The sequence below is a fragment of the Pseudomonas sp. NFACC10-1 genome (assembly GCF_900119195.1).
In the GTDB taxonomy this organism is placed as follows: Bacteria; Pseudomonadota; Gammaproteobacteria; order Pseudomonadales; family Pseudomonadaceae; genus Aquipseudomonas; species Aquipseudomonas cerasi.
Map to the genome: position 1 here is coordinate 1 of NZ_FPJB01000002.1, position 56,015 is coordinate 56,015.

55 protein-coding genes (1 of these 55 running past the window's edge) are annotated in these 56,015 nt (G+C 61.3%); 37 read left to right on the top strand and 18 right to left on the bottom strand.

Features of this window, described 5'->3' with window-relative positions; genetic code table 11:
* Positions 1-168 precede the first annotated feature (168 nt).
* Both BT119_RS04645 and BT119_RS04650 read right to left on the bottom strand, forming a co-directional pair.
* Positions 169-1,662, bottom strand: coding sequence for a CoA-acylating methylmalonate-semialdehyde dehydrogenase (locus tag BT119_RS04645; protein ID WP_003366570.1), 1,494 nt, complete (start codon positions 1,660-1,662; stop codon positions 169-171).
* 90 nt (positions 1,663-1,752) lie between these two features.
* Entirely contained in the window at positions 1,753-3,099 is a 1,347-nt protein-coding gene (locus BT119_RS04650) for an omega-aminotransferase AptA (RefSeq protein WP_054081332.1), read from the bottom strand.
* A 111-nt stretch (positions 3,100-3,210) separates the two neighbouring features.
* Here BT119_RS04650 and BT119_RS04655 point away from each other — a divergent pair, with 111 nt between their 5' ends.
* The 9 genes from BT119_RS04655 (at position 3,211) to BT119_RS04695 (ending at position 13,631) form a co-directional block, all read left to right on the top strand.
* Positions 3,211-4,131 carry a LysR family transcriptional regulator gene (locus BT119_RS04655; RefSeq protein ID WP_072364955.1) on the top strand — a complete coding sequence of 307 codons (921 nt, stop codon included), beginning with the start codon at positions 3,211-3,213 and terminating at the stop codon, positions 4,129-4,131.
* 186 nt (positions 4,132-4,317) lie between these two features.
* Positions 4,318-5,715 carry a uracil-xanthine permease family protein gene (locus BT119_RS04660; RefSeq protein WP_060708635.1) on the top strand — a complete coding sequence of 466 codons (1,398 nt, stop codon included), beginning with the start codon at positions 4,318-4,320 and terminating at the stop codon, positions 5,713-5,715.
* A gap of 94 nt (positions 5,716-5,809) precedes the next feature.
* Positions 5,810-6,472, top strand: a complete 663-nt coding sequence (locus BT119_RS04665; protein ID WP_003318629.1) for a TetR/AcrR family transcriptional regulator — start codon at positions 5,810-5,812, stop codon at positions 6,470-6,472.
* 32 nt (positions 6,473-6,504) lie between these two features.
* A complete protein-coding gene (locus tag BT119_RS04670) occupies positions 6,505-7,098 on the top strand; it encodes an IMPACT family protein (RefSeq protein ID WP_058397694.1) in 594 nt (197 codons plus the stop codon).
* Positions 7,099-7,630: 532 nt separating this feature from the next.
* Positions 7,631-9,184, top strand: coding sequence for an ABC transporter ATP-binding protein (locus BT119_RS04675; RefSeq protein ID WP_072364957.1), 1,554 nt, complete (start codon positions 7,631-7,633; stop codon positions 9,182-9,184).
* Between the two features lie 11 nt (positions 9,185-9,195).
* Entirely contained in the window at positions 9,196-10,296 is a 1,101-nt protein-coding gene (locus BT119_RS04680) for an ABC transporter permease (protein ID WP_003431845.1), read from the top strand.
* On the top strand, positions 10,296-11,222 hold the full coding sequence (locus BT119_RS04685) for an ABC transporter permease (protein WP_003366557.1): 927 nt from the start codon (positions 10,296-10,298) through the stop codon (positions 11,220-11,222). Before BT119_RS04680 ends, BT119_RS04685 begins: the two co-directional genes overlap by 1 nt.
* A 240-nt stretch (positions 11,223-11,462) precedes the next feature.
* Positions 11,463-12,152 (top strand): SDR family oxidoreductase, encoded by a 690-nt coding sequence (locus BT119_RS04690; RefSeq protein ID WP_054995097.1) that lies wholly within the window; start codon positions 11,463-11,465, stop codon positions 12,150-12,152.
* Positions 12,153-12,275: 123 nt separating this feature from the next.
* On the top strand, positions 12,276-13,631 hold the full coding sequence (locus tag BT119_RS04695) for an 8-oxoguanine deaminase (RefSeq protein WP_072364962.1): 1,356 nt from the start codon (positions 12,276-12,278) through the stop codon (positions 13,629-13,631).
* Positions 13,632-13,742: 111 nt separating this feature from the next.
* Here the strand turns inward: BT119_RS04695 and BT119_RS04700 are convergent, their stop codons facing one another.
* Positions 13,743-14,846 (bottom strand): calcium:cation antiporter, encoded by a 1,104-nt coding sequence (locus BT119_RS04700; protein WP_003431849.1) that lies wholly within the window; start codon positions 14,844-14,846, stop codon positions 13,743-13,745.
* A gap of 264 nt (positions 14,847-15,110) precedes the next feature.
* Between BT119_RS04700 and BT119_RS04705 the strand changes: the two genes are divergently transcribed.
* The 7 genes from BT119_RS04705 (at position 15,111) to BT119_RS04735 (ending at position 22,109) form a co-directional block, all read left to right on the top strand.
* Positions 15,111-16,031, top strand: a complete 921-nt coding sequence (locus tag BT119_RS04705; RefSeq protein ID WP_003431850.1) for a Fe(3+) dicitrate ABC transporter substrate-binding protein FecB — start codon at positions 15,111-15,113, stop codon at positions 16,029-16,031.
* Positions 16,032-17,021, top strand: coding sequence for an iron-dicitrate ABC transporter permease FecC (gene fecC, locus BT119_RS04710; protein WP_044309511.1), 990 nt, complete (start codon positions 16,032-16,034; stop codon positions 17,019-17,021).
* Entirely contained in the window at positions 17,018-17,986 is a 969-nt protein-coding gene (locus BT119_RS04715; RefSeq protein WP_072364964.1) for an iron chelate uptake ABC transporter family permease subunit, read from the top strand. The genes fecC and BT119_RS04715 overlap by 4 nt, the downstream gene beginning before the upstream one ends.
* A 4-nt stretch (positions 17,987-17,990) precedes the next feature.
* Positions 17,991-18,782 carry a Fe(3+) dicitrate ABC transporter ATP-binding protein FecE gene (gene fecE / locus BT119_RS04720; protein ID WP_003366479.1) on the top strand — a complete coding sequence of 264 codons (792 nt, stop codon included), beginning with the start codon at positions 17,991-17,993 and terminating at the stop codon, positions 18,780-18,782.
* A 151-nt stretch (positions 18,783-18,933) separates the two neighbouring features.
* Positions 18,934-20,028 carry a BMP family ABC transporter substrate-binding protein gene (locus tag BT119_RS04725; protein ID WP_003366477.1) on the top strand — a complete coding sequence of 365 codons (1,095 nt, stop codon included), beginning with the start codon at positions 18,934-18,936 and terminating at the stop codon, positions 20,026-20,028.
* Positions 20,029-20,111: 83 nt separating this feature from the next.
* Complete coding sequence (locus tag BT119_RS04730) at positions 20,112-21,077, top strand: 2-oxoglutarate and iron-dependent oxygenase domain-containing protein (protein WP_072364966.1); 966 nt, start codon at positions 20,112-20,114, stop codon at positions 21,075-21,077.
* 78 nt (positions 21,078-21,155) lie between these two features.
* Complete coding sequence (locus tag BT119_RS04735; protein WP_003366473.1) at positions 21,156-22,109, top strand: adenosine deaminase; 954 nt, start codon at positions 21,156-21,158, stop codon at positions 22,107-22,109.
* 257 nt (positions 22,110-22,366) lie between these two features.
* On the opposite strand, the gene BT119_RS04740 is transcribed toward BT119_RS04735, so the two are convergent.
* Together BT119_RS04740 and BT119_RS04745 are read right to left on the bottom strand one after the other, a co-directional pair.
* Positions 22,367-23,059 (bottom strand): ArsR/SmtB family transcription factor, encoded by a 693-nt coding sequence (locus tag BT119_RS04740; RefSeq protein ID WP_003350954.1) that lies wholly within the window; start codon positions 23,057-23,059, stop codon positions 22,367-22,369.
* Positions 23,060-23,495: 436 nt separating this feature from the next.
* A complete protein-coding gene (locus tag BT119_RS04745) occupies positions 23,496-24,419 on the bottom strand; it encodes a LysR family transcriptional regulator (protein WP_044309507.1) in 924 nt (307 codons plus the stop codon).
* 115 nt (positions 24,420-24,534) lie between these two features.
* On the opposite strand from BT119_RS04745, the gene BT119_RS04750 reads away from it, so the two are divergent.
* Entirely contained in the window at positions 24,535-25,548 is a 1,014-nt protein-coding gene (locus BT119_RS04750; RefSeq protein ID WP_003431856.1) for a zinc-binding alcohol dehydrogenase family protein, read from the top strand.
* 75 nt (positions 25,549-25,623) lie between these two features.
* Here BT119_RS04750 and BT119_RS04755 read toward each other — a convergent pair whose 3' ends face one another.
* Positions 25,624-26,820: a multidrug effflux MFS transporter gene (locus BT119_RS04755; protein WP_032609231.1), complete on the bottom strand. Its 1,197-nt coding sequence runs from the start codon at positions 26,818-26,820 to the stop codon at positions 25,624-25,626.
* 137 nt (positions 26,821-26,957) lie between these two features.
* Positions 26,958-27,155, bottom strand: a complete 198-nt coding sequence (locus BT119_RS04760; RefSeq protein WP_003366461.1) for a heavy-metal-associated domain-containing protein — start codon at positions 27,153-27,155, stop codon at positions 26,958-26,960.
* A 164-nt stretch (positions 27,156-27,319) separates the two neighbouring features.
* Between BT119_RS04760 and BT119_RS04765 the strand changes: the two genes are divergently transcribed.
* The 3 genes from BT119_RS04765 (at position 27,320) to cueR (ending at position 30,363) form a co-directional block, all read left to right on the top strand.
* On the top strand, positions 27,320-27,700 hold the full coding sequence (locus BT119_RS04765) for a hypothetical protein (protein WP_003366459.1): 381 nt from the start codon (positions 27,320-27,322) through the stop codon (positions 27,698-27,700).
* A 69-nt stretch (positions 27,701-27,769) separates the two neighbouring features.
* On the top strand, positions 27,770-29,968 hold the full coding sequence (locus BT119_RS04770; protein WP_072364968.1) for a heavy metal translocating P-type ATPase: 2,199 nt from the start codon (positions 27,770-27,772) through the stop codon (positions 29,966-29,968).
* Positions 29,965-30,363 carry a Cu(I)-responsive transcriptional regulator gene (gene cueR, locus BT119_RS04775; protein ID WP_072364970.1) on the top strand — a complete coding sequence of 133 codons (399 nt, stop codon included), beginning with the start codon at positions 29,965-29,967 and terminating at the stop codon, positions 30,361-30,363. The genes BT119_RS04770 and cueR overlap by 4 nt, the downstream gene beginning before the upstream one ends.
* 227 nt (positions 30,364-30,590) lie before the next feature.
* Here cueR and BT119_RS04780 read toward each other — a convergent pair whose 3' ends face one another.
* Positions 30,591-31,487 carry a PA4780 family RIO1-like protein kinase gene (locus tag BT119_RS04780; protein WP_003366454.1) on the bottom strand — a complete coding sequence of 299 codons (897 nt, stop codon included), beginning with the start codon at positions 31,485-31,487 and terminating at the stop codon, positions 30,591-30,593.
* Between the two features lie 244 nt (positions 31,488-31,731).
* Positions 31,732-32,535, bottom strand: a complete 804-nt coding sequence (locus BT119_RS04785; protein WP_003366452.1) for an AraC family transcriptional regulator — start codon at positions 32,533-32,535, stop codon at positions 31,732-31,734.
* Between the two features lie 85 nt (positions 32,536-32,620).
* On the opposite strand from BT119_RS04785, the gene BT119_RS04790 reads away from it, so the two are divergent.
* Positions 32,621-33,649, top strand: coding sequence for a bile acid:sodium symporter family protein (locus BT119_RS04790; protein ID WP_058416257.1), 1,029 nt, complete (start codon positions 32,621-32,623; stop codon positions 33,647-33,649).
* A gap of 7 nt (positions 33,650-33,656) precedes the next feature.
* Here BT119_RS04790 and BT119_RS04795 read toward each other — a convergent pair whose 3' ends face one another.
* The 3 genes from BT119_RS04795 to BT119_RS04805 all read right to left on the bottom strand — a co-directional run bounded on the left by BT119_RS04795 (position 33,657) and on the right by BT119_RS04805 (position 36,830).
* Positions 33,657-35,054 (bottom strand): DUF726 domain-containing protein, encoded by a 1,398-nt coding sequence (locus BT119_RS04795; RefSeq protein ID WP_044310529.1) that lies wholly within the window; start codon positions 35,052-35,054, stop codon positions 33,657-33,659.
* A 32-nt stretch (positions 35,055-35,086) separates the two neighbouring features.
* Positions 35,087-35,365 (bottom strand): hypothetical protein, encoded by a 279-nt coding sequence (locus tag BT119_RS04800; RefSeq protein WP_003366444.1) that lies wholly within the window; start codon positions 35,363-35,365, stop codon positions 35,087-35,089.
* A gap of 187 nt (positions 35,366-35,552) precedes the next feature.
* A complete protein-coding gene (locus BT119_RS04805) occupies positions 35,553-36,830 on the bottom strand; it encodes an acetyl-CoA C-acetyltransferase (protein WP_003431862.1) in 1,278 nt (425 codons plus the stop codon).
* A gap of 108 nt (positions 36,831-36,938) precedes the next feature.
* On the opposite strand from BT119_RS04805, the gene BT119_RS04810 reads away from it, so the two are divergent.
* From BT119_RS04810 to BT119_RS04835, 6 genes are all read left to right on the top strand, one after another.
* Positions 36,939-38,294, top strand: a complete 1,356-nt coding sequence (locus tag BT119_RS04810) for a 3-oxoacyl-ACP reductase (RefSeq protein ID WP_003366440.1) — start codon at positions 36,939-36,941, stop codon at positions 38,292-38,294.
* 30 nt (positions 38,295-38,324) lie between these two features.
* A complete protein-coding gene (locus BT119_RS04815) occupies positions 38,325-39,182 on the top strand; it encodes a MaoC family dehydratase (RefSeq protein WP_054081323.1) in 858 nt (285 codons plus the stop codon).
* 121 nt (positions 39,183-39,303) lie between these two features.
* Positions 39,304-39,609 (top strand): MazG-like family protein, encoded by a 306-nt coding sequence (locus tag BT119_RS04820; RefSeq protein WP_003366436.1) that lies wholly within the window; start codon positions 39,304-39,306, stop codon positions 39,607-39,609.
* Positions 39,606-40,355, top strand: a complete 750-nt coding sequence (locus tag BT119_RS04825; RefSeq protein ID WP_003366434.1) for a methyltransferase domain-containing protein — start codon at positions 39,606-39,608, stop codon at positions 40,353-40,355. The genes BT119_RS04820 and BT119_RS04825 overlap by 4 nt, the downstream gene beginning before the upstream one ends.
* A gap of 19 nt (positions 40,356-40,374) precedes the next feature.
* On the top strand, positions 40,375-41,013 hold the full coding sequence (locus BT119_RS04830; protein ID WP_072364972.1) for a DUF4136 domain-containing protein: 639 nt from the start codon (positions 40,375-40,377) through the stop codon (positions 41,011-41,013).
* An 18-nt stretch (positions 41,014-41,031) separates the two neighbouring features.
* A complete protein-coding gene (locus BT119_RS04835; RefSeq protein WP_072364973.1) occupies positions 41,032-41,598 on the top strand; it encodes a DUF4136 domain-containing protein in 567 nt (188 codons plus the stop codon).
* Positions 41,599-41,682: 84 nt separating this feature from the next.
* Here the strand turns inward: BT119_RS04835 and BT119_RS04840 are convergent, their stop codons facing one another.
* The 3 genes from BT119_RS04840 to BT119_RS04850 are packed head-to-tail and all read right to left on the bottom strand — an operon-like array spanning position 41,683 to position 43,363.
* Entirely contained in the window at positions 41,683-42,273 is a 591-nt protein-coding gene (locus BT119_RS04840) for an LON peptidase substrate-binding domain-containing protein (protein ID WP_003431867.1), read from the bottom strand.
* A gap of 14 nt (positions 42,274-42,287) precedes the next feature.
* A complete protein-coding gene (locus tag BT119_RS04845) occupies positions 42,288-43,004 on the bottom strand; it encodes an LrgB family protein (RefSeq protein WP_003431868.1) in 717 nt (238 codons plus the stop codon).
* Positions 43,001-43,363: a CidA/LrgA family protein gene (locus tag BT119_RS04850; RefSeq protein ID WP_003431869.1), complete on the bottom strand. Its 363-nt coding sequence runs from the start codon at positions 43,361-43,363 to the stop codon at positions 43,001-43,003. The genes BT119_RS04845 and BT119_RS04850 overlap by 4 nt, the downstream gene beginning before the upstream one ends.
* A 203-nt stretch (positions 43,364-43,566) precedes the next feature.
* Here BT119_RS04850 and BT119_RS04855 point away from each other — a divergent pair, with 203 nt between their 5' ends.
* From BT119_RS04855 to BT119_RS04865, 3 genes are all read left to right on the top strand, one after another.
* The gene (locus tag BT119_RS04855; RefSeq protein ID WP_072364974.1) at positions 43,567-44,022 is read left to right on the top strand and encodes a MaoC family dehydratase; all 456 of its coding nucleotides are present in this window, start codon (positions 43,567-43,569) and stop codon (positions 44,020-44,022) included.
* Positions 44,023-44,162: 140 nt separating this feature from the next.
* Positions 44,163-45,890, top strand: a complete 1,728-nt coding sequence (locus BT119_RS04860; protein WP_003366418.1) for a C13 family peptidase — start codon at positions 44,163-44,165, stop codon at positions 45,888-45,890.
* 27 nt (positions 45,891-45,917) lie between these two features.
* Positions 45,918-46,559 carry an NAD(P)H-binding protein gene (locus tag BT119_RS04865; RefSeq protein WP_003431871.1) on the top strand — a complete coding sequence of 214 codons (642 nt, stop codon included), beginning with the start codon at positions 45,918-45,920 and terminating at the stop codon, positions 46,557-46,559.
* 118 nt (positions 46,560-46,677) lie between these two features.
* On the opposite strand, the gene BT119_RS04870 is transcribed toward BT119_RS04865, so the two are convergent.
* From BT119_RS04870 to mpl, 3 genes are read right to left on the bottom strand one after another with little or no spacing between them, the layout of a single operon-like run.
* A complete protein-coding gene (locus tag BT119_RS04870; protein ID WP_003366412.1) occupies positions 46,678-46,962 on the bottom strand; it encodes a YceK/YidQ family lipoprotein in 285 nt (94 codons plus the stop codon).
* Positions 46,955-47,584, bottom strand: a complete 630-nt coding sequence (gene ubiX, locus BT119_RS04875; protein WP_003366410.1) for a flavin prenyltransferase UbiX — start codon at positions 47,582-47,584, stop codon at positions 46,955-46,957. The genes BT119_RS04870 and ubiX overlap by 8 nt, the downstream gene beginning before the upstream one ends.
* A complete protein-coding gene (gene mpl, locus BT119_RS04880) occupies positions 47,581-48,930 on the bottom strand; it encodes a UDP-N-acetylmuramate:L-alanyl-gamma-D-glutamyl-meso-diaminopimelate ligase (protein ID WP_058397706.1) in 1,350 nt (449 codons plus the stop codon). Before mpl ends, ubiX begins: the two co-directional genes overlap by 4 nt.
* 225 nt (positions 48,931-49,155) lie before the next feature.
* Here mpl and BT119_RS04885 point away from each other — a divergent pair, with 225 nt between their 5' ends.
* From BT119_RS04885 to BT119_RS04915, 7 genes are all read left to right on the top strand, one after another.
* Positions 49,156-50,676 (top strand): acetaldehyde dehydrogenase ExaC, encoded by a 1,521-nt coding sequence (locus tag BT119_RS04885; RefSeq protein WP_044310536.1) that lies wholly within the window; start codon positions 49,156-49,158, stop codon positions 50,674-50,676.
* 337 nt (positions 50,677-51,013) lie between these two features.
* Complete coding sequence (locus BT119_RS04890) at positions 51,014-52,408, top strand: ethanolamine ammonia-lyase subunit EutB (RefSeq protein WP_004407936.1); 1,395 nt, start codon at positions 51,014-51,016, stop codon at positions 52,406-52,408.
* A complete protein-coding gene (gene eutC / locus BT119_RS04895; protein ID WP_072364975.1) occupies positions 52,405-53,268 on the top strand; it encodes an ethanolamine ammonia-lyase subunit EutC in 864 nt (287 codons plus the stop codon). The genes BT119_RS04890 and eutC overlap by 4 nt, the downstream gene beginning before the upstream one ends.
* A gap of 251 nt (positions 53,269-53,519) precedes the next feature.
* Positions 53,520-54,167, top strand: a complete 648-nt coding sequence (locus BT119_RS04900; RefSeq protein ID WP_003366404.1) for a DedA family protein — start codon at positions 53,520-53,522, stop codon at positions 54,165-54,167.
* Positions 54,168-54,170: 3 nt separating this feature from the next.
* Positions 54,171-54,980 carry a M90 family metallopeptidase gene (locus tag BT119_RS04905; protein ID WP_054081320.1) on the top strand — a complete coding sequence of 270 codons (810 nt, stop codon included), beginning with the start codon at positions 54,171-54,173 and terminating at the stop codon, positions 54,978-54,980.
* Between the two features lie 110 nt (positions 54,981-55,090).
* On the top strand, positions 55,091-55,618 hold the full coding sequence (ppa, locus tag BT119_RS04910; protein WP_003366402.1) for an inorganic diphosphatase: 528 nt from the start codon (positions 55,091-55,093) through the stop codon (positions 55,616-55,618).
* 354 nt (positions 55,619-55,972) lie between these two features.
* Positions 55,973-56,015: the start of a LexA family transcriptional regulator gene (locus tag BT119_RS04915; RefSeq protein ID WP_032609236.1), read on the top strand. Its footprint extends 689 nt past the window's final position; only the first 43 of its 732 coding nucleotides appear in the window; its start codon is at positions 55,973-55,975; its stop codon lies beyond the right edge, outside the window.

The following is a 56,015-nucleotide window of genomic DNA, read 5'->3' on the forward strand; positions in this document are numbered from 1 at the left end:
CTATTGATCTACAAGGCTTTTTCGTTTCCGTCTGCGCCGGAAGTGGGGCGAATTATAGACACCTTACAGAGGGCGTCAACCGTTAATTTCAAAATTCTTCATCCTGCTTTGCTACGCCCCAGCAAACACGGGAGATCCTCTTTAAAGACGATCTCCCTCCCGCAGAATTTACAGGCTGGGAAATGCAAATTGCGACGCTTCGTGGCTCGCACGCTGCGGCCAGCGCTGGGTAATTGCCTTGCGACGGGTATAGAAGCGCACACCATCGGGACCGTACGCATGCAGGTCGCCGAACAGGGAACGCTTCCAGCCACCAAAGCTGTGATAGGCAACCGGTACCGGCAGTGGAACATTGACCCCGACCATCCCCACTTCAATCTCGTCGCAGAACAGACGCGCCGCTTCGCCATCGCGGGTAAAGATGCAGGTGCCGTTGCCATATTCGTGATCGTTGATCAGTTGCATGGCCTGCTCAAGGCTGTCCACGCGCACGATGCACAGCACCGGCCCGAAAATCTCTTCTTTATAGATACGCATCTCTGGCGTTACGCGATCGAACAGGCAGCCACCCATGAAGAAGCCCTGTTCATGCCCGGCAACCTGAAGGTTGCGCCCGTCCACCACCAGAGTCGCGCCCGCCTGCACACCGTCCTCTATATAGCCGCCGACCTTGTCGCGATGCTGCCCGGTGACCAGCGGCCCCATATCCAGGCCACAGGTCGTGCCCGCACCGATCTTCAGGCTCTGGATTTGCGGAACCAGTTTGGCCACCAATGCATCAGCGATCTGATCGCCGACGCATACCGCGACCGAAATCGCCATGCAACGCTCGCCGCAGGACCCGTAGGCAGCGCCCATCAAGGCACTCACGGCGTTGTCCAGATCGGCATCCGGCATCAACACCGCATGATTCTTGGCACCACCGAGCGCTTGAACGCGCTTGCCCCGCGCTGCGCCTTCCTTATAGATGTACTCGGCAATCGGTGTGGAACCGACGAAGCTCAGTGCCTTGACCTCCGGCGCTTCGATCAGCGCATCGACCGCGACCTTGTCACCGTGAACCACGTTGAGCACACCCTTCGGCAGCCCGGCTTCATGCAGCAGCTCGGCAATCAACAATGTGGAGCTGGGATCGCGCTCCGAAGGCTTGAGGATGAAGCAGTTGCCACACGCAATGGCCAGCGGGTACATCCACAGCGGCACCATGGCCGGGAAGTTGAACGGAGTGATACCGGCAACGATACCCAGCGGCTGAAAGTCAGACCACGCATCGATGTTCGGCCCGACGTTGCGGCTGTATTCACCCTTGAGCACTTCAGGCGCAGCGCAAGCGTATTCCACGTTTTCAATACCACGCTTCAGCTCGCCCGCCGCATCTTCCAGGGTCTTGCCGTGCTCTTCACTGATCAATTGGGCAATACGTGACTCATTCTGCTCAAGCAGTTGCTTGAAACGGAACATCACCTGAGCACGCTTGGCCGGAGGCGTATTGCGCCACGCCGGAAAGGCAGCCTTGGCCGAGTCGATTGCCTTCTGGACTGTTTCGCGATCGGCCAGCGCCACGGTGTGGATAACCTGCCCGGTCGACGGGTTGAAGACATTGGCGCTACGACCTTCAGCAGAAACGAACTCGCCGTGGATCAGGTGTTGAATGCTGCTCATGGAAAACTCCGGATAAAGGCAACGGGCGTGAATCAGCTCACACCCGATGCGATAAAGGCACTTATATAAGAAGAGAGCCTGCCAGCGCGGTCAGTCGACCAGGTTGAGGGTTTCGCCGACGGCATCGAACAATCGATCCAGATCCTGCGCCTGGCTGTTGAAGGTCGGTCCGAATTGCAGGGTGTCACCGCCGAAGCGCACGTAGAAACCGGCTTTCCACAGCTTCATGCCTGCCTCGAAGGGCCGCACGATGGCGTCGCCGTCACGCGGTGCGAGCTGGATGGCACCTGCCAGACCGTAATTGCGGATATCGACCACGTTTTTCGCGCCCTTGATACCGTGCAGCGCACGTTCAAAATGCGGCGCGACGGCTGCGGCCTGCTGCACCAGGTTCTCCCGCTGCAGCAGTTCAAGCGCCGCCAGCCCGGCCGCACAGGCTACGGGGTGAGCGGAATAGGTGTAGCCGTGAGGGAATTCGACGGCGTACTCCGGCGTTGGCTGATTCATGAACGTTTGATAGATCTCGCTGCTGGCGATTACCGCGCCCATGGGGATGGCGCCATTGGTGATCTGCTTGGCGATGCACATCAGGTCAGGCGTGACACCGAAACTGTCGGCGCCAAACATCGAGCCCGTACGACCGAAGCCGGTAATGACTTCGTCGAAGATCAGCAGGATATTGTGCTGATCACAAATTTCACGCAGGCGCTTGAGATAGCCCTGCGGAGGAACGATCACACCGGCCGAGCCCGCCATGGGTTCGACGATTACCGCAGCGATGTTCGACGCATCATGCAACTCGATCAACTTGAGCATCTCGTCAGCCAGCGCGATACCGCCCGCCTCGGGCATGCCCTTCGAGTACGCATTGCTGGCCAGCAGGGTGTGCGGCAAGTGGTCGACGTCCATCAACTGGCCGAACATCTTGCGATTGCCATTCACTCCGCCCAGGCTGGTGCCCGCCACGTTCACACCGTGGTAGCCGCGTGCCCGACCGATCATCTTGGTCTTGGTCGCCTGGCCTTTCAGCCGCCAGTAGGCACGCACCATCTTCACCGCCGTATCCGCGCACTCGGAACCCGAGTTGGTATAGAAGACGTGGTTGAGATTGCCCGGCGTCAGGTCGGTAATCTGTTCTGCCAGCTGGAACGACAGGGGATGCCCGAACTGAAAGCCTGGTGAGTAATCCAGCACACCCAGCTGCCGGGACACGGCTTCCTGAATTTCCTTGCGAGTGTGCCCAGCCCCGCATGTCCATAGACCTGAGAGTGCATCGTAGATCTTGCGCCCCTTGTCGTCTGTCAGATAGCTGCCATGCGCGGCCACGACCATGCGCGGGTCGCGCTGGAAATTTCGATTCGCGGTGTAGGGCATCCAATGAGCATCAAGCTTCAACTGATGGGTGACAGGCACATCGGACACTTCGAACATATTCATGGGAGCAAGCCTCGCAGGCGCTAAACGAAAGGTCATTGCCGCCAAGGTGCCACGCGGCTAAAGTTCATGAAACCCGCCTTTTATGATCTTTGGTTTGGTAATCACTAAACAATGAATATCCGTCGTTCCGATCCGGTGTCGCAGGTCAGTGATTTTGATATCCGCTTGCTGCGCCTATTCAAAAGCGTCGTCGAGGCGGGTGGCTTTTCTGCGGCTGAAAGCGTGCTCGGCATTGGCCGATCAGCGATCAGCCAGCAGATGAGTGATCTGGAACAACGCCTTGGCCTGCGCCTGTGCCAGCGAGGCCGCGCTGGCTTTTCACTGACCGACGAAGGGCGCGAGGTCTATCAGTCGTCGTTGCAATTGCTCAGCGCGCTGGAAAGTTTCAGGACAGAGGTCAACGGCCTGCACCAGAACCTGCGCGGCGAGCTGAACATCGGCCTGACCGACAACCTGGTCACCCTCCCTCACATGCGCATCACCCATGCCCTGGCCCGGCTGAAAGAGCGCGGGCCGGGCGTGCACATCAACATCCGCATGATCGCCCCCGCCGAAGTCGAGCGCGGTGTACTCGACGGCGGCCTGCATGTCGGTGTCGTGCCGCAGGCCAGTGCCTTGCCGGGGCTTGAGTATCATCCGTTGTACAGCGAGCGTTCGCTGCTCTATTGCGCGGTCGGGCATCCCCTGTTTTATGCCGAGAATGCCACGCTGGATGACGCACGTCTCGCAAAGCAGGAAGCCATTGCTCCGACCTTTCGCCTGCCCAACGAGATCCAGGACCACTATCAGGCACTGACCTGCACGGCCAGCGCGTCCGACCGGGAGGGCATCGCCTTCCTGATTCTGACCGGCCGCTACATAGGCTACCTGCCCGATCATTACGCCAATGCCTGGGTGCAGGAAGGCAGGCTGCGCGCATTGAAACCGGATTCGAAGTTCTACGACCTCAATCTGGTGACCGTCACCCGCAAAGGCCGGCGCCCTCATTTGGTGCTGGAGAGCTTTCTGGAAACACTTGCCGCTACCCGATGACACATTTCTGCCCTGCACCTGGCCGGTTCGCCGACGCTGCAGAGCGCGTTGAAAGCGCTATCAGGCTGATATTTATTGAAATAAATGGACTCAAATAAAAATAAGCTGAGCAACTGGACAGTTTTTTGCAGTAGTCCCGAACAACGACACGCCAGCACATGGCATTTCCCCGTCCGAGAACTCGCCATGCAGCCTGAAACACTCGACAACGATGATCTGATCTACGGCCTGAACGACCGCCCCAAACCCTGGACGGCGATATTGGCCGCGTTCCAGCACGTTCTCGCCAGCTTCGTGGGGATCATCACCCCGCCCCTGATCATCGGCTCGACCCTTGGCCTGACACAGTACATGCCGTACCTGATCAGCATGGCCTTGATGGTCTCGGGCACCGGCACCTTCATCCAGGCACGCCGCCCGTTCGGTATCGGCGCGGGCATGATCTGCCTGCAAGGCACCAGCTTCGCCTTCCTGGGCGCAGTGTTGTCCGCAGGCTTTCTGGTCAAGCAGCGCGGCGGCAGCCCGGAGGACATCATGGCGATGATCTTCGGCGTGTGCTTTTTCGGTGCCTTGGTGCAGATCGCGCTGAGTCGCTGCATTGGCCAGTTGCGAAGGGTCATCACGCCACTGGTGACCGGTATTGTCATCACGCTGATTGGTGTGAGCCTGATCAAGGTAGGCGTGACAGACCTGGGCGGAGGCTTCAACGCACCGGACTTCGGCGCCCCGGTTAATCTGGCGCTGGGCGCGTTCGTGCTGGCCGTGATCATTGTGCTCAATCGATCGAATACGCCCTGGGTACGTTTGTCAGCCATCATCATCGGCCTGGCGGTGGGCAGTCTGGCCGCATGGTTCAGCGGCAAACTGGTGCCGCAACCCCTTCACGACCTGCCGTTGATCAGCGTACCGGTGCCGTTCCGCTTCGGCTTCAATTTCGACTGGAGCGCTTTCCTGCCTGTCGCGCTGATTTATCTGATCAGCAGTATCGAGACGGTCGGCGACCTGACCGCCAACTGCATGCTCGCGCGCCAGCCCATCAGCGGCCCGAGTTACCTGGCGCGCCTCAAGGGCGGTGTACTGGGTGATGGCGTGAGCTGCATGATCGCCGCAACCTTCAGCGCATTTCCCAATACCACCTTTGCGCAGAACAACGGCGTGATCCAGTTGACCGGCGTTGCCAGTCGCTATGTCGGGCTGTACATCGGCGCGGTGCTGTTCGTGCTCGGGCTGTTTCCGCACATTGGTGCCATCGTCCAGCAGATCCCCAAGCCGGTGCTCGGCGGCGCAACGCTGGTCATGTTCGGCAGCGTCGCGGCCGCCGGGGTACGCATTCTGGCCCAGTCACCGCTGGACCGACGCAGCATGCTGATCATTGCCACCTCATTGGGTGTCGGTCTGGGTATTGCGGCGCAACCTGCGCTGCTGCATCAGTTGCCGAAACTGGTGCAGAACCTATTCGATTCGGCCATCACCAGCGGCGGTATCACGGCCATTGTCATGTGCCTGCTGATTCCGGAAGGCAAAGTCGCCGCCGTTCCGACCGCCGATGCAGCGGAACCGAAACCTGTGGAGCAACCACGATAACTTTACTTGCCGCGCCCGCACCGACGCTTGCGAGATGCTCGCCGGTGCGCTATCTGTTCATTCGTCGCGCCCTACGACCTGTCCGGAATTGCCCATGACCCTTGAAGTCCCCGCACACAGCGCTCACGTCACCAAGCCTGCAAGCCGTATTCGTCAGAAGAACGAAGAAGCGATCATCCAGGCAGCCGAAGATGAATTTGCCCGCCACGGTTTCAAGGGCACCAGCATGAACACCATCGCGATCAAGGCCGGGCTGCCGAAAGCCAATCTGCATTACTACTTCACCAACAAACTCGGCCTGTATGTCGCAGTGCTCAGCAACATCATCGATTTGTGGGACAGCACCTTCAACCACCTCAGCGTCGAAGACGATCCGGCAGAGGCGCTGGCCCGCTATATTCGCGCCAAGATGGAATTCTCGCGCCGCCAGCCACAGGCTTCGCGGATCTTCGCCATGGAGATCATCAGCGGCGGCGAATGCATGAGCGAGTATTTCAGCCAGGATTACCGCCTGTGGTTCCAGGGCCGGGCAGCGGTCTTTCAAGCCTGGATCGACGCCGGCAAGATGGACCCCGTCGACCCGGTGCACCTGATCTTTCTGCTATGGGGCAGCACCCAGCACTATGCCGACTTCGCCTCGCAGATCTGTCGCGTCACCGGTCGTTCTCGATTGACTCGCCAGGACATGGATCAGGCCAGCAACAATCTCATTCGAATCATTCTCAAAGGTTGTGGGCTCACCCCGCCAGCCTTGTAGAATCGTCGCCCTGACGTCAGCTGGACACACGCATGCCTTTTACCCTGATCGGCCCTTGCGAGTTTCGTGAAGAAATCCGCAAGAGCCGCTTCATCACCCTCGCCGCCCCCATCGCCAGCCCGGCCGACGCACAGGCGTTCATCGAGCAGCACAGTGACCTGAACGCCACCCACAATTGCTGGGCCTGGAAGCTCGGTGGCCAGTATCGCAGCAACGATGACGGCGAACCGGGCGGCACTGCAGGCAGGCCGATTCTGGCCGCCATCGAAGCGCAGGAGTTCGATCAGGTCGTGGTGCTGGTGATCCGCTGGTACGGCGGCATTCAACTGGGGACCGGCGGCCTGGCCCGCGCCTATGGCGGCGGTGCCAACAAATGCCTGCAGCAGGCCGAGCGTCTGCCGCTGATCCAGCGCGCGTCGTTCCACCTTGAATGCAGCTTCAGCGAGCTGGTGCTGGTCAAGCTGCGTCTCGGCGAACTGAACGGTCTGGTGGAAAGCGAACACTTCATGGCCAACGGTGTGCAGATGTCCATCGCCATCGGCCCCGAGCACACCGACACCCTGCAGCGCCAACTGGCCGATCTGAGTCGCGGCAGAATCCTTCTGCACGCAGCGCCGGAGCAATAGCCGGAGCCTCTGAGCCACATGTCACAATTGCCCACATCTACTGTGCATCCGGCTGTGGATAAGCTGAGCACACTCCACCGCGAGCCTTGCCGGGCTTGCGTTTCAGGCGAATGATCGTTTTTTGAGCAATTGCCGGGCGTGGATCCATAAAGAGTGCAAAAACAGCCTGTTAGCGCTTCTTGGTGCCTTTGGATGTTAACCGCCGCCGCATTATTCTCACTCAACCGGCTTGCGCACAGTATCTGTGGAAGAACCTGTGGATAACAGGTGCAAGGGTCGCGCATTGCTTCAGCGCACCGCCCTCCACGTCCGCTGTACATTTTTTGTTCAAATCAAAGGGCCAGATTGGCCCGCGCCAGGCAAGCACGCCCCGAACTGGTGCTGAAACGTGTGCGCTCGATGGGCGAGGGCCGGTGGCAGGGCCGAAAACTCCGTGCCTGGCCTTGATTCAGCGCACCGGACGCGAATCCTGACTCCTTGGCCAGGATTTTGCTTTATCCACACGCGACCCACTTCTGCCTCAGAGCCTTTCATGTCAAACCACGCGATAGCTGCGCGCCTGCAACTGCGCCACATCACCAAACGGTATCCCGGCTGCCTGGCCAACGACGCTGTCGACCTGACGATTCAGCCCGGAGAGATTCACGCCCTGCTGGGTGAAAACGGTGCGGGCAAAAGCACGCTGATGAAGATCATCTACGGCGTGACGCAGCCCGACGCCGGGACGATCATCTGGCAAGGCCAGGCGCAGACCATGCGTAATCCGGCACAGGCCAGAAGCCTGGGCATCGGCATGGTGTTCCAGCATTTTTCGCTGTTCGAAACCCTCAGCGTCGCGCAAAACATCGCGCTGGCGATGGGCGCAGCGGCGGGCACGCCCAAGCAACTCGAACCGCGCATCCGCGAGGTCTCACAACGCTACGGCATGGCAGTGGAGCCCCAGAGGCTAGTCCACAGCCTGTCGATTGGTGAGCGGCAGAAAGTCGAGATCATTCGCTGCCTGATGCAGGACATTCGCCTGTTGATCCTCGACGAGCCCACGTCGGTGTTGACGCCTCAGGAAGCCGATGAGCTGTTCGTGACTCTGCGGCATCTGGCCCGAGAAGGCTGCAGCATTCTGTTCATCAGTCACAAGCTGGGCGAAGTGCGCGCGCTGTGTCACAGCGCGACTGTACTGCGCAACGGGCGGGTCTCCGGGCACTGCATTCCCGCTGAATGCTCCGATCTGGAACTGGCGCGCTTGATGGTCGGTGATGCCGAAGGGCTGACCGCACAGTATGAGAAGGTCAGCGGCGGCACGGCCTTTTTGCGCATCGACAAACTGTCCTGGCACAACCCGGACCCGTTCGGCTGCTCACTCAAAGACCTCAGCCTGGAAGTACGCAGCGGCGAAATCGTCGGTATCGCGGGCGTGGCCGGGAATGGTCAGGATGAGTTGCTGGCGCTGCTCAGCGGCGAACAGACCTTACCCCATGCCCAGGCGGCGACCCTGCGTTTTGAGGATGCCCCGGTCGGCAACCTGCGGCCCGATGCGCGGCGCAAGCGTGGCCTGGCATTCGTCCCGGCCGAGCGCCTGGGGCATGGCGCAGTGCCGGAACTCAGTCTTGCCGACAACGCGCTGCTTACCGCCTTTCAGCAAGGGCTGGTGAACAATGGCCTGATCCAGCGCAGCAAGGTGCGCGCACTGGCTGACGAAATCATTCGGCGCTTTGCGGTCAAGACCCCGGATGCCCAGGCCCCGGCGCGCAGTCTGTCGGGCGGCAACCTGCAGAAATTCATCCTCGGTCGGGAAATCCTGCAAAAGCCGAAACTGTTGATTGCCGCGCATCCCACCTGGGGCGTGGATGTCGGCGCTGCGGCGGCGATCCATAGGGCGCTGATTGCCTTGCGCGACGCGGGGGCCGCCATTCTGGTGATCTCCGAAGACCTGGACGAGTTGTTCCAGATCAGCGACCGACTCGCCGCCCTGAGTGGCGGACAGCTTTCCGACCTGACCCCCACTGAACAGACCAGCACCGTGCAAATCGGCGGCTGGATGGCGGGACAGTTCGATCATTCTCAACCCCAAGCCCACGTGCCTGGTTAACGGAGCAAAACATGCTGCTTTCTCTGGAACCGCGCGGCCAGCAATCGCGCGCGATGTTGTGGTGCTCCCCTTTACTGGCTGCGGTGCTGACCCTGGTCTGCGGTTCACTGCTGTTCATCGGCCTGGGCCTGAACCCTTGGGTGACGCTGCACACCTTGCTGATCGCGCCGGTCAGCGACTGGTACGGCCTGTCGGAATTGATGGTCAAGACCCTGCCGATTCTGCTCTGCGCGCTGGGCCTGGCGGTCGCCTATCAGGCGCGTATCTGGAACATCGGGGCGGAAGGCCAGTTGCTGCTCGGCGCATTGGCGGGCAGTGCCGTGGCGGTGAATATCATCGAGATGGAGAGTCGTTGGGCACTGGTCATGGTGCTGCTGGCCGGCACCCTCGCCGGCGCGGCCTGGGCGGGCGTGACCGCCTGGCTGCGCACGCACTTCAACGCCAATGAAATCCTCACCAGCATCATGCTCAACTACATCGCCCTCAACTTGCTGCTGTACTTCGTCCACGGGCCGCTGAAGGACCCGGCCGGCATGAACTTCCCGGAGTCAGCGACCTTCGGCGACGCCAGCCGTCTGCCGCTGTTGATGGAGGATGGCCGCGCGCACATCGGCGTGTACTTCGCTCTGTTTGCGCTGGTCGCGGTGTGGGTGCTGCTGCAACGCAGTTTCGTCGGTTTTCAGATCAAGGTGCTGGGCCTGGACAAGCGTGCTGCCGGGTTTGTCGGCTTTCGAGAAAAACGCCTGGTCTGGCTCGCACTGTTGATCAGTGGCGCGCTGGCCGGGCTGGCCGGCGTATCGGAAGTGACCGGGCCGATCGGTCAACTGGTGCCGCAGGTCTCGCCAGGTTACGGCTATGCCGCGATCACCGTGGCCTTTCTCGGCCGCCTCAACCCCATCGGCATTCTGTTCTCCAGCCTGTTGATCGCCCTGCTGTATCTGGGCGGAGAAAGCGCGCAAATGACCTTGAACCTGCCGTTGGCAATCACGCAGTTGTTTCAGGGGATGATGCTGTTTTTCCTGCTGGCCTGTGATGTGCTGATTCTCTATCGCCCACGTTTGAAACTGCACTGGGCCAAGCGCCAGATGACAGCCGTCACAGGAGCCGCATGATGGATATCGACCTGTTGAGCAACATTTTCTACGCCATGGTCCGCTGCGGAACCCCCTTGCTGCTGGTGGCGCTGGGCGAACTTATCTGCGAAAAAAGCGGCGTCATCAACCTGGGTCAGGAAGGCATGATGCTGTTTGGCGCAGTGATCGGTTTCATCGTCGCCCTGAACACCGGCAACCTCTGGCTGGGTGTGCTGCTGGCGATGCTTGCAGGCATGCTGCTGTCGGCACTGTTTGCCCTGGTGGCACTGGTGTTCAACGCCAATCAGGTCGCGACCGGGCTGGCGCTGACCATCTTCGGCGTTGGCCTTTCCAGCTTTGTCGGGGCCGCCTGGGTCGGCAAACCGTTGAGCGGTTTCGAACCGGTGGCCATCCCGCTGCTCAGTGACATTCCGCTGATCGGCCGCATGCTGTTTGCCCAGGACTTGCTGGTCTACCTGTCCTTCGCCTTGTTCGCTTTGGTCGCCTGGGCGCTGCTGAAAAGCCGCGTCGGGCTGATCATTCAGGCCGTCGGCGAAAACCCTGACGCCGCCAGCGCCATGGGCTTGCCGGTATTGCGCGTGCGCACCCTTGCGGTGCTGTTCGGCGGCGCAATGGCTGGGCTGGCCGGGGCTTATCTGTCACTCGCCTACACGCCGATGTGGGCAGAAAACATGAGCGCCGGACGCGGCTGGATTGCCCTGGCACTGGTGGTTTTCGCCAGCTGGCGTGTGTGGCGCCTGCTGCTGGGTGCGTACCTGTTCGGCCTCGCCAGCATCCTGCACCTGGTCGCGCAAGGCATCGGCTTGGCCATCCCGTCCAACCTGCTGGCGATGCTGCCTTACCTCGCCACCATCATCGTCCTCGTCCTGCTCTCCCGCGACGCCCTGCGCACCCGACTGTATGCGCCGGTATCGCTGGGCCAGCCTTGGCGGGCGGGGCATTGAGGGAGCTCGCGGCGCAGATGGTTGACGCAGAGCGTCATGAACGGCATTCCCACGCTGGAGCGTGCGGAACGATAATCCTGAAACTATCAGGCATGCCGTTCCAGTGATTCCCCTGAACGTTTTCGGCTCGCGAAGATTCCAACAGGTCATGGGCAGGAGTACGCTGCAAGGTCGAAACTTTCGAGAGGCCTTGCTGGCACTGCCATGGAGTCTGTCTCTCAATCTGCCAAGGAATCATTCATGACCACTACCAAGAAAACCGCCCTGATCATCGGTGCTTCGCGTGGCCTGGGCCTCGGGCTGGTGCAGCGCTTGACCGAACAGGGCTGGCACGTCACCGCCACCGTACGTGATCCGCAAAACGCTGAAAACCTGAAAGCGGTCGAGGGCGTGCGCATCGAAGCGGTGGATCTGGACGAAACGGCCTCGCTTGAAGTGCTGGTCCAGAAGCTGCGCGGTGAAGTGTTCGACGTGCTGTTCGTCAATGCCGGCATCAGTGGCGCGGCACACCAGAGCGCTGCGAAGTCGACCGCTGCCGAACTCGGGCAGTTGTTCCTGACCAACGCGGTGGCACCGATTCGTCTGGCCGAACGCTTCGTCGATCAACTTCGTCCCGGCACGGGCGTCCTGGCGTTCATGAGTTCGTGGCTGGGCAGCGTCACTTGCCCGGACGGCGCAAACCTTGCGTTGTACAAGGCCAGCAAGGCTGCACTCAATTCGATGACCAATACCTTTGTGACCGAGCTGGGCGAGAACCGTCCTACCGTTTTGTCTATGCATCCGGGCTGGGTGAAGACCGACATGGGCGGCGAAAATGCCGCCATCGACGTGATGACCAGCACCACTGGGCTTGTCGAACAGCTCAATGCCTACGCCGGCAAGGGCGGGCATCACTTCATCGACTACCAGGGCAAGACGATTGCCTGGTAATCGGCTGCTCGACTAGAATCGCCGTCCTTCGCCGGGGCGCACCCGACCCCGGCGACCCTGGATCAGCAGACAGGGCAACACTGAGCTGGCTAACCTGAACCTGTCTTTCAGAGGAGCCGGCCCATGCCTGCGATCCGTATCTGGTTGAAAAATCCCCTTGCCGTGTTCACTGCCAATGACCTGGACGCCCGTGGCGGTCTGGTGATCGAAGGCGGCGTCATCACTGAAGTGCTGGCCGCCGGGCAGCTCCCGCCAAAGCCCTGCACTCAGACGTTCGATGCCCGTGAGCATGTGTTGCTGCCGGGGTTGATCAACACGCACCATCACTTCTATCAAACCCTCACGCGGGCCTGGGCACCAGTGGTCAATCAGCCTTTGTTCCCTTGGCTGAAAACCCTGTACCCGGTATGGGCGCGCCTGACGCCGGAGAAGCTCGCGGTCGCCAGCAAGGTGGCGCTGGCCGAGCTGTTACTGTCCGGGTGCACAACCGCTGCCGACCACCACTATCTGTTTCCCGACGGGCTTGAACACGCTATCGATGTTCAGGTGCAGAGCGTTCGGGAGCTGGGCATGCGCGCGATGCTGACGCGCGGTTCGATGAGCCTGGGCGAAGCGGATGGAGGCTTGCCGCCGCAGCAAACCGTGCAGCAGGGCGAGGTGATTCTGGCCGACAGCCAGCGTTTGATCGAGACCTACCATGAGCGTGGTGACGGCGCGCAGATTCAGATCGCCCTGGCGCCCTGCTCACCGTTTTCGGTCACGCCGCAGATCATGGCCGAGAGTGCGGCCATGGCCGAGAAACTCGACGTACGCCTGCACACCCACCTGGCCGAAACCCTCGACGAAGAAGACTTCTGCCTGCAACGCTTCGGCCTGCGCAGCGTGGATTATCTGGACAGTGTCGGCTGGTTGGGACCGCGTACCTGGCTGGCCCATGGCATCCACTTCAACCCCGACGAAATCGCCCGTCTCGGCGCAGCAGGTACGGGTGTCTGCCACTGCCCGAGCTCGAACATGCGCCTGGCCTCCGGCATCTGTCCGACCCTGGACCTACTCGCCGCTGGCGCGCCGTTGGGGCTTGGGGTCGATGGTTCGGCGTCCAACGACGCATCGAACATGATCCTGGAAACCCGCCAGGCGCTTTACCTGCAACGCCTGCGCTACGGCGCCGAAAAAATCACTCCGCAGCTCGTGCTGGGCTGGGCCACCAAGGGGTCGGCGCAATTGCTGGGACGCACTGACCTGGGTGAACTGGCGGTGGGCAAACAGGCTGATCTAGCGTTGTTCAAGCTGGACGAACTGCGCTTTTCCGGCAGCCATGATCCGCTGTCAGCGCTGCTGCTGTGCGGCGCGGACCGTGCCGATCGGGTGATGATCGCAGGACAATGGCGAGTGATCGACGGCCAGGTCGAAGGCCTGGACATCAAGCAGTTGATTGCCGATCACAGCCAGGCCGCGCGGGAGTTGATTCGGGGCTGAACGTGCGAGGCGATAATCTCAACTATCGTGCGACGCTCCGCGTCGGCATGCCGTTCAGGACGCTCTGCGTCCTCTTGCGACGCAGAGCGTGGGAGCGATAGGCAATAGGCCCTAAAGCCCCAGACACGAGAGCATGATGAACGTCGCGAACAGCACGAAGTGGGTCATGCCTTCGATGGCATTGGTTTCGCCATCGTTGAGGTTGATGGCGGACACCAGCAGGGTGATGAAGATCATCACGGTCTGCACCGGAGTCATGGCCATCTGGAAAGGCTGGCCACTGTAAAGCGCCATGGCTTCCATGACCGGAACGGTCAGGATCACGGTCGACAGCGACGCACCCAGGGCGATGTTGACCACCGACTGCATGCGGTTGGCCAGCGCGGCACGCAGGGCCGTGAGGATCTCCGGCGCGGCAGAGATGGCGGCGACCAGGATAGCGGTCATCACCGGCGGCGCACCGGTGCCTTCCAGGCCCAGGTCAACCGTCTTCGACATCACTTCGGCCAGCGCGCCGATCACCACCACGCCGACAACCAGTGTGGCAATTGAGCGGGTCAGATTGACCGGCTCTGCATGCTCTTCAGCCGTATTGGAACCCTGGCTCTGACGCTTCTTCTTTTCCGGATAGCTGTAGCTGAAAAAGTAACTGTGCGGCCCGACCTGCATGCGCAGGAACAGGGTGTAGAGCAGGATCATCGCGCCGATGGTAAACGCCGAATAGATCTTCCAGTCACCCTTGGGAATGAACTCGGGTACGACCATCGACACGCCCATCGCGGTGAGGATCATCACGCTGTAGGTGCGCGCCGAATCATCGTTGTATGACTGCTCGCCGTGCTTGATACCGCCCATCAGCGCCGCAAGACCGAGGATGCCGTTGATGTCGAGCATCACCGCCGAATAAATCGTGTCCCGCACCAGCGTTGGCGACGGCTCGTTGCTCATCATGATCGCCAGGATCACCACTTCGACCGTCACCGCCGACAGTGTGAGGATCATCGTGCCGTAAGGATCGCCGACCTTTTCCGCCAGCATCTCGGCATGGTGGGCAACGCGCATCGAGGCGCAGATGATGAACGCGACCAGCGCCAGCCCGGACACCAGCGCCACGACCTGACCGTTGCCTACCAGCACGTGCTCCAGTGGATAAGCGACGAACATGGCAATGATTGCCAGCAACAGAAACTTTTCTTGCTTGAGCAATGCGCCCATTTTTATTCCCCAAACCTTGCGACATCGCCGCGGATGTACATGAAGGTGGCCAACAGTGAAGCGTGTCAGAGTAGCTTGTGTGACAAAAGGTTTCATAAAATAGCCCGAATGCGAACCGCACCCACGCGTAAATGACTTTTGATCCCGTCGCCACGATGTGAAATAGTGCCCGCCGTTTTCAACAATAGTGCCCGCCGTTTTCTTCGCGGCCTTCAGGGCGCGCCTGTTTTTCCTGATTCCGTTTTGTTAGAAAGGACCTTTGCCATGCGTGCTTTTCGACTTCCGCATCTGCTGGCTTGCGGCCTGCTGACCCTGATGGCGAGTGCAGCCCAGGCCGCGCCTATCGACATCGATGACGGCCAACACAAAGTTCACCTGCCTGACACCCCCAAGCGCGTGGTGGTGCTGGAGTTTTCGTTTCTCGACGGACTGGCTTCGGTCGGTGTGACGCCGGTCGGTGCCGCCGACGATGGCGATGCCAACCGCGTACTGCCCAAGGTGCGCAAGGCCGTCGGCGAATGGCAGTCTGTGGGCCTGCGCTCGCAACCCAATATAGAAGTGATCGCGCGGCTCAAGCCGGACCTGATCATTGCCGACCTCGGTCGCCATCAGGCGCTGTACAACGACCTCGCCAGCCTGGCACCGACGCTGATGCTGCCGTCACGCGGCGAGGATTATCAGGGCAGTCTGAAATCTGCCGAGCTGATCGGCGTGGCGCTCGGCAAAGGCCCAGAGATGCAGGCGCGGATCGCGGAGAACCGCCAGCACCTGAAGACTGTTGCCGAGCAGATTCCGGCCAACACCAACGTGCTGTTCGGCGTCGCCCGCGAAGACAGCTTCTCGGTACATGGCCCGCACTCTTATGCGGGCAGCGTGTTGCAGGCGATCGGTCTGAAGGTCCCGGAAGTACGCAAAGACGCCGCGCCCACCGAATTCGTCAGCCTGGAGCAGTTGCTGGCATTGGACCCGAACTGGTTGCTGGTCGGTCATTATCGTCGCCCGAGCATCGTCGACAGCTGGAGCAAGCAGCCGCTGTGGCAGGTGCTTGGCGCAGTACGTAACAAGCAGGTAGCTGAAGTGGATGGCGACAGCTGGGCGCGCAATCGCGGGATCATGGCGTCCGAGCAGATCGCCGACGATGCGCTTGCCGTACTCAAGGGCGGCAAGGCCGTGCTGAACCCGTAAATGCGCCGCTGGCTGATGGCGGGCGTGATCACCGCGACCTGCCTGGGACTGTTCTGGGTGTCGCTGTTCGCCCTGTCGTCGTTCAGCATTCGCCAGGTGGATGCCTGGAACGGGCTGATCACGCAGGGCCGCGAGGGCGGCAATATCGCTTACATCGTCGCGCAACTGCGCGTGCCACGCGCCCTGTGCGCGGCACTGGTCGGTGCCTGCCTGGGCGTGGCGGGCGCGTTGATGCAGGGCATCACCCGCAACCGTCTGGCCTCCCCGTCATTGTTTGGCGTCACGGCGGGCGCAGCGTTGGGGCTGGCGCTGTTTTCCACAGGTCTGGTCGCTCTGCCCTTCCCCGGTGGCGCTCTTTTAATGACCTGCCTCGGCGGTGCACTGGCATGGATCACCGTGTTCAGTCTTGGCGGTGCATGGTCACCCGCCACGGCTCAGGGCCGACTGGTGCTGGCGGGTGTAGCCGTCGCCGCGCTGTGCGCAGCCTTGACCCGTCTCACCGTAATTCTTGTCGAAGCGCAGGCGCAAAGTGTCCTCAACTGGCTGGCAGGGTCGCTGGCCAATGTCGGCGCGGCGCAATTGCAACTGCTCTGGCCGTGCACGCTGATCGGCGTGGTGCTGGCAATTGCCTGTGCGCCGCGCTTGAACCTGATCAACCTCGGTGAAGACGCTGCGCGTTCGCTGGGCGTGCGCATCGGTGCGTTACGCCTGCTGGTATTCGTGGTCAGCCTGCTGCTGGTTGGCGCCAGTGTCTGTGCAGTCGGGCCGATCGCCTTTGTCGGCCTGATCGCGCCGAACATCGCTCGCCAGTGGCTGGGCAATGACTACCGCTGGCTGATCCCGATCAGCGCCGGCCTGGGCGCGGCCATCGTGCTGGCCTCGGACCTGATCAGCCGCGCCGTGGCCTTCCCGGTGGAAACACCGGCCGGGGTAGTGACGGCATTGATCGGCGCGCCGTTCTTTCTGTTTCTGGCGAGGCGTGCGCTATGAACCACCCCCGCTCGAGGCTGTTGCTGCTGATGACCCTGCTGGCACTCGCCCTGCTATTGAGCCTCAGCGCTGGCACCGTGTGGCTGACACCCGGCGCCGTGCTCGATCACCTGATCGCCCACGACAGCAAGGACTTCGAAGTCTGGAATCACCGCCTGCCACGCGGCCTGATCGCAATCATGACCGGCTGCGCGTTCGGCCTGGCGGGCGCCATCGTGCAAGGCGTGATTCGCAACCCGCTGGCCTCGCCGGAAATCCTCGGCGTCACCCAGGGTGCCGGGCTGGCGCTGACCATTGCGATTATCGGCCTGCCACAGTTACCGGTATCGGCGCTGCCGTTTGTGGCGTGTCTGGGCGGCGCAGCGGGTGCGCTGCTGCTGGCGCTGTACAACACCGGCGTGAAGTTTTCAGGGGTGCGTTTCGCGCTGTCCGGGGTGGCGATTGCGGTGACGCTGTCGAGCATCACCGAGTTCCTGATCCTGTCCAACCCGCTGGATATCAACACCGCCCTGCTGGCGCTGACCGGCAGTTTGTGGAGCCGCAACTGGCACCACGTCTTGCTGGCCACGCCGCTTTTGCTGCTGATCCCGCTCAGCCTGCTGCTGGCCAAACCACTGAACCTGATCGGCCTGGGTGACGAGGCGGCGCAGAGCCTGGGCACCGGCCTCACGCGTACGCGCTGGCTGTCGATGGGCAGTGCCGTGCTGTTGACCAGCCTGGGGGTGGGCATTATAGGCCCGGTGAGCTTCGTCGGCCTGGTCGCACCACACATGGCCCGTCGTCTGGTCGGCGGTCATCATCAGTACCTGCTGCCCGCCTCGATGGTGCTGGGTGCGTTATTACTGGTGCTGGCAGACACGCTGGGACGCACGCTGATCGCGCCCAGCGAAATTCCGGCCGGGATTCTCACGGCGGTGATTGGCGCTCCGTATTTCCTCTGGCTGCTGGCCCGATTCAAAGGTTGATCCCATGACTATTCTGAAGGCGCAGCAACTCGACATCGGCTACGGCGCAACGCGCATCGTGCAAGACCTGTCGTTCAGCCCGCCGCCTGCGCAGGTCACTGCGCTGATCGGCCCCAATGGCTGCGGCAAATCCACCCTGCTCAAGGCCTTCGCCCGAATTCTCACCCCGCAATCGGGCAGTCTCAGTCTGGATGGCACGGCCTACCGCCAGCTGTCGGCCAACGAGCTGGCGCGCAAGGTGGCTTTTCTGCCGCAAGTGCTGCCGATTCCGGAAGGCGTCAGCGTACGCCAGCTGGTGGCGTACGGCCGCAGTCCGCACAACAGTCTGTGGGGTCGCCTGAGTGACGCCGATCAACGCAGTGTCGATCAAGCCTTGCAGCGCATGGAGCTGGACACACTGGCCGAGCGCCCGCTGTCGGATCTGTCCGGCGGGCAACGACAGCGCGCCTGGCTGGCGATGATCCTTGCGCAGGACGCGGCCATCGTCCTGCTCGACGAGCCGACCACCTATCTGGACATCAGCCATCAGGTCGAGCTGCTGGACCTGATGCGTGAGCTGAGCGCCGAAGGCAAGACGGTGATTACCGTGCTGCATGACATCAATCAGGCCTGCCGCTACGCCGACCACCTGGCGGTCATGCAGGGTGGACGTCTGGTGACCTGCGGCGCGCCGGGTGATGTACTGACGGCCGAGCTGGTCTGCCAGGTGTTCGATGTGCAGGTGCAGATCATGCGCGAACCCGTGGCAGGCACGCCGATGTGCATCGTCGAGCGCAGCACGCGCTGCACCAGTTAGCGGCGTAACCTGCAGCGTCTGCACCTTCCCGCTGCATGGTGAAACAGGCAGGCAAGCGGCAAAGCGCGCCAGCATCGTAAGTTGTCCTGTTGGTCAGTTATTTGCATTGTCGGGGTATGCACTCCAACAAGACCGCAAGGAGCTAGACCCGATGCACCTGACCAACCCACGTCGTCCTCTGAAAAAACTGCTGTGTGCCATGGCCGCCGTTGTCGGCATCGGCTCCAGCCTGCTCGCCTCGGCAGCCGATCCGCTGAAAGTCGGATTCGTCTACATCGGCCCCATCGGCGACCACGGCTGGACCTATCAGCATGAACAGGGCCGTCAGGCGATGGTCAAGGCGCTGGGTGACAAGGTGACCAGCAGCTACGTGGAAAACGTGCCGGAGGGCGCGGACGCCGAGCGGGTTATCCGCAACATGGCCAAGGGTGGTTATGACCTGATCTTCAGTACCTCGTTCGGCTACATGAACCCCACGCTGAAAGTCGCCAAGCAGTTCCCCAAGGTGAAGTTCGAGCACGCGACCGGCTACAAGCAGGACAAGAACATGGGCACTTATCTGGCCCGCACCTATGAAGGTCGTTACGTGAGCGGTTACATCGCCGCGAAGATGACCAAGACCAAGAAGATCGGTTACGTCGCTTCGTTCCCGATTCCTGAAGTGCTGCGCGACATCGACGCCATCCAGCTGGCGCTGAACAAATACAACCCGGGCACCGAGATCAAGGTGGTGTGGGTCAACTCCTGGTTCGATCCGGGCAAGGAAGCCGATGCGGCCAATGCGTTGATCGATCAGGGCGTGGACGTGGTGTTCCAGCACACCGACAGCCCTGCGCCGATCCAGACCGCCGAGCGTCGCGGTGTGTATGCCGTCGGTTATGCCTCGGACATGGCTCACTTCGGACCGAAAGCAGTGCTGACCTCTATCGTAAACAACTGGGGCCCGCACTACATTCAGGCCGCCGAAGGCGCCATCGCAGGGACCTGGAAACCACAGGATTACTGGGGCGGCCTGAAGGAAGGAACGGTCGAATTGCCGATCAGCGACGTGGTGCCTGCTGACGTGAAGGCCGAAGCGCAGAAGATCATTGCCAGTATTGAAAGCGGCGAATTCCACCCGTTCACCGGCCCGATCAAGGACCAGAACGGCACCGTGAAAATTGCTGACGGTGTGGTCGCGACCAACGCCGAGCTGGCATCGATGAACTACTACGTCGAAGGCATCAAGGCCGAGCTGCCCAAGTAATCAGTCCGCCACTTGCCTGACCATCGTGCCTGCTGCGCCAGGCACGATCGTCGACACCCGACACTTCCTTTCAGGACCGGTTAATGGACCAGCTTCCCGTCATCGACATCGCCCCGCTCTACGGCACGGACACTCAGGCCTGGCAGGATGTTGCCGGGCAAATCGACAGTGCCTGTCGGGCATGGGGCTTCTTTTACATCAAGGGCCACCCGATCAGCGCGCAACGCATCGAGCAGGTGCAATCGGCGGCAAAGGACTTCTTCGCCCGGCCGGCAGCTGAAAAGCTCCTGATCGATATCACCCAAAGCACCCATCATCGCGGCTACGGCGCCATCGCCACCGAACAACTGGACCCCAGCCTGCCGAGTGACCTCAAGGAAACCTTCGACATGGGCCTGCACCTGGATGCCCGTCATCCCGACGTGCTGGCGGGCAAACCGCTGCGTGGGCCAAACCGGCATCCGGACATTCCCGGCTGGGAAGCGCTGATGGAGCAACACTATCTGGACATGCAGGCGCTGGCGCAAACCCTGCTGCGCGCCATGACCCTAGCACTGGGCATCGAGCGCGATTTCTTCGATCAGCGCTTCAAGGACCCGGTCAGCGTACTGCGCATGATTCATTACCCGCCGCGTGATACAGCGACCTCGGCCGAGCAACAAGGCGCAGGCGCGCATACCGATTATGGCTGCATCACTCTGCTGTATCAGGACACAGCGGGCGGCTTGCAGGTGCGTGATGTGCGCGGCGAATGGATCGACGCGCCACCGCTTGACGGCACCTTCGTGGTCAATCTGGGCGATATGATGGCGCGCTGGAGCAACGATCGTTACCTGTCCACGCCGCATCGGGTCATCAGCCCGCTCGGGGTCGATCGCTACTCCATGCCGTTCTTCGCCGAACCGCACCCCGACACGCGCATCGAATGCCTGCCCGGTTGCCAGAGCGACGATCATCCTGCCCGCTATACGGTGACCACCTGCGCCGAATTTCTGCTGTCGCGCTTCGCGGATACCTACGCTTATCGCCGCGAACAGGAGGCAAGTTGAACGTTCAGTCAGGTTTTACCCTGCGCAGCGACGTGCATCTGTAGAATGTCCGGGATCTGCACCTGATGAGAAAAGAATATGTACGACTGGTTGAACGCCCTGCCCAAGGCAGAACTGCACTTGCACCTCGAAGGCTCGCTGGAACCCGAGTTGCTGTTCGCCCTGGCCGAGCGCAACAGGATTGCCCTGCCGTGGGATGACGTCGAAACCCTGCGCAAGGCGTATGCCTTCAACAACCTGCAGGAATTCCTCGATCTGTATTACCGGGGCGCAGACGTATTGCGCACCGAACAGGACTTCTACGACCTGACGTGGGCCTACCTGCTGCGCTGCAAGGCACAGAACGTTATCCACACCGAACCGTTCTTCGATCCGCAAACCCACACCGACCGTGGTATCCCGTTCGAAGTGGTACTGGCCGGGATTACCGGTGCGCTGAAAGATGGCAAGTCGAAGCTGGGCGTCGACAGCGGCCTGATCCTGAGTTTCCTGCGCCACCTGTCCCAGGAAGAAGCCGAAAAAACCCTCGATCAGGCGCTGCCGTTCCGTGATGCGTTCGTTGCCGTGGGCCTCGACAGCTCGGAGATGGGCCATCCACCGAGCAAGTTCCAGCGTGTGTTCGATCGCGCGCGCAACGAAGGCTTCCTGACTGTGGCTCACGCCGGGGAAGAAGGTCCGCCGGAATACATCTGGGAAGCACTGGACCTGCTGAAGATAGAGCGCATCGACCACGGTGTTCGCGCCATCGAAGACGAGCGGCTGATGCAACGCATCATCGACGAACAGATCCCGCTGACCGTCTGCCCGCTGTCCAACACCAAGCTTTGTGTGTTCGACGACATGGCCCAGCACAACATCCTCGATATGCTCGAGCGTGGCGTGAAGGTCACCGTCAACTCGGACGACCCGGCCTACTTCGGTGGCTACGTGACCGAGAACTTCCACGCGCTGTACACCCACCTGGGCATGACCGAAGATCAGGCCAAACGCCTGGCGCAAAACAGCCTGGATGCACGACTGGTCAAGCCCTAAAGAGGGAATGAGCGAGTTACATCCATCGCTGCTCATGCTCTGCGTCGCAGAGGACGCAGAGCGTCAGGAACTGCATACCAAGGCGGAGCATTGGCACGATAGTGGTGAGGCAGGCGCCTCCATCGTTCCTCACGCTCCGCGTGGGAATGCCTTTCGCGACGCTCGGCGTCGCAAGAGGACGCGGAGCGTCCGGAACTGCGTGCCGACGCGGACCGGTGGTACGTTAGTGGTGGAGCGCGCCACACCTGCCGCTCCCGTCAGGCCGCCGCTGCGATCTTGCTGATTTCCCGCTGCCCACTGGATGAGACCTGCAAGGTGCTGGACTCTTCAGTGGTGCGCAGCCAGCCCATCTGAATGAAAAGCTGCAACAACCCCGCCCCCAGCGCGCCGCCCAGATGCGGATTGCTATCGTTCCATTTCGGACAGACACACACCGTTTCGCGCTTGCGTTGCGCCAGTGCGGGAATGTAGATACCGCGTTCGGCAAATCTGGCCACACCCTTGCTGGTAACTTCGACGCGCTTCTCCTGCTGTTCTATCCAGCCCGCCTCCAGCAGGCGCTGATAAAGCTCGGCAGCCATCTCGCCACCCAGATGATCGGAGCAGACTCTTGCGCGGCGCAGCGGCAAGGGCGGCGCAGGCTGGGCAAAGCGACGATTGATCTGTTCAGCACTGGCCAGCGAAGCACAGGCCAAGGCCTCGACCGCCGCCCCCACTTCCGGCGCAGCTAGGCGAAAGAAGCGCTTGCGGCCGCGGACCTCCTGTTTCAACAGACCACCACTGGTCAGCCGCGCCAGATGGGCGCCGGCAGAAGAAGTCGAGAGTCCCGCCAGGATTGCCAATTCATCGGCAGGGCGAGCAGTACCATCCATCAGTGCCCAGATCATTGCGCTGCGCTTGGGGTCAGCCAGCAAGGTTGCGATCTGGCTGATGCAAGGTCCGTATTCCATGTGTTCACTCCCTGTTGAAACATTCATCTATGGTGATGACTGGGTGAAAGCAATCACGCCTCGATAGAGTTGAACGTGGCTCTTATATGTCATGACAAGTATAAACTCTATGCCCTCCGCCCCCGTTGGATGAAAAACGCCTCTTACACACGGTGGGTACACCACGACGCAAAAAATCGCCCAAGTATGGCGTGCTCCATCAACATCAAGTTATTCCCGCGAATACACCGCAACCCCTCTATTCAAGGGGTTTGCAGCGACACTTCAAAAGAGGATTAAAAAGACAAGCGTAATGGCTATGACAAAAATGCCAAATCCACTCAACAACAGTCAGTTTCAACTTTGTTCCGGCAGCGAAACTTCGCGTTATTGAACGGCCGTCGAAAATTATATTTTCCGACATTTCCGAAGGCCATTTCCTACTGGGGCGCGGCGATTAAAACACGCTGGCGGACGACAGACTTACAGCATGTTGCTTACACCGTGACCTGAGCATTTCCAGTAACAGAATGACAGGCTTGCTGAGTTGCGCCCGATGCGCGCACAACAGGTTCAATGGCGCCCGCTCCCCGATCAGGTCGGGCATCAACACTTTCAGGTGCCCGGCCCGCACATCAGCGGCCACGTCCAGCCAGGATTTGTATGCCACACCTTCGCCCGCAACCGCCCAGCGGCGCACCACGTCGGCATCGTCGCTGAACCGGTTGCCGCTGACCGTCAGACTTATTTCGCGCTTGCCGTCGTTCAGCGTCCAACGGTCATGAACGCGATCACCGAGCATGAACAGCAGGCAGTTATGCTGCGCCAGTTGCTCGACCTGATGCGGCTCGCCATGACGCTGCAGGTAACTCGGCGCCGCACACAGTACCCGGCGGTTGTCAGGCAACACCGGCAGTGCGACCAGGCTGGAGTCTTCCGGCTCGCCGTAGCGCAGCGCCACGTCGACAGGCTGGCGGAACAGATCGGCAATACGATCACCCAGCAGCAGACGCACAGTCAGTTGCGGATGCTGCTGTTGAAATTCGTCGAGCCACGGCAACAGCACGTTGCGCCCCAGGTCCGATGGCGCCGAGAGTTGCAGCACGCCCTCGCAACGGTCCTGGCTGCTGGCCAGCAAACGCCGCCCCTCCTCAAGGCTGCCCAGCGCAGCACGCGCGTATTCCAGAAACCCCTCGCCTTCGGCAGTCAGGCGCAGGCTGCGCGTCGAACGGGCCAGCAAGCGCGCGCCCAACTGCCGTTCGATACGCTTGAGCGCCGCGCTGGCAACCGCCGCAGACAGGTCCATGACCCGCGCTGCGGCAGAAAGGCTGCCCAGATCCGCTGCACGTACGAACAACTGCAAGTCATCAAAACGCAGCATCAAGGCCCCGTATTATCAAAATAAAATTGAAAGAGCCTGCCGTTTTAGCGGGTTTTATCTTTGCTGGAAATAGCCAATGATCTCTTCATCATTTTCTTTCGGAGAGGCCCCTGACATGAAAGCCATTGCGTACTATCAGTCCCTGCCCATCAGCGACGTGAAATCATTGCAGGATATCGAGCTGCCCGAGCCGGTGGCTGGCGATCGCGATCTGCTGGTCGAGGTCAAGGCCATCTCCGTCAACCCGGTGGACACCAAGATCCGCCAGAACGTCCAGCCTGAGGACGGTGCAGGCAAGGTGCTGGGCTGGGACGTGGCCGGAGTGGTCAAAGCCGTCGGCAGCCAGGTCACGCTGTTCAAGCCGGGCGACAAGGTGTTCTATGCAGGCTCTCTGACCCGGCCAGGTGCCAATAGCGAGTTGCACGTGGTGGATGAACGCATCGTTGGCCACATGCCCAAGACCCTGAGCTTCGCCCATGCGGCGGCGCTGCCGTTGACAGCCATCACCGCCTGGGAACTGCTGTTCGAGCGACTGCAGATCCCGCAGCAAAAAGGTGAAGGCGCACACAGCCTGCTGATCGTCGGTGCTGCCGGTGGCGTGGGTTCGATCCTCACCCAACTGGCGCGCAAACTGACCTCGCTGAAAGTCATCGGCACCGCCTCGCGGCCCGAGACCGAAAGCTGGGTCAGCGAACTGGGCGCGCACCATGTGCTGGATCACAGCAAGCCGCTGAGCGAAGAACTCAAGCGCGTCGGCCTGAACCACGTGACTCATGTGGCCAGCCTGACCCAGACCGAACAGCATCTGGATCAGCTCGTCGAGGCACTCAAGCCACAAGGCAAGCTGGCGCTGATCGACGACCCCAAGTCGCTGGATGTGTCGAAACTCAAGCGCAAGAGCCTGTCGCTGCATTGGGAGTTCATGTACACCCGGTCGATGTTTGAAACCGAGGACATGATCGAGCAGCACAACCTGCTCAACCGGGTTGCCGAGCTGATCGACGCCGGTACGTTGAAAACCACCTTTGGCGAGCACTTCGGCACCATCAATGCCGAAAACCTGCGCCGCGCTCATGCCCTGCTGGAAAGCGGCAAGGCCAAGGGCAAGGTCGTGCTGGAAGGTTTCTGAGCCACAGAGGCCTGGGCCGTGTGAAGTCGATGGTATCAGTCACGCCCGGCGCGACTGACACCACCGCTTTGGCGATCAGGCGGTCTGGAGCGATGCGTCGCGCCGTGCCTGCGCACGGCGCGTCAGCACCGAGATGCCCACAGTCAGCACGCCACACAGGCTGATGACCAGCGCCATTGGCGTGGCCGTGCCATCATGCAGCAAGCCCACCAGACTGGCGGCGACGGCGGCAACGCTGAATTGCAGGCATCCCAGCAACGCCGACGCACTGCCCGCGCGCGCCCACTGGCCATTCATGGCGCAAGCCGATGCATTGGGGATGATGCACCCAAGACTCGCCACACAAATGAACAGCGGCACCAGCAGCGGCCAAAGCGCTTCGGTGCGCAGCAAGCTGATCGCCAGCAACACCAGCCCCGCAGCCAGATAGATCCAAACCGTGCGCGACAGCAAAAACGCCGGACCGGTCTTGCGCAGAATACGCGCATTGATCTGCGCCACCAGAATGAAGCCCGCCGCATTCATCCCGAACAGCCAGCCGTAATGCTCGGCAGGCACGCCATACAGCTTGATGAACACAAACGGCGAGCCCGCGACGTAGGCGAACATCCCGGCCATGGCGATGCCACCGGTCAGCGCATGACCAATGAACACGCCGTCCTTGAACAGATTGAGGTACTGGCCCAGCGCGCCGCTCAACGGCTGGCGCGGCGTGGTGGCCGGCATGCTTTCCGGCAACCCCAGTGCGACGGCCGCCAGACAGGCACCGCTGAACAGGGCCAGGCTGACGAAGATCGATTGCCAGCCAAAGGTGCTGACCAGCACGCCGCCCAGCATGGGAGCCAGAATCGGTGCCAGGCCCATGACCAGCATCAGTTGCGAGAAAACCTTGGCCGACTCGACAGCGTTGCACTTGTCGCTGACGATGGCGCGCGACAAGACCATTCCGGCACAGCCACCCAGCGCCTGCACGAAGCGTGCAGCGATCAGCCATTCAAGACTCGGGGCAAAGGCGCAGGCGACCGAGGCCAGCATGAACAGGGTCACGCCGACCAGCAGCGGAATGCGCCGACCGAACCGGTCAGCCACCGGACCATAGGCCAGTTGCCCCAGGGAAAGCCCCAGAAAGTAGGCCGCCAGGGTCAGCTGTACGTGTTTTTCATCGGTCCCGAAATACGAGGCCATGGCCGGAAAGCCAGGAAGATAGAAGTCGATGGCCAGAGGGCCGAAGGCGCTCAATGAGCCAAGGATAAGGATCGTTCGTAGATTCATCGGGTGTCCATTAACGGATGCAGAGCAACGGGCTAGTTTACCCGGCTTACCTTGCAGAGAACGACGGACGGGGGAATTAATTCAAAATTTTTCAATGTTTACAGACCGGGAGACCGCCTTGATCTCCCGGGTCTGGATCATGCCGGCTGCGCCTGATAACCCTCTTCGCTGATCAGGCTGACAATCCTCTCGGGCGACAAACTGCTTTGCACCTTGACCTGTTTACTGGCCAGTTCGACCTGAACATCGGCGCTCGGATCGTCATGCTTGATGGCCTCGGTCACCGCGCGAACACAGTGCCCGCAGGTCATGCCTTGAACGTTGAATAACTGCATGGTGTCACTCCTTCGGTGATGAACAGTGAGCATCTTCAACCTTGTCATCATGGCAAGGTCAAGTTTCTGTCATTGCTGCCGGGCTGGCATTCGGCGTAATCGTGAGCCAAGCTGAGTGATCGACACCTATACCGTCAGCCACATTTACATCAGGAGTATCAGCGATGCGCTGGTCAGCAGTCAGCCTCTTCAGCATTCTCGGTTTCCTGGCTATCACCCCTGCCACTCAGGCGGCTCAGGACTACGGCATCCTGATCATTTCCCGCGAGCGCCTGGAAGTCGCGACTTCCTGCGAGATCGGCATCTACGTTCAGGACCGCCTGGCCGGCAGGCTGTTTCAGGAAGACTCGGTGTCCTTCAACCTGCCGGCAGGTGAAGTCTCGGTGCGGCTGAGCACCCTGCGCGGCAATGTCGTGGGCTGTGAACCCGGCATGGAAGCGCCGCGCAGCACCAAGATTCAGCTGCGCTCCGGGGATATCCTCAAGTACCGCATTGCTACCGACCTCAACGGGCTGTACCTCAAGAAAGCCGACCTCAACTATTGATTCGCGCTTGACCTTGCCCATATGGCAAGGTTGATCCTTGCAGGCAGCCAGCCTCAGGGAGTGATTCACATGCAAGACACCACCACCTTCGACCTGCCGATCAGCGGCATGACCTGCGCCAGTTGCGCAGGTCGGGTCGAGCGTGCCCTGGCCAAAGTGCCGGGGGTCAACAGCGTAACGGTCAACCTGGCCAATGAACGCGCCCATGTAGACACCGCAGCGCACACCGATCCGCAAACCCTGATCGACGCCGTCAGCCGCGCCGGTTATGGCGCCACCCTGAGCCAGGATCGTCACGCCGAAGCCGATCAAAAAGCCCGTCACTTGCATAACGAGCGCTGGGCCTTGCTGCTGGCCATCGCGCTGGCGCTGCCGCTGATCCTGCCGATGCTGCTGACCCCGCTGGGCGTGCACTGGATGCTGCCCGCGTGGATGCAGTTTGCGCTGGCGACGCCGGTGCAGTTCATCCTTGGCGCACGCTTTTACGTGGCCGCCTGGAAAGCCGTGCGCGCAGGTGCCGGCAATATGGACCTGCTGGTCGCCATCGGTACCAGCGCCGGCTACGGCCTGAGCGTCTATCAATGGCTGCACGCTGCGCTTGGCACAACGCCGCATTTGTATTTCGAAGCATCGGCGGTGGTGATCGCGCTGGTGCTGCTGGGCAAATACCTGGAAAGCCGCGCCAAGCGTCAGACCGCCAGTGCTATCCGTGCCCTTGAAGCACTGCGCCCGGAGCGCGCCCTGCGGGTGGTCGACGGCCTCGAACAGGACGTCGCTATCAGCGCGCTGCAGCTTGATGATCGGGTGCTGGTCAAACCCGGCGAACGCTTTCCGGTGGACGGCGAAGTGGTCGAGGGCCGCAGCCATGCCGACGAAGCGCTGATCACCGGTGAAAGCCTGCCGGTGGTCAAGCAACCGGGCGACAAGGTCACCGGCGGGGCTATCAATGGCGAAGGCCAATTGCTGATCAGGACCACAGCGCTGGGCGCAGAAACGGTGCTGGCGCGCATCATTCGTCTGGTCGAGGACGCCCAGGCAGGCAAGGCTCCGATCCAGAAACTGGTGGATAAAGTCAGCCAGGTGTTCGTGCCGACCGTACTGGTGATTGCCTTGCTCACGCTGGTCGGCTGGCTGCTGGTCGGTGCCTCGCTTGAAGTCGCGCTGATCAATGCCGTCGCTGTACTGGTGATCGCCTGCCCTTGCTCGCTGGGCCTTGCGACGCCGACAGCGATCATGGCCGGGACCGGCGTGGCTGCGCGCTATGGCATTCTGATCAAGGACGCCGAAGCGCTGGAACGGGCTCACGAGGTCGATGCCGTGGTGTTCGACAAAACCGGCACGCTGACCTCGGGCACGCCGCGTATCACCAACATGAGCGCGGTGCTGGGCAATGAAGAACACCTTCTGCAACTGGCGGGCGCGCTGCAACGCGGCAGTGAACACCCCTTGGCCAAAGCAGTGCTGGATGTGTGTCATGAATGGCAACTCAAGCCTGATGCCGCGCAAAACAGCCGCGTCCTGAGTGGTCGGGGCATCGCTGGCAGCGTTCAGGGCCGTGAACTGGCGCTGGGCAATCGACGTTTGCTGGAGGAAAGCGGCCTGCCAATGGGCGATCTGGCCGAGTCCGCGCGCATCTGGGAAGCCGAGGGGCGTACGCTGTCCTGGCTCATCGAGCAGGCTCCGGAGCCAAAGGTGATCGGCATGTTTGCCTTTGGTGACACGCTCAAGCCCGGAACCGATCAGGCGATCAAAGCACTGAATGCGCGGGGCATCACCAGCCATCTGCTGACTGGCGATAACCGTGGCAGTGCCCAAGTGGTTGCCAGGACATTGGGGATACACGACGTGCATGCCGAAGTGCTGCCTGCCGACAAGGCGGCCACCGTCACTCAACTGAAAAGCCATCATGTGGTCGCGATGGTCGGTGACGGCATCAACGATGCTCCGGCGCTGGCGGCGGCGGATGTCGGTATCGCGATGGGCGGCGGGACCGATGTCGCCATGCATGCAGCGGGCATCACCCTGATGCGCGGCGATCCGCGACTGGTTCCGGCAGCCCTCGACATTAGCCGAAGGACCTACGCAAAAATCCGCCAGAACCTGTTCTGGGCGTTCGTCTACAACCTGATCGGCATTCCGCTCGCGGCGCTGGGCTATCTCAATCCGGTACTGGCGGGCGCGGCCATGGCGCTGTCGAGCGTCAGCGTGGTGAGCAATGCGCTGCTGCTGAAAACCTGGAAACCCCGCGACCTGGAGGACGCACCATGAATATCGGTCAAGCGGCGAAAAACAGTGGCTTGAGCGCGAAAATGATCCGCTATTACGAATCCATCGGCCTGTTGCAGGCGGCGCATCGCAGCGACAGCGGCTATCGCGTGTACAGCGCGGACGATCTGCACACGCTGGCGTTCATCAAGCGCTCAAGAGACCTGGGGTTTTCGCTGGATGAAGTCGGCAAACTGCTGACCCTCTGGCAGGACCGCCAGCGGGCCAGCGCCGACGTCAAGGCGCTGGCCCGGCAACACATTGTCGAGCTGAACAAGAAGATCGAAGAACTGGCGAGCCTGCGCGATACGCTTCGGGAACTGGTGGAACATTGCCAAGGCGACGACCGCCCTGACTGCCCGATCCTCAAGGACCTGGCGTCGGGCGGGTGCTGCTAGCCACTTCCACAAGGGTCTCACCGCATCCACTCGATGGAGCGCCTGCACGCGCTCCGTGGGAGCGAGCTTGCTCGCGAAAGGGCCCGTACAGGCTCCGAAAACAGCGCGCCTGATCAATCGCCTTCGCGAGCGAGCTCGCTCCCACAATGGTCTTACTTACTGCATCACTCGACGGAGCGCCTGCCACACGCACTCCCTGCGGGAGCGCGCCTGCTCGCGAAAGGGCTTTACTGCATCCACGGCGGTGGTGGCTCTTCGGTGGATTTGCTTGGTGGCGCATCGTCTGCCGCGCGAGCTGCCTGGCGGCGGGCTTCGTCGAGGCGGGCGGCTTCGATTTCGCGCAGTACGCCGCCCACATCGGCTTCGTCCTCCGGCTCATCGAATTCACCGGTCAACACCGTGGCGGGCGACAAGGTGCCTGCCTCGTAGTACGACCACATTTCCTTGGCGTACTTGGTCTTTCTGAGCTCCGGCGCGAAGCGGCCGAAGTACAGCGCCATGTTGCCGACGTCGCGCTCCAGCATGCTGAACGCATGGTTGTTGCCCGCGGCATCGACCGCTTGCGGCAAGTCGATGATGACCGGGCCGGACGGCGCCAGCAGCACGTTGAACTCGGACAGGTCACCGTGCACCAGACCGGCACACAGCATCAGCACGATCTGCTCGATCAGGAATGCGTGATACTCGCGCGCCTGATCCGGCTCCAGCACGACGTCGTTCAGACGCGGCGCTGCATCGCCGTACTCGTCGGCCACCAGTTCCATGAGCAGCACGCCTTCCAGGAAGTCGTACGGCTTGGGCACCCGGACACCTGCGCTGGCCAGACGAAACAGCGCAGCCACTTCGGCATTCTGCCAGGCGTCTTCGGTTTCCTTGCGCCCGAACTTCGAGCCCTTGGCCATGGCGCGGGCCTGTCGGCTGTTGCGTACCTTGCGGCCTTCCTGATACTCGGCCGCCTGACGGAAACTGCGTTTGTTAGCCTCCTTGTAAACCTTGGCACACCGCAGCTCATTGCCGCAACGCACCACATAAACAGCTGCCTCTTTACCACTCATGAGCGGGCGCAGCACCTCGTCGACCAGACCGTCTTCGATCAGGGGTTCAATGCGTTTAGGAGTTTTCATCAGCTTTTATTGTGGGTCCTTTGTTGCCAGATACGCGATTGTTGCCGTTATACGGCAATCCTCCGCCAGCGAGTAGGGGTAACCCCCTGTGGATTGAAAGGTTTTTTAAGAAAAAACCACGCAATCCCCCGGTTTAAAGCACCTTTCGTGCCGTACAGCAGGTCGAAGATATTCCGGGACAAAACATGTAAAAGCAGAAAAAACCGCATTAGATGCACTCGTTAGTGCACAAGGCATCCCGGCCTTACTTGAACAAGTCGCCAGGGGTGTGACCGAACAACCCCTTGAACGCAGCGATGAATGCTGACGTCGAGTCATAACCGCAGGCCAGCGCGGTATGCGTCACACTGGCGCCCTCTTCCAGTGCAGAAAGCGAAGACAGTAACCGTGCCCGCTGCCGCCAGCCGCGAAAGCTCAATCCGGTTTCCCGCTGGAACAGGCGCATCAGGGTTTTCTCTGAGGTCCCTAGACGGGCGGCCCAGTCGTGCAGGGTAATCAACCGACCCGGCTCCTCGATCAACTCGTTGCACAGCCCCAGCAAACGCGGATGACGCGGCAACGGCAGTGAAAAGCCGACTTCGGGCAACTGCGCCAGTTGATCCAGCAGGACCTGCACCAGCCGCGCCTCATGGCTGTCCTGCTCGGGATAATCCACGGGCAGCAGGCAGAAGCTCTTGATCAGCTCACGGGCCAGTGGCGTGACTTCCAGCACCCTGCAGCGCTGCGGTGCCCACCCCGAATCTGCCGTGCGAATGTACAGGCTGCGCATTTCGGCGCGCATGGAGGTCACCACCTCATGCTCAAGCCCGGCAGGCACCCAGACGCCCCACTGCGGCGGCGCAAAGAAACTGCCCTCGGCGGTATGCACCCCCAGAACCCCACTGATGGCGTAGGAAAACTGCACCCAGTCGTGGCGATGGGGCGGCGTCCACGAACCGGCAGTGAGGCTTTCAGCACGGGCATACAGCGGGCGCGGCAGGCCGGCCAATGCCGGTATCTGCCGCTCGCCCGTAGGCTGCCGCTGATTGATCTGTCCGTTACTCGGCATCTTATGGCCTTATGTCGCAAGACGGCTATGGCGCAACAGAGTAGCCTGCACGCATCTCTGTGTACAAACGTTCTACGGACCCCGCATGCAATCACTCAAACACTTCAAACGCGTCGCTACCGACTGGTTCCTCTGGGGCATGGTTCTGGCGACGGTGCTCGCCTACTTCTTCCCACGTTTCGGCGCTACCGGCGGCAGCATGCACGCTGAATACGTCATCAAGGTCGGCGTGTTCGTGGTGTTCTTTCTGCATGGGGTAAACCTGTCCAGCGAGCAGATCAAGAAAGGCCTGACCAACTGGCGCCTGCACGTGATGATCCAGGTCTTCACCTTCGTGGTGTTCCCGCTGATCTGGTTGGCGTGCCAAAAACTGCTGGGCTCGTATGTGCCGGCGCTGCTGATGCTGGGTTTTCTCTACCTGTGCGCCCTGCCCTCGACCATTTCGTCTTCGGTGGCACTGACCGGCAGCGCAGGCGGCAATGTCCCGGCAGCGATTCTCAACGCCAGCATGTCCAGCGTCATCGGGATTTTCATCACCCCGTGGCTGGTCAGCCTGGTGGTCGGCACCGGCGCTGGCGGGATCGATCTGGGCGATACGCTGCTCGACCTGTGCGCCATGCTCCTGCTGCCACTGGTGCTTGGCCAGCTAATGCGGCCGTTGCTGGGCAAATTTTTCGCCCGTCACAAGAAGTACACCAACCTGATCGACAAGCTGGTGATTCTGCTGCTGGTGTACGCGGCGTTCTGCAACTCGATGATCTCCGGCATGTGGCAAAGCCAGGGCAACAGCGTGATCCTGACGGCGTTCGTCGGCACCGCGCTGCTGCTGGCGGTGATCCTGTTGATGACCACCCGCACGGCGCGGCTACTCAAGTTCGATCATGCCGACAAGGTCGCGGCGGTGTTCTGCGCCACCAAGAAATCCCTCGCCGCGGGTGCGCCGATGGCTGCACTGATTTTCGGCAGCAGCCCGGGGCTTGGCCTGATTCTGTTGCCGATCATGATCTACCACCCGATGCAGTTGATCGTGTGCTCGATCATCGCCGAGAGCTACGCCAGTCGCCATCGCCAAGAGCTTTCGGCCGCCGCGCTGGAAGAGGCTCGCGCCGCGTGAATGCGGCTTACATCAGCGCGTCATCATCCAGTGTGACGCGCGCATAGAAGACGATCGCCACGGTAGGGATCAGTGCGGAATAACCCGGCCGCAGCGCAGTGCCGAAGTGCGTCAGCAGGCGTTGCACCGGGGCCTGGCGAATTGCACCCAGCAAGCCCTTGACCGCGCCGGGCGCCTCGTCGGGCTGCGCGGTCTTGAAAAACGCTGCCACGGTCAGGCGCTCGGCCAGTGCATCGACATGCGCGGCATAGATATCCCAGCTCATCGCGCGGACACTGGCGCGCGGCATCTGCACCAGCGGGTGCGCGCTGTTGAACGCATGGCGAAAGAACGTCCTGAGCAGCAGCTCTTCCACTTCAACCACCGTCGCACATTGGTGCAGCGCGTCGCCCAGACCGTATTGCCGCGCCAGCATGCCCAACACTCGCGTATAGGGCACGCCGCGACGCCGGGCGGCATTGATCAGAAAATGCCCGGCGACCAGCTGGAATTCACGCACGAATGCGTACGTACGGTCCGCTTCAGTGGCCTTGAGGCGCGTCCAGCGACTGCTGCGCAAGTGCTTGATGGCCGCCTCCAGCACGTAGTCCGGCGAACGGGCCAGAACGCTGTGCAACCAGACGTCCTGCAAAACCGGGTCGCGGGTCATTGTCGGTAGCACCGCAACGCCGGTTTCCAGCCCTTCACAGCCACTGAAGCGGGTCGCAATCAGCACTTCCTGCAAGCGCTGCCAGTAATGGTGATGGCGATAACCCTGCATGCGCACGTTCTCGAAGTGCTCGACCGGCGTGCGTCCCAGGCTCTTCTCGCCCAGGTTCAGCAAGAGCACATGATCTTCCGTGGAATACGCATTGATCAGCCGTCCGCTGATTCTCTGCTTGAGCAGCTCGGCCTCGGCGGCATCGATACGCACGGCAGCGGCCATCAGCAATACATCGCCCACCACCAGCCCGTGCTCGGGTGTCTGCTGAAGGTCCTTGAGCGCGCTGACCAGCAGCCGGCCGCCCAGTGAATGACCGATCAGATTGACCCGCCTGACGTCGGGATGATGCTCGAACAGGTAGCGATCCAGCTGTGCAAACAGCACCTTGCCCATGTCGCGGGCACGGTTGCGGATGCGCGCGAAGTGAACGACCCGGTCCCCCGCCAACGCCGCCGCGCCCGCGAGCGGGTGCACACGGGCAGCAGCCATGAGCAGACCACGGGAACGGTTGTCCATCTGGGTGAAATGGCTGGATGGCCAGAACGCCAGAATGTTCACACTCTGGCGCAATGCACCGGGGATGCTGTTGGCCAACAGGCGTCGGTCATCCAGATCATGCCCTGACGAATAGCCGTGAATGAAGACGTTGGCGACCTCGCCCGATGTCTTGGGCAGGGTCAGAAATTTGAAGTGATTTTCCACGTTGTCCTGTCACACATGGGCGGTTTACACGCTCAATTTCTGGCGATGAAGCGCTTGGCGATCAGTACGATCAGTCGCAGGCAGAACATGATACCGGTCACCGCGATGACCCATTTGGCCACCAGCAGGAAGTAAGCCTCCGTTTCATCGGAGACCAGCCCCACCAGCAAGCCCATCCCGCCGATCAGCAAACCGATCAGCATCAGCCCGATATAGGGCCTCAGCCAGCGAGTCCGCGCGCCTTTGTCGAACAGATAGAGCACGGTGCCGATCAGAATCAGAAGTACCGATACCCCAATGATGAACCCCATGCCTTACCTCAACGTTACAGGCCAACAATGCTGATTGATCATCCCGCGCACGGATGCGACGCGGAGCGTCACGGCATGCATTCCCACGCTGGAGCGTGAGGAACGATAGGTGCCCGGAAGAACACTTATCGTGCCAGTGCTCTGCGTAGTTCAGTTGTGGATTATGCCCATGACCCCAGCCATTTGCCTAACGCTCCAGAATTGCCGTCACGCCCTGGCCGCCTGCGGCACAGATCGAGATCAGTCCACGCCCGCTGCCTGCCGCATCCAGCAGCTTGGCCAGGTTGGCGACGATGCGGCCTCCGGTTGCGGCGAACGGGTGGCCGGCAGCCAGTGAGCTGCCCTTGACGTTCAGTTTGCTGCGATCAATAGACCCCAACGGCGCATCCAGCCCCAGACGGGTCTTGCAGTAATCGGCGTCTTCCCAGGCCTTGAGGGTGCACAGCACCTGCGCGGCGAAGGCTTCATGAATTTCGTAGTAATCGAATTCCTGAAGGGTCAGGCCATTGCGGGCCAGCAGACGCGGAACGGCGTAGACCGGTGCCATCAGCAGCCCTTCTGCTCCGTTGACGAAGTCCACCGCCGCAGCTTCGCCATCGCGCCAATAGGCCAGCACCGGCAGGTCCCGCTCGCGAGCCCATTCCTCGCTGGCCAGCAACACCACCGATGCGCCATCGGTCAGCGGTGTCGAATTGCCCGCCGACAAGGTGCCCTTGGCGCTGCGCTCGAACGCGGGCTTGAGGCTGGCCAGTTTTTCAAGCGTCAGGTCCGGACGCAGGTTGTTGTCACGGATCAGCCCCAGATACGGCGTCATCAGATCATCCTGCCAGCCCTCGGCGTAGGCTGCCGCCATTTTCAGATGGCTCTCGAGCGCCAGTTGATCCTGCGGCCCGCGCTCTATGCCCCAGGTCTGCGCCATCAGCTCGCAATGTTGACCCATCGACAAGCGTGTACGTGGCTCGCCGTTACGCGGCAGCTCCGGTTTGAGGTGGTGTGGACGCAGCTGCATCAGGGCCTTGAGCTTGTCACCGGGCGTCTTGCTGCGGTTTACCTGCAGCAGGATTTTGCGCAGCCCCTCGTTGACGCCGATCGGTGCATCGGATGTGGTGTCCACGCCGCCGGCAATGCCGCACTCGATCTGCCCCAGAGCGATCTTGTTGGCCACCAGCAACGCCGCTTCCAGCCCCGTACCGCACGCTTGCTGAATGTCGTAGGCCGGGGTCTGTGCCGAGAGCCGCGAGCCGAGCACGCATTCGCGGGTCAGGTTGAAGTCTCTGGAGTGCTTGAGCACCGCACCCGTCACCACCTCGCCCATGCGCAGCCCGTGCAGATTGAAGCGCTCGATCAGCCCTTCCAGAGCAGCCGTGAGCATGTCCTGATTGCTGGCCGTGGCGTAAGGGCCATTGGAGCGCGCGAACGGAATGCGGTTACCGCCGACGATGGCGACCCGACGAGGATGCGTCATGGAAAACTCCCTTTCTTCAAGCGAATGAATGAGCAGTGCCGATCGCAAGAACAAACGTCATGCCACCGTGGTCCATTCCTTTGAACCCCGACTTCAGGAGAGTGTTCCATGCCGTCAGATCGCTACATTGATTTCGCCAACTCCGACATGGGTCGGCGCCTGGTGAAGGCCGCCGGTCTGCCCGCCCCCACTCACCTGGAGCGCTGGCAGGCCGGACGTCTGCGGCCCGTCGAAGGGACGCTGCTGATCAGCGCCGGGCCGCTGGGGGATCAGGTCCGCCAGTTCGCCAGCCGCCTGACCGACTCGCTGTACAGTTTCGGCAGTGAGATGCCCGGTGCCACGACGTGGGTGTCCAACCAGGGGCCGCGCCTGAAAGCAGTCGTGTTCGACGCCAGCCAGATCCTGCGCACCGAGCAGCTCAGGCAGTTGCGGGACTTCTTTCAGCCGCTGCTGCGCAATCTCGATCACTGCGCACATGTGGTCATTCTCGGTAAATCCCCCGAGACACTCGCTGATCCGCTGGCCGCCAGCACTCAACAGGCCATCGAAGGTTTCAGCCGCTCACTGGCCAAGGAAGTGCGCAACGGCGCCACGGTCAAACTGCTGCAAGTGGATGACGACGCGCAGGATCAACTGGAGGGCGCCCTGCGCTTTTTCCTCACGCCCAAGGCTGCGTTCATCTCCGGCCAGTTTGTCCACCTAAGTGCCTGCCCGAGCAAGGTACAGGACTGGACCCGCCCGCTGGCCGGACGCAAGGCAGTGGTAACGGGTGCTGCACGCGGCATTGGCGCGTCTATAGCCGAAACCCTGACACGTGATGGTGCGCAGGTCATTCTGCTGGATGTACCGCAGACCAAAAACGAGCTGGAGGCACTGGCCTCGCGGCTTGGCGGTCAGGCTCTGGCGCTGGATATCTGCTCGGCGGATGCTCCGGCACAGTTGCTCGAACACCTGCCCGATGGCGTCGACATACTGGTGCACAACGCCGGCATCACGCGCGACAAGACGCTGGTCAACATGCCGGAAGATTTCTGGGACTCGGTACTGGCGGTCAACCTCAATGCGCCGCAAGTGCTGACTCAAGTGCTGCTCGACGCGGGAGCCTTGAAGGACAACGCCCGCATCGTGCTCATGGCCTCGATCAGCGGTATCGCCGGTAATCGCGGGCAAACCAACTACACCACCAGCAAGGCCGGTCTGATCGGTTTTGCACGGGCCATGGCACCCGGACTCAAGTCACGCGGCATCAGCATCAACGCCGTCGCGCCGGGCTTCATCGAAACGAAAATGACCGCGCACATGCCGTTCACCCTGCGTGAAGCCGGGCGGCGCATGAGTTCGCTGGGTCAGGGCGGCTCGCCACAGGACGTTGCCGAAGCAGTGGCGTGGTTCAGCCAGCCGGGCAGCGGCGCGGTGAGCGGTCAGGTTCTACGTGTATGTGGTCAAAACGTGATCGGGGCTTAAGCACCCGCATCGAATTCAAGGAGATGGATGATGACGGCTCACTGGCGCTACCTCAATTCCCTGCAGCCCCTGTCCAACCTGTTCATCCAGGCTGCGCTCAGGCGCAAGGTCACCGGGATGCAGCTACCCGATCTGGGCTTGCGCAGCTGGATCGCGGTCGATACCGATAAGCTTGAGGCATACCGCAAGGTCTGCGGCTTCGAAGAAAGCAGCTTGCTGCCTCCGACCTATCCGCATGTGCTGGCGTTTCCGCTGCAAATGCAATTGATGACCTCCGAGGACTTTCCATTCCCGCTGCTGGGGTTGATTCACCTCGCCAATCGCACCCGCACGCATCGTCCACTGGGCGGTGTGAGCCAGTTGTACATCAGCGTACAGGCCACTGATCTGCGCCCGCACGCCAAGGGCGCGACGTTCACCCTGGTCACTCAGGCCGAAGACGGCATGGGGCTGTTGTGGGAAGAAGAAAGCACCATGCTGTGCACCGCTGTGCACCTGGAAGACAGCCCTGTGAGCTATCCCGAAGCCGCGCCGCTACCGCTCAGCGAGCTGCAAGGCTGGCGGGCGTCGGCGCAAATAGGCCGCGAATACGCCAAGGTGTCGGGCGACTACAACCCGATTCACCTCAGCGCCCCCAGCGCCAGGCTGTTCGGTTTTCCACGCGCCATCGCCCACGGGATGTGGCTCAAGGCCCGTGCGCTCGCGGCGCTGGGCGAGCATTTGCCGGCCTCGAATGTCGAGATCAGCGTGCAGTTCCAGAAGCCTGTACGCCTGCCTGCCGACGTGACGCTGTCGACCAGTGCCGCCGGCTCGCATGGCCAGTTCCGTGTCGAAGGCCAGGAGGGCATCGTGCATATGGTCGGTAGCTGGCAGCCTGTCAGCGAGTGACGCACAGCCGGATGAACACCTCTGACGGGAGCATTGCTCCCATCAACGGCTGAACAAACCTCAACGCCCACTTGCCTGGCGAACCGTTCCCCCTGAAGCTATGCGTCTTCAGGAGAACACGATGAACCTCGACGAGTTGACCCAACGCCTGCACCGCATCCGCGACCAGAATGACTGGAAGCCATTTCACAGCCCGAAAAACCTGGCCATGGCTGCCAGTGTGGAGATGGCCGAGCTGGTGGAAATATTCCAATGGCTGCGCGAAGACCAGTCCCGCGAGCTGCCTGCCGAACAGTTGGAGCACGCCGGCCAGGAAGTCGGCGACATCGTCCTCTACCTGTTGCTGCTGTGCAGCGAACTGGGGCTGGACATGGACACGGTGGTGCGTAACAAGCTGGCTGACAGCGAGCGGAGATTTGCAAAGTGAGTGATCGGCATTTCGACCAGTTGGCGACCCGCTTTGCGGAAAAGATCTATGGCGGTGCCAAGGGAGCCATTCGTCTGGCGGTGCTGCAGGCCGACCTGACCGAGACCCTGCCCGCTCGACCGCTTCGTGTACTGGATATCGGCGCCGGGCTGGGACACATGTCGCTGTGGCTGGCCGAACAGGGTCATCAGGTAACCCTGACCGAACCCGCCGAGCCGATGCTCGAAGGCGCACGTCAGCGCTTCGCCGATGCCGGACAGACGGCAACCTTCATTCAGGCTCCGTGGCAGGCGCTGCCGGAGTTACTGAGCGACACTTATGATCTGGTGCTGTGCCACGCGGTGCTGGAGTGGCTGGCCGAGCCGCATACCATCCTCCCGGTGCTACGCCAGTTGACCAGGGACGATGGCTGGTTATCACTGGCGTTTTACAACCGCGATGCGTTGATCTATCGCAACCTGTTGAAGGGCCATTTCCGCAAGATGCGCAAGAATGACATGGCCGGGGAAAAACAGAGCCTGACGCCCCAGCAACCGCTCGACCCCCGGGAACTGGCGACGCAACTTGAAGGCCTGTGGCAAGTCGAAACCCGTAGCGGGGTGCGGGTATTTCACGATTACATGCCGGTTGAATTCCAGGCTCGGGCCGAGCTGACGGATCTGCTGGAAATGGAACTGGCGCATCGGCGTCATCCAGCCTTTGCCGGGCTGGGTCGATACCTTCACTGGATGTGCCGTCCGGTCTGACACCACTGCGGAGCCCACCATGAAACACCGTTCTGCCTTGTTTGCCGTGCTGCTGGGGACCAGTCTGTTCGGGATCAGCGCCTGCCAGAGCGACAACCCGTATGTCGCCAGCTCTCTGCCCATGCCGCCCCCTCCTGCGCAGGCGGCAAGGACGCTGGACATGAGCGCCTACCCTGCGCCGCCGCGGGACTATGGGCGTTATCGGTCCTGGGGCTGGCTCAACGGCCAGCTGCCGCCCGGTACGGCGTGGGTGGATTCGGCGCAGGTGGTCGAAGCCGTGAGCAACGGTCTGGACCAGCGTGGTTTGCGACCGGCTCGCGGCAATCAGCCGGCAGACTTGTACGTCACTGCCACGACCCGCCAGGAAACCCGGCTGCGTCAGGTGCGTGAAGATTACGATCCCTACTATGGGGGCGGCATGGGCTATGGCCGCTACGATGGTTACCGGCCCGGTTACGGCGGCTACGCCAGCGTGCCGGTGGTACGCACCTATCAGGAAAAGGTCATGGTGGTGCAGATCAACCTGATCGACGCGCGCAGCAACCAGCCGGTATGGAGCGCCAGCGCCGATGCGCGCGCCAGCAATAATCTGGCCGACCGCAGCAGTGCGTTGCGCCAGGCCGTGCAACAGGCTCTGGCGGCCTACCCGCCTTCGTAACCCTTTCGGAGAACTGCCATGTTTCGCCGTATCGTTCTGCTGACCTGTGCCGTGCTGCTGACGGCCTGTCAGAGCAACTCGATCAATCGCGACTTCGATGCCCAGCGGGATTTCGGCGGCTATCGCAGCTGGAGCTGGAAGGAGCCCGCCGTTCAGTATCAGCCTGACAATGATCCGCGGCTCAAGAGCGACCTGACCGAGCAGCGCCTTCGCCAGTCGGTCGGCGAACAGCTGGACCAGCGTGGTCTGCGCATGGCAACAGCCGGGGCCCGGCCGGATTTGAAAGTGCAGGCCTGGCTGATTGTCGAAAACCGTCAGCAGACGGTCAGCACCAACTATGGCGGGGGCTGGAACCCCTGGGGTGGTTATGGCTACTGGAACGGGCCGATGAACACCGAAACCCGCAGCGTCGACTACAAGGTCGGCACCGTGCAGATCGATATGTTCGACGGCAAGGACGGCAAACTGGTCTGGCGTGGAAGCACCGAGCGCATTCTCAACGACAATGCCGGCAGCCCGTCCGAACGCGATCAGGCCATGCGCACCACGGTGGCGAAAATTCTGGAGCAGTATCCACCGCGCTAACCGCAACTGACGTGCCGATGCGCTGCGTCGGCATGGCGATCCAGACACTTTGCTGCCCTGCGCAATGAACAGCGCGATCCGGGTTCAGGCCTGCAGATCGCCCTGCATTTCATCGAGCAATTCCTGAATCGCGTCGAGACGCTCTTCGGGATCGTCGATTTCCAGCAGTTCCACTTTGTCTTTTTCGGTGAACGGCAGCAGGTAGGCAAGCTGGTTGGACAACGCGTATTGCCCACCGGCAGACATGCCCATGTTCAAGGAAGCCACCATCGGATGCTCGGCCAGCGCTTCGAGCAGGGCCACGAGGTCAGCATCTTCCTCCTGCAACGGGCGCTCCACGGGCTCTTCCAGCCATTCAACCTCAGCCACCAACAGTTGATCGCGCTGAACCTCAGCGGCAACGACGCGGAAGCGACGCCCGCCGACGACCCGAATGCCCAGCAAGCCGTTCTCCTGCTGCTGAAAATCGGTAACCAGCGCTTCGCAGCCGATCAGCGAGTAGCCGCCCGGCACTGGGCCGATTTCACTTCCCTCGGTGATACACACCACACCGAACCCTTCCCCCTGCTTCATGCAGCGGCCGATCATGTCCAGGTAACGGGCTTCGAACAGCTGCAGATCAAGCACGCACCCCGGAAACAGCACAGCGTTCAGTGGAAACAATGGCAGCGTCATAGAAAAGCCTCCTTTTAAATGGCCAGCGACATTGCCAGCGGCAGGAACAACGCCGTCGCAACGCCCATCAGACTCATTGCCAACGCAGCAAAAGCCCCCGATTCCTCGCCCTCCTGCAATGCCACGGATGTGCCTACCGCATGTGCAGTGAGCCCCAGCGCCATGCCTCGGGCAGCAGGATTATCCACCCCGATCAGCGACAGCAGACCGGGGCCGAAAATGGCACCGAATACGCCAGTAATCAACACAAAAACCGCCGCCAGGGCGGCAACCCCGCCGATCTGCTCGGCGACCAGCATGGCAATGGGCGATGTCACCGACTTCGGTGCCATGGTCATCAGAATCATGTGGTCGGCACCAAACAGCACCCCGAAGCCCACGCACAGGCCGGTGGCAAACACCCCGCCGACTACCAGCGTAGTCAAGACCGGCCAGAACAACTGGCGGATCCGTCGCATATTCAGATAGAGCGGGACCGCCAGCGCGACGGTTGCAGGCCCCAGCAGCGTGCCCAGAATCTCGGTGCTTTTGCGGTACTCGGTGTACTCAAGGTCGCAGAACAGCACGACCCCGATCACCACCACCATCGAGACCAGCACGGGCTGCAGAAACAGCCAGCGGGTTCTTTCGTAAGCCGCCATCGCCAGTTGATAGGCACCCAGGGTGATCGCGATGCCGAAAAGCGGGTGATGAATCACCGACAGCCATGCACCGTGCCAGTCAAGACTCATGGCAACTCCCGGCGCTGAGCCTGACGCTTGATCAGGGTCTGCATCAGCCAGCCGACGAAGGTCACGGAAATCATCAGCGACAGGGTCAGCGTGCCGAAGATCGCCCAGAAGTCCTCGGCAATCGCCGACGCGTAAACCATCACCCCGACCGCAGGCGGCACCAGCAGCAACGGCAGATAGCGCAACAAACTGCTGGCAGCAGTGCTGATCGGCTCGCTGACTTCACCGCGCCACATCAGATAGCCCATTAACAGCACGAGGCCGATGATCGGCCCCGGCAAAATCGACAGAAACAGATGGTTGAGCGCGGTCCCCAGCAATTGGAACAGCACCAGCCATGTCAAACCCCTTAACAGCATGAGGACTCCAGCAGATAAACGAACCCGGCGAACGATCGGCGTCATTATAAACACGCTGCGCCAGAGGTCATGAGTGGGTATTCGCATTGCCGCAGTTGCTTGACCGGGCAACCGCCCTCTGCTGATCTGGTCATTCGCCCGCAGGCATCAGCGGATGCGGGCAGGGGCAGCTCCATACCCCCTCATCAGACAAGGAGAGCGGCATGCCTTTTGTACCCGTCGAAGAGCTCAAACAATACACCGGCAAGGACGCAGTCTATTCAGACTGGCTGACCATCGATCAGCAGCGTATCAACCTGTTCGCCGACGCCACAGGGGATTTCCAGTTCATCCATGTCGACCCGGTCAAAGCAGCGCAGACCCCGTTCGGCACGACTATCGCACACGGCTTCCTGTCTTTGTCGCTGATCCCCAAGCTCATGGAGGGCATCATGGTACTGCCCGAAGGCTTGAAGATGGCGGTCAATTACGGGATGGACAGTGTGCGCTTCGTTCAACCGGTGACGGTCAACTCGCGGGTGCGCCTCAAGGTCCAATTGACCGGCGTAAGCGAGAAAAAACCCGGTCAGTGGTTGCTCAAGGCAATGGCCACACTGGAGATAGAAGGTCAGGAAAAACCCGCTTTTGTGGCCGAGCCTTTAACGCTGTGTTTCGTATAAGGCGTTTAAAACATGAAACAGTCGTAACAGACTGTTTCATCCCGCTGACCCGCTGCGGCATACTCCCCTGCGGTCGTGCCCCCTAACATCTGCTCAAGCGGAGCCGGGCTCGCCCCTGAATCATTCTTCCGGGATCTCACATGCGCGCGCTCGCTCCATTGGCTTTGACACTCTTGATCGCAGGTTGCGGTGATGGCGAATCAATTTTGCCGCCAGACGGCCGCCTGCCCGACGGCGGACGCTACCGGGGCGATCTGGTCAATGGCGTTCTACAGGGCCAGGGCCGCATCGATTACCCCAACGGCAGTTGGTACGCAGGTCAGTTCGAAAACGGCCTGCGTCAAGGTCAGGGCGAATGGCACTCCAGCACCGGCGACGTCTACAAGGGTGGCTTCGAGCAAGGTCTGTTCAATGGCCAGGGCCGCCTGACCACCCGCGCTGGCGCGAGTTATGTCGGCAACTTCAAGCTTGGCATGCGCGACGGCGAAGGCACCCAGAAAGACAAGGGCGTGCTTTACCGTGGCCAGTTCAAGGCCGGCGTGTACGACGGGCCCGGTCGCCTGGAGCTGGAAGACGGCAGCCAGCATCAGGGCATGTTCGCCAATGGCAAGGCCAATGGCGAGGGTTCGCGCAGCGACGCCAGCGGCAACCAGTACAGCGGCAATTTCATCGACGGACAATTGCAGGGCACCGGCAGCTTCACCAGCGCTGACGGCGATCAATACGTCGGTAATTTCCACAACAGCCAGCTGGATGGCAAGGGTCGCTACGAAAACAGTGACGGCGACGTCTGGAGCGGTGAATTCAAGGAAGGCGCGCTGACCGGCAAAGGCGAGTTGATCGGCTCTGACGGCAGCCGCTATCAGGGTGATTTCGACAACTGGCGCTTCATGGGTCAGGGCCAGTTGCTGCTGGCCGATGGCAGCCGTTACATCGGCCAGTTTGCCGATGACACTTACCAGGGCGACGGTGTGCTGATTTCCGCCGATGGCAAGGAGCAGCGCGGCATCTGGGCCAATGGTCAGCGGATCCGTGATGCCAAAGGCAAATTGCTGCCGGACCCACTGGAAGCAGGGCTGCTGGTCCAGGGTTCGCTGCTGGACAAGGCACTGGCAGCCGTGCCGGCGTCGACACCCGCTACCGAGCTGTACACGCTCGTGGTAGGTGGCGACGGCAAGCAGAGCGTGTTCATGCGCGAGGCGGACTACGTGAGCAATCTACTCAAGTCGCGTTTCGGGGCCGTCGGACAGGTCAGCCTGGTCAATCATCGCGATCACATGGACGACCGGCCGATGGCGACGCGTGAAACCATCACCCGCGCAGTGCAGACACTCGCCCAGCGCACCGGCCCGGAAGATCTGGTGTTCATTTACCTGACCAGCCACGGCACTCAGGATCATGAACTGGTGCTCGACCAGCCGCGCCTGTCGCTGGCAGACCTGCCCGCCGACGCCCTGGCAGCAGCCCTCGCGCCATTGAAGAACCGTGACAAGGTCGTGGTGATTTCAGCCTGTTATTCGGGCGGGTTCATTCCCGACCTGAAAGATGAGCGCACGCTGATCATGACCGCCTCGCGCGCCGACCGTGTCTCGTTCGGCTGCTCGGAAGAAGCGGACTTCACTTATTTTGGCGATGCACTATTTGCCAGGGCATTGGTCGAAACCGATGACCTGCAACACGCTTTCAACGAAGCGAAGGCCTATGTTGCGCAACGTGAGACCGAAGACAACTTCGAAGCCTCCGAACCGCAGATATGGGCACCCAAAGGAGTCCTGGCGCGCTGGCAGCAGTTGCGCAAGAGCCAGGCCGAACGCGCGTTGAGTACGGCGTTGAACCGCACGGAAGCGAAGACTTCGACTAGCCGCTAGGCTTATGTGTATTAAGGGAGAAGCCACATGTACCTGACGCCGCAACACATCCTGCTCGCAGGAGCCACAGGCCTTACAGGCGAGCATTTGCTGGACCGGCTGCTCAGCGAGCCGACCGTCAGCCGCGTGTTGGCACCGACCCGCAAGCCGCTGGCCGAGCACTCGCACCTGGAAAACCCGATCGGCGAGCTGGCGACCTTGCTGCCAACGCTGTCCGGCCGGGTGGACATCGCATTCTGTTGCCTGGGCACCACGATCAAACAGGCCGGTTCACAGGAAGCCTTCAAGGCCGTCGATCTGGACATGGTCACGGCGTTCGCCAGCCGCGCCCGCGAACTCGGTGCTCGCCACTTGCTGGTGATCAGCGCAGTCGGCGCAGACCCGGCGTCCAGTACCTTTTACAACCGTGTCAAAGGCGAAATGGAACAGGCGCTTCGTGCGCAAGGCTGGCCGCAACTGACCATCGCCCGCCCTTCCCTGCTGGTGGGCAGCCGTCCTGAAACCCGCTGGGTCGAGCAACTGGCGGCACCTATCGCCAAACTGATCCCCGGCAAATACGGCGCCATCGAAGCCTGCCAACTGGCCCGCGCCCTGTGGCGGCTGGCGCTGGAAGAGCAGAACGGCGAACGGATCGTCGAATCGGATGAGCTGCGCAAGCTGGGCAAGTAGGTGATGATCGCCGGGGCCCAGCGCTGATCGTTCCCGCGCTCCGCGTGGGAATGCAGTTCGTGACGCTCTGCGTCACCCAAGGGAGCCTTACCCGATAGCCCAGGTGTCGCTCCGCCCCCTAAAGCCCGCCTGTAGCCTGAACCCCCAGTCCCGCCGCGGTCAGCAATGACAGTGGCAGCAGCAGGGTGTCGAGCAGCGCACTGCCAGGCAGGTCCAGGCCAGGGTAGCTGGGAGCGTCTGCGCCGAATCGGTCGGCGGCACAGCAACCACCCTGCAGCGCGTACATATTCAACCGCGTACCGGCATACACCACCGGCGCACCAGGTTTGGCCGCATTGAGCGTGCGTGCCGTTGCGCATCCGGTCAGCGCCAGCGCAAGCGCTACCAGCAGCAGCTTATTCATCGCCGCCAATATGGTGTTCGCCCCAGCGCGGCAACATGTCCTGAGGAATATTCAGCAGGTTGAGGATCCGCGCGACGATAAAGTCCACCAGGTCGTCGATGGTCTGCGGCTGGTGATAAAAGCCGGGAGACGCCGGCAAAATCACTGCGCCCATATTCGACAGCTTGAGCATGTGTTCCAGATGAATGCTGGAATACGGCGCTTCGCGCGGCACCAGAATCAACTGGCGCCGCTCTTTCAGCGTGACGTCAGCGGCGCGCTCGATCAGATTGTTGCAAGCCCCGGTGGCAATCGCCGACAGCGAACCGGTGGAACACGGCACCACCACCATCGCGCTGGGCGCACCCGAGCCGGAGGCCACTGGCGACATCCAGTCATCGCGTCCATAGACGCGAATCTGCCCGGCAGACGCACCGGTGTACTCCGTCAGAAACGCCTGCATCATCATCGCCTTGGGCGGCAGGCGCACGTCGGTCTCGGTGGCCATCACCAGTTGCGCCGCCTTGGAGATCAGGAAATGTACTTCCCGGTCCTCACGCACCAGACAATCCAGCAGGCGCAGGCCATATTGCGCGCCTGATGCACCGGTCATCGCGACGGTGACGCGCTCCGGGCCGCTCATTGCAACGCCTCCGCCAGTTTGCCATGCAGACCGCCAAAGCCGCCGTTGCTCATGATCACAATGTGCGTGCCGGGCTGCGCCTGGCTTTTGACCTGGGCGATGATTGCCTCGAGGGAATCACAGACCAACGCGGGCACAGTGCCTCCCGCCACTGTTGCCGCCAGGTCCCAGCCCAGATTGGGCGGCGCATACCAGACCACCTGATCCGCCTGACTCACGCTTTCCCGCAAGCCATCGCGATGCGCGCCAAGCTTCATCGAGTTGGAGCGCGGCTCGATGACTGCAATGATCGACGCATCACCGACCTTTTTGCGCAGGCCGTCCAGCGTGGTGGCGATGGCCGTGGGATGATGAGCGAAGTCATCATAAATAGTGATGCCGCGCACGTCGGCGACCTTTTCCATACGCCGTTTGACGCTCTTGAATGCACTGAGCGCCTGCACACCCAGCAGCGGCACCACGCCAACATGGCGAGCGGCTGCCAGCGTCGCCAGGGCGTTTGCTACGTTGTGCTGACCGGTCATGTCCCAGTCGACGGTGCCTTGAAGCTCGCCTTCGAACAGCACTTCAAAGCGCGAGCCGTCTTCGCTCAACAGTCGTGCCTGCCACTGACCGTTCTGGCCTGTGGTCTGTACCGGCGTCCAGCAGCCCATCTCGATGACCCGCGACAACGCCGGCTCGGTAGTCGGATGGATCACCAGGCCTTCACTCGGGATAGTACGCACCAGATGGTGAAACTGGCGTTCGATGGCCGGCAGATCGGGGAAGATGTCGGCATGATCGAACTCAAGATTGTTGAGGATCGCTGTCCGTGGGCGGTAGTGAACGAACTTGGAGCGTTTGTCGAAGAACGCGCTGTCGTACTCATCGGCCTCGACCACAAAGAACGGGGTCTCGCCCAGACGCGCCGACACGGCGAAGTTCTGCGGGATGCCGCCGATCAGGAAGCCGGGGCTCATGCCCGCGTGTTCCAGCACCCAGGCCAGCATGCTGCTGGTGGTGGTCTTGCCGTGCGTGCCGGCCACGGCCAGTACCCAGCGGCCTTGCAGCACATGGTCCGCCAGCCACTGCGGGCCAGACACATACGGCAAACCGGTGTTGAGCACATATTCAACCGCAGGGTTGCCACGCGACAGCGCGTTGCCGACCACTACCAGGTCCGGCGCGGGAATCAGTTGCACGGGATCATAGCCTTGGGTCAGCTCGATGCCCTGCGCCTGGAGCTGGGTGCTCATCGGTGGATAGACATTGGCGTCGGAGCCCGTGACCCGGTGCCCCAACTCTTTGGCGAGCACCGCCAGAGACCCCATGAACGTGCCGCAGATACCAAGGATATGAATATGCATGACCAACCTCTCAGAACATCTGCGCAGGTTAACGTAGGGACGGTGAAATGGCACCCTGAGTTTGTCCGTCGTCTCGCGCGCGCAAGCCATTTCAATGCCAGGCAGATAAGCCTAAAGTCCTAGCCACGGCCGAATGCAAATGGCCTATTCTTGAACGCTTATTGCCAGATACCCGAAAGCAGAATCGACACAGACTCCCTCACAACAAGAACCAGGAGACATACCATGCGTTACGCTCATCCCGGTACCGAAGGCGCTATCGTCAACTTCAAGGAACGCTACGGTAACTACATCGGCGGCGAGTTCGTCGCACCGGTGAAAGGCCAGTATTTCACCAACACCTCGCCGGTCACCGGCAAGGCCATTGCAGAGTTTCCGCGCTCCACCGCCGAAGACATCGACAAGGCACTCGACGCCGCGCACGCTGCCGCTGCGGCCTGGGGCTCGACCTCGGTGCAGGCCCGCTCGCTGGTCCTGCTGAAGATTGCCGATCGCATCGAAGCCAATCTGGAAGTCCTGGCCATCACCGAAACCTGGGACAACGGCAAGGCAATCCGCGAAACCCTCAACGCCGATATTCCGCTGGCTGCCGACCATTTCCGCTACTTCGCCGGCGTGCTGCGTGCGCAGGAAGGCAGCGCCGCCGAAATCGACGGCAATACCGTGGCCTATCACATTCATGAGCCGCTGGGCGTGGTCGGGCAGATCATCCCGTGGAACTTCCCGCTCCTGATGGCCGCCTGGAAACTCGCCCCTGCGCTGGCTGCCGGTAATTGTATCGTGCTCAAACCTGCCGAGCAGACGCCGCTGGGCATCAGCGTGCTGATCGAACTGATCGGCGACCTGCTGCCTCCCGGCGTGCTGAACATCGTGCAGGGTTATGGCCGCGAAGCGGGTGAAGCGCTGGCCAGCAGCAAACGCATCGCCAAAATCGCCTTTACCGGCTCGACACCGGTCGGCTCACACATCATGAAACTGGCTGCGGACAACATCATCCCGTCCACCGTGGAACTGGGCGGCAAGTCGCCGAACATCTTCTTCGAAGACATCATGAGCGCCGAGCCTGAGTTCATCGACAAGGCCGCCGAAGGCCTGGTGCTGGCGTTCTTCAATCAGGGCGAAGTCTGCACCTGCCCGTCTCGCGCGCTGGTGCAGGAGTCGATCTATCCGCAGTTCATGGAAGCGGTGATGCGCAAGGTCGAGAAGATCAAGCGCGGCGACCCGCTGGACACCGACACCATGGTCGGCGCGCAGGCATCCGAGCAACAATTCGACAAGATTCTTTCGTACCTGGACATCGCCAAGGGCGAAGGCGCAGAGCTGTTGACCGGCGGCAAAGTGGAGAAGCTGGAGGGCAACCTGTCCACTGGCTACTACATTCAGCCGACGCTGCTCAAAGGCAACAATAAAATGCGCGTGTTCCAGGAAGAAATCTTCGGCCCGGTGGTCAGCGTCACGACCTTCAAGGACGAAGCAGAAGCCGTGGCCATCGCCAACGATACCGAGTTCGGTCTGGGCGCAGGCCTGTGGACCCGCGACATCAACCGCGCCTACCGCGTGGGCCGGGCGATCAAGGCCGGACGCGTGTGGACCAACTGCTACCACCTGTACCCGGCACACGCCGCGTTCGGTGGCTACAAGAAATCCGGCGTCGGCCGCGAAACCCACAAAATCGCGCTTGAGCATTATCAACAGACCAAAAACCTGCTGGTGAGCTACGACACCAACCCGCTGGGTTTCTTCTAGCACCCGCCCGCGATATGACGCAAAGCGTCACGAACTGCATGCCAACGCGGAGCATTGGCACGATAGTCGTCTCAAGATGTTTATCGCTCCCGCGCACTGCGCGATAGTCATCTCAAAAACATCGCGCACCAACCCTGTGCATCGCGCCTTGGCCCACCGCCCTGGCGTGATGCATCTTTGCTCTGAATCCTCCGTTCATGGTTGCAAACTCGCACTCCCGGTCAGGATGGAGTATTAATTGCTTGCATCGCTTCCCACAGTCGTTTGAACCGGGACGTATCCGTTTCAGCGAAAGACTACGTCCGACGCAAGCAGCGCGACGTCATGGAGAATCTGTATGGCGAGCTTTTCCCATTCTGTCGGTGCGCAGACGTACCGCTTCGACAGCCTCAAAGAAGTCATGGCCAAGGCCAGTCCTGCGCGCTCCGGTGACTATCTGGCCGAAGTCGCGGCGCAGAACGACGGTGAGCGAGTCGCAGCGCAGATGGCGCTGGCGAACATTCCGCTCAAGCACTTTCTTGAAGAAGCCCTGATCCCTTACGAACAGGACGAAGTTACCCGGCTGATCATCGACACCCACGACAAACTGGCGTTTGCCCCGGTCAGTCATCTGACAGTCGGCGGCTTTCGCGACTGGCTGCTCAGCGACAAGGCCGACGAAACCAGTCTGCGCGCGCTGGCCCCCGGCCTGACCCCGGAAATGGCCGCTGCCGTTTCAAAGATCATGCGTGTGCAGGATCTGGTGCTGGTGGCGCAGAAAATCCGCGTGGTCACGCGCTTCCGTAACACCATGGGCCTGCGCGGCCGTCTGTCGACACGCCTGCAACCCAATCACCCCACCGACGACCCGTCCGGCATTGCCGCCAGCGTGCTCGACGGCCTGCTGTACGGTAACGGCGATGCCATGATCGGCATCAACCCGGCCACTGACAGCACCTCGTCCATCGTTGCTCTGCTGGAAATGCTCGACGCCATTGTCCAGCGCTATGAAATCCCTACGCAATCCTGCGTGCTGACCCACGTCACCACCTCGATTGAAGTGATCAACCGTGGCGTACCGGTCGATCTGGTGTTTCAGTCGATCACCGGCACTGAAGCCGCCAACGCCAGCTTCGGCATCAGTCTCAAGCTGTTGCAGGAAGGCTATGAAGCGGGCCTGAGCCTGAACCGCGGCACCCTCGGGCAAAACCTGATGTATTTCGAGACCGGGCAAGGCAGCGCGCTGTCGGCCAACGCGCACCATGGCGTCGACCAGCAGACCTGCGAGACCCGCGCCTATGCCGTCGCCCGGCATTTCAATCCGTTTCTGGTCAACACCGTGGTCGGCTTCATCGGCCCCGAGTACCTGTACAACGGCAAACAGATCATCCGCGCCGGTCTGGAGGATCACTTCTGCGGCAAACTGCTGGGCGTACCGATGGGCTGTGACATCTGCTACACCAACCACGCAGAGGCCGATCAGGACGACATGGACACTCTGCTGACATTGCTGGGCGTCGCGGGGATCAACTTCATCATGGGCATTCCCGGCTCCGACGACATCATGCTCAACTACCAGACCACCTCGTTCCACGACGCGCTGTACGCCAGGCAAAGCCTGGGCCTGCGTCCTGCACCGGAATACGAAGCCTGGCTGGAGAAAATGGGCATCTTCACCCAGGCCGACGGTCGTGTGCGCTTCGGCGACAGCCTGCCGCCTGCCTTCCGTCAGGCGCTGGCGCATCTAGCATGAGTGACGAGCCGATGAACGAACTACAAGACAGCGCCGCCCCCACCAATCCCTGGCTGGAACTGCGCCGCCTGACCCCCGCGCGTATTGCGTTGGGTCGTACCGGCACCAGCCTGCCGACCTCTGCGCAACTGGACTTTCAAGCCGCTCATGCGCAGGCACGCGACGCGGTGCATCTGGCCTTCGACCATGCCGCGATCAGCGCACAACTGACCGAAAAAGGTCGTGAAACCCTGTTGCTGCACAGCGCCGCGACCGACCGGGACAGCTACCTGCAGCGCCCGGACCTGGGCCGTCGCCTGAATGACGAATCAGCGCAGACGTTGCGTGACTATGCTGCGGCTCATCCGGGCGGTCTTGATCTGGCGGTAGTGGTAGCCGACGGTCTGTCCGCCCTGGCGGTGCATCGGCATGCGGTGCCTTTCCTCATTCGCCTGGAAGAACAGGCCAGTGCCGAGGGCTGGTCGCTGTCGCCAGTGATCATGGTCGAACAGGGCCGCGTCGCGGTGGCCGATGAGGTCGGCGAACTGCTCGGTGCGAAGATGGTGGTCATTCTGATCGGCGAGCGCCCCGGTCTCAGCTCCCCGGACAGTCTGGGCCTGTACTTCACCTACGCGCCAAAGGTCGGGCTGAACGACGCGCACCGCAACTGTATTTCCAATGTGCGCCTGGAAGGCTTGAGCTACGGCATGGCCGCTCATCGGCTGCTGTACCTGATGCGCGAGGCCTGCAGGCGGCAGATTTCCGGGGTCAATCTGAAGGACGAAGCTGAGCTGCAGATTCTGGAATCAGACGGCACTGATGATCATTCAGAAAAACCCATCGGCAACTTCCTGCTCGACGGTCCTGCAGCGCCGCATTAGGCCCCATGCAGGCTTATGCCATTCCAAGCCGCCGGGTCGATTCGCGTAATCAGCCCGGCGTATGGCATCAGCCCGGATGAACGTTGCGGCCTGTTCATCCCTTCTGAAGACGTACCGCTCCCCCCCCCCATTCAACCCCGCCGCTTATTCCGAAGCCCCTTCTGCGCATTCTGCTTCTATAATGCCGCGCATACGCACAGTCGTTTCTTCCGCATGCGACCCCGGACAGGGTTCTCGCCTCAGGTGCTTTAATGGAATTCAACCCGCTCGACCTTATTCTGCATCTCGACGTTTACCTTGACCTGTTGGTGACCAACTACGGCACATGGGTTTACGCGATTCTGTTTCTGGTGATTTTCTGCGAGACCGGGCTGGTGATCATGCCCTTCCTGCCGGGCGACTCGCTGCTGTTCATCGCTGGCGCCGTGGCTGCCGGTGGCGGCATGGACCCGGTCCTGCTGGCCGGGTTGCTGATGCTCGCAGCGATTCTGGGCGACAGCACCAACTACGTGATTGGCCGCACGGTTGGCGAAAAACTGTTCAGCAATTCGTCATCGCGCATCTTCCGCCGCGACTACCTGCTGCGCACCCAGGATTTTTACGCACGCCACGGCGGCAAGACCGTCACGCTGGCGCGCTTCCTGCCGATTATCCGCACCTTCGCGCCGTTTGTAGCCGGTGTGGGCAGGATGTCCTATCCGCGCTTCGTGGGCTTCAGCGTGCTGGGTTCGGTGCTGTGGGTCGGCAGTCTGGTGACCCTGGGCTTCTTCTTCGGCAACGTGCCATTCATCAAGCACAACCTGACCTTCCTGGTACTGGCAATCATCCTGCTGTCACTGGTGCCGATGGTCATCGGCGTGGTGCGCAGCCGCACCGCGCGTCCGGTCGACGCGCGCTGAACCATGTGGTCATTCAGCCACTGGCGCAGGCAGCGCACGCTGGCCCGACACCCGGTTGCTGAAGAACTATGGCAGAACGTCTGCGCACGTCTGCCGATCCTTGATGGCCTGAGCAGTGAGCAACACGCGCAACTGCGTGACGCCTGCGTGCTTTTTCTGCATGACAAACACCTCAGCGCACTGCCGGGCGTTGATCTGGATGACGAACAACGGCTGTTCCTCGCCGCCCAGGCGCAACTGCCGCTGCTGAACCTGGGCGAACTGAACTGGTATCAGGGTTTTCATGAAATCGTGTTGTACCCCGACGACTTCGTCAGCCCGCAGCGCCATCGCGATGCCAGCGGCGTCGAACACGAGTGGGATGGCGAGCACAGTGGCGAGGCCTGGCTGCAGGGCCCGGTGATTCTGGCCTGGCCCGGCGTATTGAGCAGCGGCGACTGGGATGGCTACAACCTGGTGATCCATGAACTGGCGCACAAGCTCGACATGCTCAACGGCGACGCCAATGGCCTGCCGCCGCTGCACAGCGATATGCAGGTGACCGAATGGGCTCGCGTCATGCAAAGCGCGTTCGATGATCTCAACCGGCAACTGGACCACAACCCCGACGCCGAGCCCGCCATCGATCCCTATGCCGCCGAAGACCCCGCCGAATTCTTCGCCGTGACCAGCGAATACTTCTTCAGCGCACCCGATCTGCTGCACAGCAGTTACCCGGCAGTCTACGAACAACTGAAAGCGTTCTACCGCCAGGACACCCTGGCGCGGCTCGACCTGCTGCGTCAACAGGACCCGGCTTACCGGGACAGCTGACGGCCGCCAAGGCCATGCGTGGCAACCAAAACAGAATATGCCTATAATCCGGACCACTTTATGGCGGTTCGCGCCACAATCTGTCTGGTCAACTAGGGGGGCAATGCCCAATGAGCTACAGCAAGATTCCGGCGGGTAAAGACCTGCCGAACGACATCTACGTCGCGATCGAAATCCCGGCCAACCACGCGCCGATCAAATACGAAATCGACAAAGATTCCGATTGCCTGTTCGTTGACCGTTTCATGGCCACCCCAATGTTCTACCCGGCCAACTACGGTTTCATTCCCAACACCCTGGCTGACGACGGCGACCCGCTGGACGTGCTGGTGGTAACCCCATACCCGGTTACTCCAGGCTCGGTTATCCGCGCACGCCCGGTAGGCATCCTGCACATGACTGACGACGGCGGCGGCGATGCCAAAGTTATCGCGGTGCCACACGACAAGCTGTCCCAGCTGTACGTCGACGTGAAAGAGTACACCGATCTGCCGCCGCTGCTGCTGGAGCAAATCAAGCACTTCTTCGAGAACTACAAGGATCTCGAAAAAGGCAAATGGGTGAAGATCGAAGGTTGGGGCAACGCTGACGCTGCCCGCGCCGAGATCACCAAATCGGTTGCGGCCTTCAAAGGCTGATCACCGATCTGGCGTTTCAGGGCGCGAACACCCGTGCCCTGAAACACGCTCCCCCCTCCTCGCTGCACCTCCCCGCACACCTCTCTTGCTGAAACGAAATCACCCGTTTTTTTGCAGCACGCACGTTTAAAAATGCGCCCGCCTTTTAGACATTCAATGAACAGTTCGTTAATGCCCGTATAGCGGGGGTAAACGCGCAATACCTCGTTTAGCGCCAAAAGCGCTATTACGGAATCCACCTACACGACATTCATTCCATCCGTAGTCCGGATAGCCACGCCCACCCTGGGATAACGTCGACGTCAACACCTCGTTCATTTAAACGCCCAGACGACGCCCGTAGACTTCGCCACTATGAATACATCAGGTGATCGACTCCGCATCCTCCTTCGGGAGT

What these genes read in the sequence shown, in the direction of transcription:
- BT119_RS04790 (WP_058416257.1), top strand. Translation starts at nt 32,621, where the DNA reads ATGCAATCACTCAAACACTTCAAACGCGTCGCTACCGACTGGTTCCTC.
- BT119_RS04780 (WP_003366454.1), bottom strand. Translation starts at nt 31,487, where the DNA reads ATGAAAACTCCTAAACGCATTGAACCCCTGATCGAAGACGGTCTGGTC.
- BT119_RS04700 (WP_003431849.1), bottom strand. Translation starts at nt 14,846, where the DNA reads ATGGGCGCATTGCTCAAGCAAGAAAAGTTTCTGTTGCTGGCAATCATT.
- BT119_RS04865 (WP_003431871.1), top strand. Translation starts at nt 45,918, where the DNA reads ATGTACCTGACGCCGCAACACATCCTGCTCGCAGGAGCCACAGGCCTT.
- BT119_RS04705 (WP_003431850.1), top strand. Translation starts at nt 15,111, where the DNA reads ATGCGTGCTTTTCGACTTCCGCATCTGCTGGCTTGCGGCCTGCTGACC.
- BT119_RS04650 (WP_054081332.1), bottom strand. Translation starts at nt 3,099, where the DNA reads ATGAATATGTTCGAAGTGTCCGATGTGCCTGTCACCCATCAGTTGAAG.
- BT119_RS04670 (WP_058397694.1), top strand. Translation starts at nt 6,505, where the DNA reads ATGCCTTTTACCCTGATCGGCCCTTGCGAGTTTCGTGAAGAAATCCGC.
- BT119_RS04660 (WP_060708635.1), top strand. Translation starts at nt 4,318, where the DNA reads ATGCAGCCTGAAACACTCGACAACGATGATCTGATCTACGGCCTGAAC.
- BT119_RS04855 (WP_072364974.1), top strand. Translation starts at nt 43,567, where the DNA reads ATGCCTTTTGTACCCGTCGAAGAGCTCAAACAATACACCGGCAAGGAC.
- BT119_RS04645 (WP_003366570.1), bottom strand. Translation starts at nt 1,662, where the DNA reads ATGAGCAGCATTCAACACCTGATCCACGGCGAGTTCGTTTCTGCTGAA.
- BT119_RS04730 (WP_072364966.1), top strand. Translation starts at nt 20,112, where the DNA reads ATGGACCAGCTTCCCGTCATCGACATCGCCCCGCTCTACGGCACGGAC.
- BT119_RS04765 (WP_003366459.1), top strand. Translation starts at nt 27,320, where the DNA reads ATGCGCTGGTCAGCAGTCAGCCTCTTCAGCATTCTCGGTTTCCTGGCT.
- BT119_RS04890 (WP_004407936.1), top strand. Translation starts at nt 51,014, where the DNA reads ATGGCGAGCTTTTCCCATTCTGTCGGTGCGCAGACGTACCGCTTCGAC.
- BT119_RS04860 (WP_003366418.1), top strand. Translation starts at nt 44,163, where the DNA reads ATGCGCGCGCTCGCTCCATTGGCTTTGACACTCTTGATCGCAGGTTGC.
- ubiX (WP_003366410.1), bottom strand. Translation starts at nt 47,584, where the DNA reads ATGAGCGGCCCGGAGCGCGTCACCGTCGCGATGACCGGTGCATCAGGC.
- BT119_RS04685 (WP_003366557.1), top strand. Translation starts at nt 10,296, where the DNA reads ATGGATATCGACCTGTTGAGCAACATTTTCTACGCCATGGTCCGCTGC.
- BT119_RS04845 (WP_003431868.1), bottom strand. Translation starts at nt 43,004, where the DNA reads ATGAGTCTTGACTGGCACGGTGCATGGCTGTCGGTGATTCATCACCCG.
- BT119_RS04675 (WP_072364957.1), top strand. Translation starts at nt 7,631, where the DNA reads ATGTCAAACCACGCGATAGCTGCGCGCCTGCAACTGCGCCACATCACC.
- eutC (WP_072364975.1), top strand. Translation starts at nt 52,405, where the DNA reads ATGAGTGACGAGCCGATGAACGAACTACAAGACAGCGCCGCCCCCACC.
- BT119_RS04885 (WP_044310536.1), top strand. Translation starts at nt 49,156, where the DNA reads ATGCGTTACGCTCATCCCGGTACCGAAGGCGCTATCGTCAACTTCAAG.
- BT119_RS04750 (WP_003431856.1), top strand. Translation starts at nt 24,535, where the DNA reads ATGAAAGCCATTGCGTACTATCAGTCCCTGCCCATCAGCGACGTGAAA.
- BT119_RS04830 (WP_072364972.1), top strand. Translation starts at nt 40,375, where the DNA reads ATGAAACACCGTTCTGCCTTGTTTGCCGTGCTGCTGGGGACCAGTCTG.
- BT119_RS04655 (WP_072364955.1), top strand. Translation starts at nt 3,211, where the DNA reads ATGAATATCCGTCGTTCCGATCCGGTGTCGCAGGTCAGTGATTTTGAT.
- BT119_RS04835 (WP_072364973.1), top strand. Translation starts at nt 41,032, where the DNA reads ATGTTTCGCCGTATCGTTCTGCTGACCTGTGCCGTGCTGCTGACGGCC.
- BT119_RS04665 (WP_003318629.1), top strand. Translation starts at nt 5,810, where the DNA reads ATGACCCTTGAAGTCCCCGCACACAGCGCTCACGTCACCAAGCCTGCA.
- BT119_RS04840 (WP_003431867.1), bottom strand. Translation starts at nt 42,273, where the DNA reads ATGACGCTGCCATTGTTTCCACTGAACGCTGTGCTGTTTCCGGGGTGC.
- BT119_RS04770 (WP_072364968.1), top strand. Translation starts at nt 27,770, where the DNA reads ATGCAAGACACCACCACCTTCGACCTGCCGATCAGCGGCATGACCTGC.
- BT119_RS04820 (WP_003366436.1), top strand. Translation starts at nt 39,304, where the DNA reads ATGAACCTCGACGAGTTGACCCAACGCCTGCACCGCATCCGCGACCAG.
- BT119_RS04725 (WP_003366477.1), top strand. Translation starts at nt 18,934, where the DNA reads ATGCACCTGACCAACCCACGTCGTCCTCTGAAAAAACTGCTGTGTGCC.
- fecE (WP_003366479.1), top strand. Translation starts at nt 17,991, where the DNA reads ATGACTATTCTGAAGGCGCAGCAACTCGACATCGGCTACGGCGCAACG.
- BT119_RS04785 (WP_003366452.1), bottom strand. Translation starts at nt 32,535, where the DNA reads ATGCCGAGTAACGGACAGATCAATCAGCGGCAGCCTACGGGCGAGCGG.
- BT119_RS04810 (WP_003366440.1), top strand. Translation starts at nt 36,939, where the DNA reads ATGCCGTCAGATCGCTACATTGATTTCGCCAACTCCGACATGGGTCGG.
- BT119_RS04690 (WP_054995097.1), top strand. Translation starts at nt 11,463, where the DNA reads ATGACCACTACCAAGAAAACCGCCCTGATCATCGGTGCTTCGCGTGGC.
- BT119_RS04740 (WP_003350954.1), bottom strand. Translation starts at nt 23,059, where the DNA reads ATGGAATACGGACCTTGCATCAGCCAGATCGCAACCTTGCTGGCTGAC.
- BT119_RS04695 (WP_072364962.1), top strand. Translation starts at nt 12,276, where the DNA reads ATGCCTGCGATCCGTATCTGGTTGAAAAATCCCCTTGCCGTGTTCACT.
- BT119_RS04900 (WP_003366404.1), top strand. Translation starts at nt 53,520, where the DNA reads ATGGAATTCAACCCGCTCGACCTTATTCTGCATCTCGACGTTTACCTT.
- BT119_RS04755 (WP_032609231.1), bottom strand. Translation starts at nt 26,820, where the DNA reads ATGAATCTACGAACGATCCTTATCCTTGGCTCATTGAGCGCCTTCGGC.
- BT119_RS04815 (WP_054081323.1), top strand. Translation starts at nt 38,325, where the DNA reads ATGACGGCTCACTGGCGCTACCTCAATTCCCTGCAGCCCCTGTCCAAC.
- BT119_RS04850 (WP_003431869.1), bottom strand. Translation starts at nt 43,363, where the DNA reads ATGCTGTTAAGGGGTTTGACATGGCTGGTGCTGTTCCAATTGCTGGGG.
- BT119_RS04745 (WP_044309507.1), bottom strand. Translation starts at nt 24,419, where the DNA reads ATGCTGCGTTTTGATGACTTGCAGTTGTTCGTACGTGCAGCGGATCTG.
- BT119_RS04800 (WP_003366444.1), bottom strand. Translation starts at nt 35,365, where the DNA reads ATGGGGTTCATCATTGGGGTATCGGTACTTCTGATTCTGATCGGCACC.
- ppa (WP_003366402.1), top strand. Translation starts at nt 55,091, where the DNA reads ATGAGCTACAGCAAGATTCCGGCGGGTAAAGACCTGCCGAACGACATC.
- BT119_RS04760 (WP_003366461.1), bottom strand. Translation starts at nt 27,155, where the DNA reads ATGCAGTTATTCAACGTTCAAGGCATGACCTGCGGGCACTGTGTTCGC.
- BT119_RS04715 (WP_072364964.1), top strand. Translation starts at nt 17,018, where the DNA reads ATGAACCACCCCCGCTCGAGGCTGTTGCTGCTGATGACCCTGCTGGCA.
- BT119_RS04680 (WP_003431845.1), top strand. Translation starts at nt 9,196, where the DNA reads ATGCTGCTTTCTCTGGAACCGCGCGGCCAGCAATCGCGCGCGATGTTG.
- cueR (WP_072364970.1), top strand. Translation starts at nt 29,965, where the DNA reads ATGAATATCGGTCAAGCGGCGAAAAACAGTGGCTTGAGCGCGAAAATG.
- BT119_RS04905 (WP_054081320.1), top strand. Translation starts at nt 54,171, where the DNA reads ATGTGGTCATTCAGCCACTGGCGCAGGCAGCGCACGCTGGCCCGACAC.
- mpl (WP_058397706.1), bottom strand. Translation starts at nt 48,930, where the DNA reads ATGCATATTCATATCCTTGGTATCTGCGGCACGTTCATGGGGTCTCTG.
- BT119_RS04735 (WP_003366473.1), top strand. Translation starts at nt 21,156, where the DNA reads ATGTACGACTGGTTGAACGCCCTGCCCAAGGCAGAACTGCACTTGCAC.
- BT119_RS04805 (WP_003431862.1), bottom strand. Translation starts at nt 36,830, where the DNA reads ATGACGCATCCTCGTCGGGTCGCCATCGTCGGCGGTAACCGCATTCCG.
- fecC (WP_044309511.1), top strand. Translation starts at nt 16,032, where the DNA reads ATGCGCCGCTGGCTGATGGCGGGCGTGATCACCGCGACCTGCCTGGGA.
- BT119_RS04870 (WP_003366412.1), bottom strand. Translation starts at nt 46,962, where the DNA reads ATGAATAAGCTGCTGCTGGTAGCGCTTGCGCTGGCGCTGACCGGATGC.